Source organism: Phytohabitans rumicis (assembly GCF_011764445.1).
GTDB lineage: Bacteria > Actinomycetota > Actinomycetes > Mycobacteriales > Micromonosporaceae > Phytohabitans > Phytohabitans rumicis.
In genome coordinates this window covers 5611247-5668917 of record NZ_BLPG01000001.1, presented here as the reverse complement: position 1 = coordinate 5668917, position 57671 = coordinate 5611247, and the positions used below count along the sequence as shown (strand labels likewise).

Annotated in this window: 49 protein-coding genes and 2 pseudogenes (1 of these 51 cut by a window edge); 19 read left to right on the top strand and 32 right to left on the bottom strand. The window is 72.1% G+C overall.

The genetic code is table 11. The features are described from left to right. From Prum_RS25815 to xylA, 3 genes are all read right to left on the bottom strand, one after another. On the bottom strand, nt 1–2125 hold the beginning of the coding sequence (locus Prum_RS25815) for a PDDEXK-like endonuclease domain-containing protein (RefSeq protein WP_173078844.1). 2129 nt of this gene lie to the left of the window's left edge; the window shows 2125 of its 4254 coding nt (coding positions 1–2125); its start codon is at nt 2123–2125; its stop codon lies off the left edge, out of view. A 42-nt stretch (nt 2126–2167) separates the two neighbouring features. Continuing rightward, a complete protein-coding gene (gene xylB / locus Prum_RS25810) occupies nt 2168–3565 on the bottom strand; it encodes a xylulokinase (RefSeq protein WP_173078843.1) in 1398 nt (465 codons plus the stop codon). A gap of 96 nt (nt 3566–3661) precedes the next feature. Next, nucleotides 3662–4849: a xylose isomerase gene (gene xylA / locus Prum_RS25805; protein WP_173078842.1), complete on the bottom strand. Its 1188-nt coding sequence runs from the start codon at nt 4847–4849 to the stop codon at nt 3662–3664. 73 nt (nt 4850–4922) lie between these two features. On the opposite strand from xylA, the gene Prum_RS25800 reads away from it, so the two are divergent. Beyond that, nucleotides 4923–6101, top strand: coding sequence for an ROK family transcriptional regulator (locus Prum_RS25800; RefSeq protein ID WP_173078841.1), 1179 nt, complete (start codon nt 4923–4925; stop codon nt 6099–6101). Here Prum_RS25800 and Prum_RS25795 read toward each other — a convergent pair. From Prum_RS25795 to Prum_RS25785, 3 genes are all read right to left on the bottom strand, one after another. After that, nucleotides 6082–7584, bottom strand: a complete 1503-nt coding sequence (locus Prum_RS25795) for a sugar transferase (protein ID WP_173078840.1) — start codon at nt 7582–7584, stop codon at nt 6082–6084. The genes Prum_RS25800 and Prum_RS25795 overlap by 20 nt on opposite strands. Before the next feature lie 220 nt (nt 7585–7804). Continuing rightward, nucleotides 7805–9502 (bottom strand): VWA domain-containing protein, encoded by a 1698-nt coding sequence (locus tag Prum_RS25790; RefSeq protein WP_246278093.1) that lies wholly within the window; start codon nt 9500–9502, stop codon nt 7805–7807. 251 nt (nt 9503–9753) lie between these two features. After that, nucleotides 9754–10803 (bottom strand): lactonase family protein, encoded by a 1050-nt coding sequence (locus Prum_RS25785; protein WP_173084146.1) that lies wholly within the window; start codon nt 10801–10803, stop codon nt 9754–9756. Between the two features lie 57 nt (nt 10804–10860). On the opposite strand from Prum_RS25785, the gene Prum_RS25780 reads away from it, so the two are divergent. From Prum_RS25780 to Prum_RS25765, 4 genes are all read left to right on the top strand, one after another. Further along, nucleotides 10861–11511, top strand: a complete 651-nt coding sequence (locus tag Prum_RS25780; RefSeq protein ID WP_246278091.1) for a GntR family transcriptional regulator — start codon at nt 10861–10863, stop codon at nt 11509–11511. Continuing rightward, complete coding sequence (locus Prum_RS25775; RefSeq protein ID WP_173078837.1) at nt 11508–12203, top strand: (Fe-S)-binding protein; 696 nt, start codon at nt 11508–11510, stop codon at nt 12201–12203. Before Prum_RS25780 ends, Prum_RS25775 begins: the two co-directional genes overlap by 4 nt. Then, nucleotides 12200–13615, top strand: coding sequence for a LutB/LldF family L-lactate oxidation iron-sulfur protein (locus Prum_RS25770; RefSeq protein WP_173078836.1), 1416 nt, complete (start codon nt 12200–12202; stop codon nt 13613–13615). The genes Prum_RS25775 and Prum_RS25770 overlap by 4 nt, the downstream gene beginning before the upstream one ends. A 121-nt stretch (nt 13616–13736) precedes the next feature. Continuing rightward, nucleotides 13737–14288: a LutC/YkgG family protein gene (locus Prum_RS25765; protein WP_218577340.1), complete on the top strand. Its 552-nt coding sequence runs from the start codon at nt 13737–13739 to the stop codon at nt 14286–14288. Between the two features lie 73 nt (nt 14289–14361). Here Prum_RS25765 and Prum_RS25760 read toward each other — a convergent pair whose 3' ends face one another. Further along, a complete protein-coding gene (locus tag Prum_RS25760) occupies nt 14362–15579 on the bottom strand; it encodes a hypothetical protein (RefSeq protein WP_173078835.1) in 1218 nt (405 codons plus the stop codon). Nucleotides 15580–15755: 176 nt separating this feature from the next. On the opposite strand from Prum_RS25760, the gene Prum_RS25755 reads away from it, so the two are divergent. Beyond that, nucleotides 15756–16424 carry a hypothetical protein gene (locus Prum_RS25755; RefSeq protein WP_173078834.1) on the top strand — a complete coding sequence of 223 codons (669 nt, stop codon included), beginning with the start codon at nt 15756–15758 and terminating at the stop codon, nt 16422–16424. On the opposite strand, the gene Prum_RS25750 is transcribed toward Prum_RS25755, so the two are convergent. From Prum_RS25750 to Prum_RS25735, 4 genes are read right to left on the bottom strand one after another with little or no spacing between them, the layout of a single operon-like run. Beyond that, a complete protein-coding gene (locus tag Prum_RS25750) occupies nt 16421–17017 on the bottom strand; it encodes a GTP-binding protein (protein WP_173078833.1) in 597 nt (198 codons plus the stop codon). The two genes, Prum_RS25755 and Prum_RS25750, sit on opposite strands and share 4 nt — an antisense overlap. Beyond that, a complete protein-coding gene (locus Prum_RS25745; protein ID WP_173078832.1) occupies nt 16998–17390 on the bottom strand; it encodes a DUF742 domain-containing protein in 393 nt (130 codons plus the stop codon). Before Prum_RS25745 ends, Prum_RS25750 begins: the two co-directional genes overlap by 20 nt. Continuing rightward, a complete protein-coding gene (locus Prum_RS25740) occupies nt 17380–17802 on the bottom strand; it encodes a roadblock/LC7 domain-containing protein (protein WP_173078831.1) in 423 nt (140 codons plus the stop codon). The genes Prum_RS25745 and Prum_RS25740 overlap by 11 nt, the downstream gene beginning before the upstream one ends. After that, nucleotides 17802–20207, bottom strand: a complete 2406-nt coding sequence (locus tag Prum_RS25735) for a sensor histidine kinase (protein ID WP_173078830.1) — start codon at nt 20205–20207, stop codon at nt 17802–17804. Before Prum_RS25735 ends, Prum_RS25740 begins: the two co-directional genes overlap by 1 nt. Before the next feature lie 189 nt (nt 20208–20396). Here Prum_RS25735 and Prum_RS25730 point away from each other — a divergent pair, with 189 nt between their 5' ends. From Prum_RS25730 to Prum_RS25720, 3 genes are all read left to right on the top strand, one after another. Continuing rightward, nucleotides 20397–20918 carry a hypothetical protein gene (locus tag Prum_RS25730; RefSeq protein WP_246278090.1) on the top strand — a complete coding sequence of 174 codons (522 nt, stop codon included), beginning with the start codon at nt 20397–20399 and terminating at the stop codon, nt 20916–20918. 12 nt (nt 20919–20930) lie between these two features. After that, the gene (locus Prum_RS25725; protein ID WP_173078828.1) at nt 20931–21521 is read left to right on the top strand and encodes a hypothetical protein; all 591 of its coding nucleotides are present in this window, start codon (nt 20931–20933) and stop codon (nt 21519–21521) included. Between the two features lie 175 nt (nt 21522–21696). Further along, a complete protein-coding gene (locus Prum_RS25720; RefSeq protein ID WP_173078827.1) occupies nt 21697–23274 on the top strand; it encodes a DUF4331 domain-containing protein in 1578 nt (525 codons plus the stop codon). A gap of 668 nt (nt 23275–23942) precedes the next feature. Here the strand turns inward: Prum_RS25720 and Prum_RS25715 are convergent. Further along, nucleotides 23943–24215 carry a hypothetical protein gene (locus Prum_RS25715; protein WP_173078826.1) on the bottom strand — a complete coding sequence of 91 codons (273 nt, stop codon included), beginning with the start codon at nt 24213–24215 and terminating at the stop codon, nt 23943–23945. Nucleotides 24216–24703: 488 nt separating this feature from the next. On the opposite strand from Prum_RS25715, the gene Prum_RS25710 reads away from it, so the two are divergent. The 6 genes from Prum_RS25710 to Prum_RS51895 all read left to right on the top strand — a co-directional run bounded on the left by Prum_RS25710 (nt 24704) and on the right by Prum_RS51895 (nt 29838). Next, entirely contained in the window at nt 24704–26119 is a 1416-nt protein-coding gene (locus Prum_RS25710) for a High-affinity nickel-transporter (protein ID WP_173078825.1), read from the top strand. Nucleotides 26120–26332: 213 nt separating this feature from the next. Next, on the top strand, nt 26333–26710 hold the full coding sequence (locus Prum_RS25705) for a VOC family protein (protein WP_173078824.1): 378 nt from the start codon (nt 26333–26335) through the stop codon (nt 26708–26710). Between the two features lie 39 nt (nt 26711–26749). Further along, complete coding sequence (locus Prum_RS25700) at nt 26750–28210, top strand: flavin-containing monooxygenase (RefSeq protein WP_173078823.1); 1461 nt, start codon at nt 26750–26752, stop codon at nt 28208–28210. Next, nucleotides 28203–29057: an SDR family oxidoreductase gene (locus Prum_RS25695; protein ID WP_173078822.1), complete on the top strand. Its 855-nt coding sequence runs from the start codon at nt 28203–28205 to the stop codon at nt 29055–29057. The genes Prum_RS25700 and Prum_RS25695 overlap by 8 nt, the downstream gene beginning before the upstream one ends. Next, on the top strand, nt 29054–29506 hold the full coding sequence (locus tag Prum_RS51900) for an alpha/beta fold hydrolase (protein WP_246278089.1): 453 nt from the start codon (nt 29054–29056) through the stop codon (nt 29504–29506). The genes Prum_RS25695 and Prum_RS51900 overlap by 4 nt, the downstream gene beginning before the upstream one ends. Further along, a complete protein-coding gene (locus Prum_RS51895; protein ID WP_246278088.1) occupies nt 29503–29838 on the top strand; it encodes an alpha/beta fold hydrolase in 336 nt (111 codons plus the stop codon). The genes Prum_RS51900 and Prum_RS51895 overlap by 4 nt, the downstream gene beginning before the upstream one ends. Before the next feature lie 4 nt (nt 29839–29842). On the opposite strand, the gene Prum_RS25685 is transcribed toward Prum_RS51895, so the two are convergent. The 12 genes from Prum_RS25685 to Prum_RS25635 all read right to left on the bottom strand — a co-directional run bounded on the left by Prum_RS25685 (nt 29843) and on the right by Prum_RS25635 (nt 45847). Next, the gene (locus Prum_RS25685; protein ID WP_246278618.1) at nt 29843–31303 is read right to left on the bottom strand and encodes a putative bifunctional diguanylate cyclase/phosphodiesterase; all 1461 of its coding nucleotides are present in this window, start codon (nt 31301–31303) and stop codon (nt 29843–29845) included. A 29-nt stretch (nt 31304–31332) separates the two neighbouring features. After that, on the bottom strand, nt 31333–32490 hold the full coding sequence (locus Prum_RS51890) for a substrate-binding domain-containing protein (protein WP_246278087.1): 1158 nt from the start codon (nt 32488–32490) through the stop codon (nt 31333–31335). 92 nt (nt 32491–32582) lie between these two features. Further along, the gene (locus tag Prum_RS25680; protein WP_173078820.1) at nt 32583–34352 is read right to left on the bottom strand and encodes a glycoside hydrolase family 6 protein; all 1770 of its coding nucleotides are present in this window, start codon (nt 34350–34352) and stop codon (nt 32583–32585) included. A 313-nt stretch (nt 34353–34665) separates the two neighbouring features. Continuing rightward, the gene (locus Prum_RS25675) at nt 34666–35460 is read right to left on the bottom strand and encodes a class I SAM-dependent methyltransferase (protein WP_173078819.1); all 795 of its coding nucleotides are present in this window, start codon (nt 35458–35460) and stop codon (nt 34666–34668) included. Nucleotides 35461–35466: 6 nt separating this feature from the next. Further along, nucleotides 35467–36198, bottom strand: coding sequence for an ABC transporter ATP-binding protein (locus Prum_RS25670; protein ID WP_173078818.1), 732 nt, complete (start codon nt 36196–36198; stop codon nt 35467–35469). Then, nucleotides 36195–37835, bottom strand: coding sequence for a branched-chain amino acid ABC transporter ATP-binding protein/permease (locus Prum_RS25665; protein WP_173078817.1), 1641 nt, complete (start codon nt 37833–37835; stop codon nt 36195–36197). Before Prum_RS25665 ends, Prum_RS25670 begins: the two co-directional genes overlap by 4 nt. Beyond that, a complete protein-coding gene (locus tag Prum_RS25660; RefSeq protein WP_173078816.1) occupies nt 37832–38707 on the bottom strand; it encodes a branched-chain amino acid ABC transporter permease in 876 nt (291 codons plus the stop codon). Before Prum_RS25660 ends, Prum_RS25665 begins: the two co-directional genes overlap by 4 nt. Next, a complete protein-coding gene (locus Prum_RS25655) occupies nt 38704–39876 on the bottom strand; it encodes an ABC transporter substrate-binding protein (protein WP_218577339.1) in 1173 nt (390 codons plus the stop codon). Before Prum_RS25655 ends, Prum_RS25660 begins: the two co-directional genes overlap by 4 nt. A gap of 33 nt (nt 39877–39909) precedes the next feature. Further along, a complete protein-coding gene (locus Prum_RS25650; RefSeq protein WP_173078815.1) occupies nt 39910–40311 on the bottom strand; it encodes a roadblock/LC7 domain-containing protein in 402 nt (133 codons plus the stop codon). Next, nucleotides 40308–42929, bottom strand: coding sequence for a sensor histidine kinase (locus Prum_RS25645; protein WP_173078814.1), 2622 nt, complete (start codon nt 42927–42929; stop codon nt 40308–40310). Before Prum_RS25645 ends, Prum_RS25650 begins: the two co-directional genes overlap by 4 nt. Before the next feature lie 344 nt (nt 42930–43273). Then, a complete protein-coding gene (locus Prum_RS25640; protein WP_173078813.1) occupies nt 43274–44317 on the bottom strand; it encodes a cytochrome P450 in 1044 nt (347 codons plus the stop codon). A gap of 537 nt (nt 44318–44854) precedes the next feature. Further along, complete coding sequence (locus Prum_RS25635) at nt 44855–45847, bottom strand: patatin-like phospholipase family protein (RefSeq protein ID WP_218577338.1); 993 nt, start codon at nt 45845–45847, stop codon at nt 44855–44857. Nucleotides 45848–45943: 96 nt separating this feature from the next. Between Prum_RS25635 and zwf the strand changes: the two genes are divergently transcribed. The 3 genes and pseudogenes from zwf to pgi all read left to right on the top strand — a co-directional run bounded on the left by zwf (nt 45944) and on the right by pgi (nt 50006). Beyond that, complete coding sequence (gene zwf, locus Prum_RS25630; protein WP_173078812.1) at nt 45944–47467, top strand: glucose-6-phosphate dehydrogenase; 1524 nt, start codon at nt 45944–45946, stop codon at nt 47465–47467. Further along, nucleotides 47464–48369 (top strand): glucose-6-phosphate dehydrogenase assembly protein OpcA, encoded by a 906-nt coding sequence (opcA, locus tag Prum_RS25625; protein WP_173078811.1) that lies wholly within the window; start codon nt 47464–47466, stop codon nt 48367–48369. Before zwf ends, opcA begins: the two co-directional genes overlap by 4 nt. Before the next feature lie 3 nt (nt 48370–48372). Next, nucleotides 48373–50006: pseudogene (gene pgi, locus Prum_RS55175) on the top strand (glucose-6-phosphate isomerase). On the opposite strand, the gene Prum_RS25615 reads toward pgi, so the two are convergent. The 6 genes and pseudogenes from Prum_RS25615 to Prum_RS25595 form a co-directional block, all read right to left on the bottom strand. Beyond that, entirely contained in the window at nt 49959–51164 is a 1206-nt protein-coding gene (locus Prum_RS25615) for an RNA polymerase sigma factor (RefSeq protein ID WP_173078810.1), read from the bottom strand. The pseudogene pgi and the gene Prum_RS25615 sit on opposite strands and share 48 nt — an antisense overlap. A 50-nt stretch (nt 51165–51214) precedes the next feature. Then, nucleotides 51215–51556: a YciI family protein gene (locus Prum_RS25610; protein WP_173078809.1), complete on the bottom strand. Its 342-nt coding sequence runs from the start codon at nt 51554–51556 to the stop codon at nt 51215–51217. A gap of 142 nt (nt 51557–51698) precedes the next feature. Continuing rightward, nucleotides 51699–52145, bottom strand: coding sequence for a nuclear transport factor 2 family protein (locus Prum_RS25605; protein WP_173078808.1), 447 nt, complete (start codon nt 52143–52145; stop codon nt 51699–51701). Then, nucleotides 52142–52456, bottom strand: a complete 315-nt coding sequence (locus Prum_RS51885) for a helix-turn-helix transcriptional regulator (RefSeq protein ID WP_246278617.1) — start codon at nt 52454–52456, stop codon at nt 52142–52144. Before Prum_RS51885 ends, Prum_RS25605 begins: the two co-directional genes overlap by 4 nt. Before the next feature lie 320 nt (nt 52457–52776). Further along, nucleotides 52777–52854: pseudogene (locus Prum_RS51880) on the bottom strand (transcriptional regulator); the annotation flags it as partial. A 57-nt stretch (nt 52855–52911) separates the two neighbouring features. Continuing rightward, on the bottom strand, nt 52912–55884 hold the full coding sequence (locus Prum_RS25595; RefSeq protein ID WP_173078807.1) for an AfsR/SARP family transcriptional regulator: 2973 nt from the start codon (nt 55882–55884) through the stop codon (nt 52912–52914). A gap of 197 nt (nt 55885–56081) precedes the next feature. Here Prum_RS25595 and Prum_RS49705 point away from each other — a divergent pair, with 197 nt between their 5' ends. Then, nucleotides 56082–56987 (top strand): LppU/SCO3897 family protein, encoded by a 906-nt coding sequence (locus Prum_RS49705; RefSeq protein WP_218577849.1) that lies wholly within the window; start codon nt 56082–56084, stop codon nt 56985–56987. 14 nt (nt 56988–57001) lie between these two features. Here Prum_RS49705 and Prum_RS51875 read toward each other — a convergent pair whose 3' ends face one another. After that, nucleotides 57002–57223 carry a hypothetical protein gene (locus Prum_RS51875; RefSeq protein ID WP_246278086.1) on the bottom strand — a complete coding sequence of 74 codons (222 nt, stop codon included), beginning with the start codon at nt 57221–57223 and terminating at the stop codon, nt 57002–57004. After that, entirely contained in the window at nt 57181–57531 is a 351-nt protein-coding gene (locus tag Prum_RS51870; RefSeq protein WP_246278085.1) for a MarR family transcriptional regulator, read from the bottom strand. Before Prum_RS51870 ends, Prum_RS51875 begins: the two co-directional genes overlap by 43 nt. Nucleotides 57532–57671: the final 140 nt, after the last annotated feature.

The following is a 57671-nucleotide window of genomic DNA, read 5'->3' as shown; positions in this document are numbered from 1 at the left end:
GCTGGGTGCGCTCCACGGTGGCCACCACCAGGTCGACGTCGTCGACCGTGCGCAACGGCTCGCCGTCGACGTGGATCTCGGCGACGACGCGGGCCAGCTCCGCGTGGGTCAGGCGGCGGACCGGCTTGCCGGCGGCGTACCGGGCGCGCACCTCGGTGAGCTGGGCGAGCAGGCGGCGGGGCTGGTCCGCGTACGGCTCCGGGATGGTGACCCGGCGGCCGGCCACGAACGCCGTACGGCGCCCCAGCTCGGTGAGCAGCTGCTGGCCGGCGGCCACGTGCCCGTCCCACACCGCGCGCCAGCTCGGGTCGCGGATGAGCTGGCCGAGCCGGTCGGTCCAGCTGCCCTCGCGCCGGGTCAGGTCGTCGGACGCCTGGCGCAGAGACGCGGCCAGTTCGTCGATCGCGGGCGCGCCGAGCCGGCGTACCCCCTCGATGGCGATCCCGCGGTCGCGCAGCGCGTCGACCACCTTGCGCGCGTCGCGCAGCGCGTCCCGTTGCGCGGCGATCGCCTCGCCGGTCGGCAGCTGGCCCTCGGCGGGCAGCGGGCTCAGCGCCGCCGCGCGGTCGGCGGCGGAGATCCGCCGGGCCAGGTCGGCGAGCGCGGCGAACTCGACGGCCTCCAGCGGCGGTGGCGTGCCCGGCTCGACGGCGTCGGCGACGAGGGCGTCCGCCTCGTGCCGGCGCAGCCAGTCGCCGACCTCGCCGGCGGTGCTGCCCTCGTACTTGGCCGCCTCCCGCTCGGCGGTGGCGAGCAGCTCGGCGCGGGCCTCCGCGAAACCGGCCTCGGCGGCCTCGATGTCGGCCACCAGCCGGCGCACCCACGCGCCCTCGGCGTCCCGGTCGAGCGTGGCCGCCCGGTCGGACAGCTCGCGGGCCGCGACCTGGAGCTGGACGAGCTGGTCGGCGGAGCGGCCGAGCACGGCCAGGCAGAGCGGCTGGATCTCGCTCGGCAGGCCGTCGCGCAGGACGCGCAGCGGGTCCTCCTTCTGCGCGAGGACGAGCACGCGCTTGCCGTGCGCGACGAGGTGGCAGATCAGGTTGCGGATGGTGTGCGTCTTGCCGGTGCCGGGCGGGCCCTGTACGGCGACGTTGCGGTGCGCGGCGAGCCGGCGCGCGATCGACTCCTGGGCGTCGTTGGTGGCCATCGGCATGAGCAGCCGCTCGCGCGTCCGGGTCCAGGCGTCCGGGTCGTCGTCGGGCATGTGCAGCCGGCTCGGTTCGTGGGCCAGCACGCCGGCGAGCGCGCCCACACCGGCGGACGGGTTGGCGGCGAGCCGGTCGCGCAGCTGCTCCAGGAAGCGGCGGACCATCCGCTGGCGGGGCCGGACGAACAGCACGCCGGTGTCGGTGACGGCGTCCGCGTCGAGCCCGAGCCGGCGTACGGCCCGGCGGGCGAAGTCCTGCCGCTCGGTCGCGTCCCACGGGTCGACGTCGACCTGGCCGCCGGTGCCGCCCAGCTCCAGGAAGTCGGCGACGCGCCGGCCGTCGAGGTCGCCGAGCGCGTCCGCCTGCAGGCGGGGCGGGCCCTGCGGCACCACCGCCACGGTGGTGGACTCCGGGTCGTACTCGATCGCGACCGGCGTGGCGATCAGCGGGTACCGGATGTCGCGGTGCTGCAGGACGAGGTGGCCCCAGACCAGCTCGACCCGCGCGGCGTCGATGTCGACCCGGTAGCGCAGGTCGTAGAGGCGGTCGTGCAGGCGTCGGGTGGCCTCGGCCGCCTGGTGCAGGTGCGACCAGGGCAGCCACTGCGTTTCGACCCAGCTGGTGAACTCGGCGTGCACCCGCTGCGGCACGTCGCCGATCGTCGGCGGGGTGATGGCGGACAGGTCCCACACCAGGTGGCGCAGCAGCGGGGTGGGGATCGACGGCGGGGTGGGCGGCTCCGGCCGGCTCACCCGCAGCCAGCTCCCGCCCGGCTGGTACGGCCCGAGCCCGCACTCGACGTGGGCCGGCAGTTCGTCCTGCCAGTACGCGTCGGCCGCCGGCACGGCGCGGACCGGCTTCTCCAGCAGGGCGCGGACGGCGAGCAGGTACTCGGTGAGGGCGACGGCCCGCGCGTGAACCACCGGCGGCGCGTCGTCGCCGCCGGTGGGCTCGATGTCCTCCTGCGCTGCGGTCATCAGCATCGACGGTAACCCGTCAGTGCACCGTCTGCCCGTTGATCAAGCAGTTCTGTCGATCGTATGTTCGCGTGCCGCCGCGTACTGCTCGCGGATGCGGGGCACGGCCTTGCCGTCAAATGACTGGACGTCTCCGCCGGACCAGGTGGGCGGCGACGCTCCGCCCAGCGCCACCCAGGCCGCCTGGCGGGCCGCCCCGTCGGCGACGTACTCCCCCGGCGGCGGCACGACGACCGGGGCGCCGAACACCTCCGGCGCGATCCGGCGTACCGCCTCGGAGCGGGCGCCGCCGCCGACCAGGATCACCCGGTTGACCACCGCGCCCTGCCCGACCAGCGCGTCGAGGCCGTCGGCGAGCGCGCACAGCATGCCCTCGACGGCCGCCCGCGCGAGGTGGGCCGGGGTGGACGTGGCCAGGGTGAGCCCGTGCACCGCCCCGGTCGAGAGTGGACGGTTGGGGGTGCGCTCGCCCTCCAGGTACGGCACGAGCACCAGCCCATCCGCGCCGGCCGGGGCGCTCAGCGCGAGCCGGGACAGCTCGGTGTGGTCCACCCGCAGCAGGGCGGCGACGGCGTCGAGCACCCGGGCCGCGTTGAGCGTGGCGACCAGCGGCAGGAAGCGCCCGGTGGTGTCGGCGAAGCCGGCCACCGTGCCGCTCGGGTCGGCCGCCGGGGTCTCGGCGACGCTGAACGCCGTACCGGAGGTGCCGATCGAGACGAGCACGTCGCCGGGGAGCGCGCCGGCGCCGAGGGCGGCGGCCGCGTTGTCGCCGGCGCCCGGGCCGAGCGGGGCGCCACTTGCCAGGTTGCCGGCCGTACCGGTCGGGCCGAGGACCTCCGGCACCACCGGCTCCCGCCCGAAGGCGTGCCGCAGCAGGTCGAGGCGGTACTCCCCGGTGGCCGCCGACCAGTAGCCGGTGCCGCTGGCGTCGCTGCGGTCGGTACGCAGCGCGGCGAGCCCGCCCGCGCCCGCCAGCTTCCATGTCAGCCAGTCGTGCGGCAGGCAGACCGCGGCCGTGCGCTCGGCGTTGGCCGGCTCGGCGCTCGCCAGCCAGCGCAGCTTGGTGATGGTGAAGGAGGCCACCGGCACCAGCCCGACCGCGTCGGCCCACGCCTGCCCGCCGCCGAGCTCCGCGGTCAGCTCGGCCGCGGCGCCCGCCGAGCGGGTGTCGTTCCACAGCAGGGCGGGCCGGACCACCTCACCCCGCTCGTCCAGGCACACCATCCCGTGCTGCTGCCCCGCCACCGAGGCCGCCGCCACGTCATCCAGCCCGCCGGCTTGGGCGATCGCCTCGGTGAGCGCGTCCCACCACGCGTGCGGGTGCACCTCGGTCCCGTCCGGATGCGCCGCGCGCCCCTCCCTGACCAGCTCCCCGCTGGCCGCGTCCCGGACCACCACCTTGCACGACTGGGTGGACGAGTCGACTCCCGCTACAAGCACGGTTCCCTCCCCTCAAGATCGCGTTGATCAGGGACCGGCTCCCTCGACGCGCCGCAAAACGCCCGAGCCAGTCCCTGATCAACGAGGCGACGAGCGTCAGCGGGCGCCAAGCGCGTGCTCGGCGGCCAGCTGGTTGAGGCGGACGAAGCCGTAACCGCGGGCGCCGACCGCGTCCGGGTCGAAGTCCTCCCACGACGAGCGGTCGGCTAGCAGGTCCTGGTAGGACTCGCCTGGCGCCAACGTTGGCTGCGCCAACTCGGCTACCCGCGCGGCGGCCAGGGCGTCTTGGACCTCGGGGTCGGCGCGGAACGCCCGCGCGCGCTCCCTGAGCAGGAGGTACATGCGCATGTTGGCCGCCGCCGACGCCCAGACGCCGTCGTAGTCCTCGGTGCGGGACGGCTTGTAGTCGAAGTGCCGGGGACCCTCGTACGCCTGGCCGCCCGCCGGGCCGCCGTGCTCCAGCAGGTCGACCAGGGCGAACGCGTTGAGCAGGTCGCCGTGCCCGAACACCAGGTCCTGGTCGAACTTGATGCCGCGCTGGCCGTTCAGGTCGATGTGGAAGAGCTTGCCGGCCCACAGCGCCTGGGCGATGCCGTGCGCGAAGTTCAGCCCGGCCATCTGCTCGTGGCCGACCTCCGGGTTGAGGCCCACCAGTTCACCGTGCTCCAGCTGCGCGATGAACGCGAGCGCGTGCCCCACGGTCGGGAGCAGGATGTCGCCGCGCGGCTCGTTCGGCTTGGGCTCGATGGCGAAGCGCAGCGGGTAGCCACGGTCGATCACGTACTGCGCGAGCAGGTCGACGGCCTCCCGGTAGCGGTCCAGCGCGGCGCGGACGTCCTTGGCGTGGTCGTACTCCGCGCCCTCGCGGCCGCCCCACATGACGAACGTCTGCGCGCCCAGCTCGGCGGCGAGGTCGAGGTTGCGCAGCACCTTGCGCAGCGCGTACCGCCGGATCGACCGGTCGTTGCTGGTGAAGCCGCCGTCCTTGAACACCGGGTGGGTGAACAGGTTGGTGGTCACCATCGGCACGACCATGCCGGTCTCGTCGAGCGCCTTGCGGAAGCGCCCGATGTGGTCGTCGCGGCTCGCGTTGTCGGAGCCGAACGGCACGAGGTCGTCGTCGTGGAACGTCAGACCGTAGGCGCCCAGCTCGGAGAGCTTGTGCACGGCCTCGACCGGGTCGAGCGGCGCCCGGGTCGCGTCACCGAACGGATCGCGGGCCTGCCAACCCACGGTCCAGAGACCGAACGAGAACTTGTCGGCGCGAGTGGGTTGGACCGTCATGGTGACCTCCACGCAATATCCGCGATTTGTTCAATGGTTGAATTATTTGCCGCCGCTATGTCACTGTCAAGGCATGACGGACGCGCCCGTGCGCCAGGGTTCCCTGCGCGAGCACAACCTGGGCCTGGTGTTACGCCAGGTCGCCAGCGCAGGTCGCCCGCCGTCCCGGGCCGACATCGCCGCCGCCACCAGTCTCACCCGCGCCACCGTGTCCGCGCTGGTGGACGACCTGATCGAGGGCGGGCTGCTGACCGAGGTCGACCCCGCGCCGCGGGCCGGCGCGGGGCGCCCGGCCGCCGGGCTCGTGCTGTCCGCCGCCGGGCCCGCCGGGCTCGGGCTGGAGATCAACGTCGACTACCTCTCGGCCTGCGTCGTCGACCTCGCGGGGTCGGTCCGGCATCAGGAGGTACGCCATGCGGATCAGCGCCCGCGCGACCCTGCACAGGTGTGGGCCGAGGTGGCGGAGCTGGCCGCGAGCGCGCGGGCGCGCGTCGAGCAGGAGGGGCTGTTGCTGGCCGGCGCCGCGGTCGCCGTGCCCGGCCTGGTGACCGCGGACGGCCTGGTCCGGCTCGCGCCCAACCTCGGCTGGCGCGACGTGGCCGTGCCCTCGTCGCTGGCCGGGGTCGCGGTCACCGTCGACAACGAGGCCAACCTCGCCGCGCTGAGCGAACTGCACGCCAGCGCCAGCGCCAGCCAGCACAGCTTCCTGTACGTCTCCGGCGAGATCGGCATCGGCGCGGGCATCGTGCTGAACGGGGCGCTGTTTCGCGGCGCCCGCGGCTGGAGCGGCGAGCTGGGCCACGTGGCCGTGCACCCGGACGGGCCCACCTGCCGGTGCGGGGCACACGGGTGCCTGGAGCAGTACGCGGGACAGGAGGCGATCCTGCGCGCCGCCGGGGCCGCCTCGCTCGACGACCTGCGGAGCCGGGCCGAGGCGGGCGACCCGGCGGCCGGCGAGGCCCTCGCGGCGGCCGGTACGGCGCTCGGCGTGACCATCGCCGGCGTGATCAACCTGCTCGACGTCGAGGCGGTCGTGCTGGGCGGCGCGTACGCTCCGCTCGCCCGGTGGTTGCACCCCGGCGTGGCCGGCGAGATCGGTCAGCGGGTGCTGACCGCCGCGTGGTCACCGGTGCCGGTACGCCCGTCGCTGCTCGGCGGGGACGCGGCCGTGGTCGGCGCGGCCGGCTCGGTGGTCCGGGCGATCCGCGATCACCCGGCCCGCTGGCTGGCCGCTAGTACGCGCCACGGCTAGCCATGACCGCCCCCACGGTCTTCCACAGGATGACCAGGTCCGCCGCGAGCGACCAGTTTTCGACGTAGTAGAGGTCGAGCCGGAGGCCGTCCTCCCAGGACAGATCCGACCGGCCGCTGACCTGCCACAGGCCGGTGATGCCCGGCTTGACCAGCAGGCGCCGGGCGATGTCGACGTCGTACCGGGCCACCTCGGACGGCAGCGGCGGGCGCGGCCCGACCAGGCTCATGTGCCCGATCACCACGTTGAGCAGCTGCGGCAGCTCGTCGAGGGAGTACTTGCGCAGGATCCGGCCGACCCGGGTGACCCGGGGGTCCTTGCGCATCTTGAAGAGCAGGCCGTCGTGCTCGTTGTTGGCGGTCAGCTTGGCGAGCATCTCGTCCGCGTTGACCACCATCGTGCGGAACTTGAAGACGCCGAACTCCTTGCCGCCCTGCCCGACCCGGATCTGCCGGAAGATGACCGGCCCGCGACTGTCCAGTTTGATCGCGATGGCGATCATGAGAAGGAGCGGGAACGCGAGGGTGAGGCCGAGCAGCGCGGTGGACCGGTCGACGAAGCCCTTGACTATCTTGCGGGCCCCCCGGAACTCCGGCGCCTCCACGTGGATCAGCGGCAGGCCGGCGACCGGTCGGGTGTGGATGCGCGGGCCGGCCACGTCGGTCAGCGCCGGCGCCAGCACCAGGTCGATGCCGGTGCCTTCCATCTGCCAACCCAGCCGGCGCAGGCGGGCGGCGGTCAGCTCGCCGGAGGCGGTCACCGCGACGGTGTCCACGCCGGTGGCGGCGGCCGACTCCAGGATGCTGCGGAACGAGCCCACCACCGGGACGTCGCCGAGCCGCTGGGGCACCGGGGCGAGGAGGGCGTCCGGGATGCAGGCGCCGACCACCCGGTAGCCGGCGTACGGCTCGCGGCGCAGCGTGTGCACCAACTCCAGCACGTGCGGGGCGTCGCCGACCACGAGCACCCGGCGGGACCAGCCGGCGCCCCGGGTGCGGGCCCGGTGCAGCCACTTGCGGGCCACGTACCGCCCGCCGACCAAGCCCACGATGCCGATAGCAAACGTCAGAGCCAGGAAGCCGCGGGCCACGCCCACGTTGGCGATGTAACCGAGGATGGCCACCGCACCGGCCAGCCGCAGGCTCCCCGAGGTGACCCGGCGGTACTCGTCCGCGCCGTAGCCGAGCACCCGGTCGTCGTAGCAGCGCAGCAGCTTGAGCGAGGCGAGCCAGCCCAGCACGATGGCGGGGCACACCACGTAGTACGGGATCTCCGAACCCACCGGGGCGCCGCCACCGAACGGCCCCACGACGTAGTTGAAGCGCCCGAAATAGCCAGCCACCACCGCGAGAACGATGATGGCGGTGTCCGCCAACACGAGCGTTCTCTCGTAGGCACGTAGTCGCGCTCGCAAGAGCGCGCCCGAAGCGTCCAAAGTGGGCTGACCCACAGTGGCACGCGTCAGGAGAGTCGCCGACGACACGAGCCCTCCCCCAGCTTGTCTAGTCGACGCGCCCCGAGGCGCCCACAACCCTCCAATCAGGGCTGGCGGCGCCGGAGCACCAGGACATCTTCACTCACGGGGACACCCCGAAAGTGCTTCGGACAAAAAACTGTCAGTTCATTGCGATCAACCATCCGAACGTACATGTGCAGATAGTGGCCTTTTGGCTACACATTGCACATGTGGACAGAACCGCAGGTCAGCGCGGGGCGGCAGGGCGCAGCGCCAGTGCCTTGAGGAAGATGTCGCCGATCTTCGTCGGGTCCTTGGTGACGAACACCCCGCCACCCGTGACCTTCGTGATCCGCTTGAGCGCCGCCTCGTCCACCCCGTCGCCGATGCCCAAAATGATCACCTGGACCGGCCGCTTGTTGTCCGACAGGGACTTGAGCTGGTTGAGCAGCGCCTGCTCGCTGACCCCATTGGGATCGTCGTTCTTGCCGTCGGTGAAGAGCACGATGGAGTTGACCCGGTCCGACGCCCAGTCCTCCTGCACGGTCTTGTACGCCGCCAGGATCGTGTCGTACAGCCCGGTGTCGCCGTCGGACTTCGGCTCGACCTTCTTCAGCTCGCTGAGCGCCTTGCCGCGGTTGCTGCTGAGCGGACCGATCGGCACGAGCTGGCGCCAGTCCCGCGAGCCGTCCAGCTCGGTGGAGAAGATCCACAGACCCAGCGCCCACGAGTCGTCGAACAGGCTCAGCCCGCGCTCGGCCGCGGCCAGGGTGACCTGCATGCGGGTGGCGTTGTTCGCCCCCGGGACGGTCTCCAGCATCGAGCCGGACACGTCCATCACGGCGAGCATCCGGCCCGGCGCGGTGACCGCGGTCCAGGTTGCCAGCGACCGGTCCACCGACGCGGGGTCGATACCGCCGGCCGCCGTACCCCCGTTGTTGGGTGAGGCCGAAGGTGGCCCGCCGGCGGGGCTGGGCGCGCCGGTCGGGGCCGTAAAGCCGGAGCCCCACGTGCCGTCGGGCGCGCGCAGGCCCTGCGCACCGAGCCGGTCGCGGAACTCGCCGGAGTCGAGCGCGTCGTGCACCGCCGCGGCGGCGGAGATCTTGGCCGCGTCGATGCCGGGCATCACGGCGAACGGGTAGTCCAGCGGCGCCGGAGTGGGCTCCACGTACAGCGCCGCGAGCGGCACCGGCGGCTTCTTCGCGTTGTACGCGATCACGTCCTCCTCGGACAGCGGCGCCACGCTCAGCCCGGAGGCGAGTGACGCGGCGTCCGCCGCCTGCGGGAACTTGGCCACCAGGTCGTCGCGCAGCGCCGACCGGCCGATCGCCAGTGACCGCAGCGCCGCGGTCTGGGCCTGCGCCGCGTCCTTGACGCTGCCGGCCGCCGCGCTCAGCGACAGCAGCCCGGACAGGCCGGCCGAGTCGCGGGTGGGCTCGACGATCCCGGTGCGCAGGCCGGTGCCGGTGGTGATCTTCGCGAGCAGGTCGGCCCAGCCGACCTTCTTGTCCGGCCAGCCGAGGCTCTCCGCGATCGGCTCGGGCATGGCGGCCACCACCGGGCTGCGCGCGATCGAGGCGCCGTCGGTCGGGGTGAAGCCGGCCGCGGCCGTCTTGAGCCGCACCAGCCAGCTCGTCGAGTCGGGCAGCCACACGTCGGGGACGGTGGTGGTGCCGTTGGGTCCGCCGACGCCGGCCAGCCCCACACCGTGCTCGGCGGCGAGCACCGCCGCCATGTCGACCGAGTTGACCTCCGTGACGGCGACGGTGACACAGGTGCCGTCCGCCGAACCGCCGCCGGCCTTCCAACTCTCCACCGTGGAACGCACAGCGGGTGCGATTTCGGGGGCGGCGGCGACGGCAAGCTTCACGTCGCCGGTGCAGCGGTTGCCGGCGAGTTGCCTATATCCGAACCACGATCCACCCACAACGACGACAAGCGCCATCGCTACAGCGATGGCGCCTGCTCCGCGGAAGCGACTACGCATGCGATGGCGGCCTGGCACGGTCCCCATCCTGCTTACGCTGCCCAGATGTCGCCAGGGACGTTCGGCCGAAAGTTACGGATGAGAAACCTTGTGGCGGATATTTCGTCACAACGGGTAGCTGTATAGCGCCGCACCGTTGACGGAATACGTCACATATCAGGTCTTATGCCTACGCAGTTCAACTGATGTCGGTAATTGTCATTAACGAGCTATAAGGACTTAGCGGGCAAAACGCATGTGGGGCTGGACAGCTCCAATGCCGTACCCGGCTCCTGGGGCACGCCCGTGTCCGGATCGAGCCGGAAGCCGACGACGGCGTGTGACCGCTCGTTGGCGACATACAGATGCTCCTCGATCAGTGCGAAGTGCCGCGGCCACTGGCCGCCCGTCGCCACCTCGGCGACCCGGCGCGGCAGCAGCTCGTCGACCGCGAACGCGGTGATCGTGTCCGGCCCGCGGTTGGCCACGTAGAGGAAGCGCCCGTCCGCGCTTACCGCGATCTCCGAGGGGAACGCGCCGGCCCGCTCGCTGGCGGGCACCCGACCCCGGTCGTGCAGGATCCCGGGGACCCCGTCGAGCTCGTACGCGGTGACCGACCTGTCCAGCTCGCCGACCAGGTAGGCGCGCCGGCCATCCGGGTGCCGGGCGAGGTGCCGGGGTCCCTTGCCCGGGTGCGTGTGCACGCGCGGCGCGAGCGGCACCAGGCGGCCCGTCGCGGCCTCCAACTCGTACCGGTACACGGCGTCCGTGCCCAGGTCGACGACCAGCACCGCGCCGCCGCCCGGGTTGGGCGAGATCATGTGCGCGTGCGCCCGCTCCTGCCTTTCCGGGTCCGGGCCGGCGCCGTCGTGCACCAGCAGGTCGGTCCGCTCACCCAGCGCGCCGTCGTCAGCCAGCCGGTGTACGGCGACGCTGCCGCTCGTGTAGTTGGCGCTGATCAGGTAGCGGCCACCGGGCGCCACGGCCAGGTGGCAGGGGTGCATACCGCCGGTGGAGGCCGTGCCGAGCGGCCGCAGCGACGTCGCGCCGGCCACCGCCCACCCGCTGACCGCGCCCTCTTCGAGCTCGTTGACCGAATACAGCACCGGAAGCGTGGGGTGCCACACCAGGAACGACGGTGACGGCGCCTGCGCCACCACGCCGAGCGACTCCAGCGCGCCGGTGCCCCGGTCCCGACGTACCGCCGTGATGCCGGTGCCCTGGCCGCCCGTCTCCGCCGTGTAGCACCCGACGTAGAGGAGTTCGGTCACGCTACAGATCCAACCAGAACGCGAGCCGTTGATCTAGAGCGTTCTGATCATATAGGATCCATGATCGTGACGACGATCCGTCCGGCGCGCCGGCTGACCCTCACCGAGGACGTGTACGTCTCGGTACAGGGCCTGATCATGGACCATGCCGTGGCGCCCGGCGAACGGATCAACATCGATGCCCTGGCCCGCCAGATGGAGGTCTCGCCGACCCCGGTGCGGGAGGCACTGGCCCGGCTGGAGGCCGACGGGCTGGTCCGCAAGCGCCCGCTGGCCGGCTACACCGCCGCTCCCCTGCTCACCCTTGCCGAGTTCGAAGAGCTCGTCGAGATGCGCCTCATCCTCGAACCGGCCGCCGCCCGCCGGGTCGCCACCGCCGGCGCCGATGTGGACCGGCTCCGCGCCGAGGCGGATCTGCCGGACCAGCAGCCGAGGATCGCTGCCTTCACCGCGCAGGACGCGCGCTTCCACCATCTGCTGGCCGAGCTGTCCGGCAACCGCATGCTCCACGAGGCGGTGGTCCGGCTGCGCTCGCACCTGCACCTGTTCCGGCTGAACTTCCCCGCGACCCACTACGGGATCAGCGCCCAGGAGCACCACCGCGTCGTCGACGCGATCGCCGCCGGCGACCCGGACCGCGCGGAGGCCGCGATGCGCGCCCACATCAGCGCCGCCCGCGAGCGCCACCTGGTTCACCTGGAAGGGCAGCCGTCGTGAGGATCGCCCTGTTCGTCACCTGCGTGAACGACCTGGTGTTTCCCGGCACCGGCCGGGCCGTCGTCCGGGTGCTGGAACGCCTCGGCCACACCGTGGAGTTCCCCGCCGAGCAGGGCTGCTGCGGGCAGATGCACGCCAACAGCGGCTACCGGGACGAGGCCCTGCCGCTGGTCGCCAACTACGTCAAGACCTTCGACGGGTACGACGCGATCGTCGGCCCGTCGGGCTCCTGCGTCGCGATGATCCGCGACTGGTACCCCAAGCTCGTCTCCGGCGCCGACGCGGTGGCCGCCCGCACCTACGAGCTGTCCGAACTGCTCGTCGACGTGCTCGGGGTGACCGACGTGGGCGCCGCGTTTCCGCACCGGGTCACCTACCACCCGACCTGCCACGGGCTGCGGATGCTGCGCCTCGGCGACCGGCCCTACCGGCTCCTGCGCGCGGTGCGCGGCCTGGAACTGGTCGACCTGCCCGGCGCGGAGGAGTGCTGCGGCTTCGGCGGGACGTTCGCGATGAAGAACGCGGGCGTCTCGGGGGCGATGCTCGCCGACAAGTGCGCGTCCATCGTGGACACCGGAGCCGAGTACGTCGCCGCGGTCGACAACTCCTGCCTGGCCCACATCGGCGGCGGCCTGTCCCGAACTCGCGTGAAGGCCAAGCCCATCCACTACGCGGAGATCCTCGCCTCATGACCGGGACCGGAAACATCGTCGCGCGGCTGCCCTTCCCGGTGGCGGCCCGCAAGGAACTGGCCGACACGCAGCTGCGGGCCAACCTCCGGCGCGCCACCCACACCATCCGCGACAAGCGCCTGCGGGTGGTCGGCGAGGTGCCCGACTGGGAGGAGCTGCGGGTGGCCGGCGCGGCCATCAAGGACGACGTGCTGGCCCGGCTGCCGGAGCTGCTGGAGCGGTTCGAGGCGGCGGCCACCGCGGCCGGCGCGACCGTGCACTGGGCCCGCGACGCCGCCGAGGCGTGCACGGTCGTCACCGACCTGGTACGGCGTTCGGGCGCCACCGAGGTGGTCAAGGTCAAGTCGATGGCCACCCAGGAGATCGGGCTCAACGAGGCGCTGGAGGCGGCCGGCATCGAGGCCGTGGAGACCGACCTGGCCGAGCTGATCGTGCAGCTCGCCGGCGACACCCCCTCGCACATCCTGGTGCCCGCCATCCACTACAACCGCACCCAGATCCGCGACATCTTCGACCGCAACGGACTGTTATCCGACCGTGCGCGCACCGACGACCCGCCCGCGCTCGCCGAGGCCGCCCGCCGGCACCTGCGCGCCAAGTTCCTCTCCGCGAAGGTGGGCATCTCCGGTGCCAACTTCGCCGTCGCCGACTCCGGCACCCTGGTGGTGGTCGAGTCCGAGGGCAACGGCCGGATGTGCCTCACGCTCCCGGAGACGCTCATCTCCGTGGTGGGCATCGAGAAGATCGTGCCGACCTTCCGCGACCTGGAGGTGTTTCTCCAGCTGCTGCCGCGGTCGTCGACCGGCGAACGGATGAACCCGTACACGTCGCTGTGGACCGGCGTGACGCCCGGCGACGGCCCGCAGACCGTCCACATCGTACTGGTCGACAACGGCCGGACGGACACGCTCGCCGACGAGGTTGGCCGGCAGGCGCTGCGCTGCATCCGCTGCTCGGCCTGCCTCAACGTGTGCCCGGTGTACGAGCGGGTGGGCGGCCACGCGTACGGGTCCGTCTACCCTGGACCGATCGGCGCGATCCTGTCGCCCCAGATGAGCGGGGGAGGCGCCAACCGCACCCTGCCGTACGCCTCGACGCTGTGCGGGGCCTGCTTCGACGCGTGCCCGGTGCGCATCAACATCCCCGAGGTGCTGGTCCACCTGCGACAGATCGGCAAGCACCCGCCCGCCGAGCGCGCCGCGATGCGCGCCCTCTCCTGGACCATGCGCGACCGCCGCAGGTACGCCGCCGCCCTCCGCCTGGCCCGCCGCAGCGCCGCCCCCGTCCGCTGGCTGGCCGGCGACCGAATCCGCCACCTCCCCTGGCCCCTGTCAGCCTGGACCCGGTTCCGCGACGCCCCCTTACCCGCCCCCGAATCCTTCCGCGACTGGTGGACCCGTGCCCACGGTTGATCATGAACTTGTCCCCGTCAAAGAGGGTGATTCACGTGGATAACTTCATGGTCACCGGGGTGGGGCGCGGGCGGAGATCCTGGCGCGGGTGCGGGGCGCGCGGCCCGCAGGGGAGGTCACGGTGCCGAGGGGGTACCGGACCGGCGGCGGGGACGGGGACCTGGTGGAGGTGCTGGTCGATCGGCTGGTGGATTACAAGGCGAACGTGCGGCGGTGTGCGGCGGACGAGCTGGGGGCCACCGTCGCCGAGTTGCTGAGTGGGGACTCAGCCGTGGTCGTACCCGCTGGGGCGCCGCAGGCGTGGCTCTCGGCGTACCAAGGAAAGATCTTGCGGGACGGCGAGCCGCGGCCGCTCGCGGTGGCCGAGCTGGACGCGCCGGGGGTGGCGGTGCTGACCGGCTGCGCGGTGGCGATCGCCCAGACCGGCACGCTGATCCTGGACGCGGGGCCGGATCAGGGCCGGCGCGCGCTCACGTTGGTGCCCGACCACCACGTGTGCGTCGTCCACAGCGGACAGATCGCGGCCGGCGTGCCGGAGGCGCTGGGCCGGCTGGCCGATCCGACGCGGCCGCTCACGCTGGTCTCGGGCCCGTCCGCGACCAGCGACATCGAGCTGAACCGCGTCGAAGGCGTCCACGGCCCCCGCCGCCTAGACGTCATAGTCGTCCTCTAACCCCCGCTCAGGCCTTTCCCCGCGCCGCTCCGCCGCTCGCCCCTCCGCCGCGCCCCCCTCCGCCACGCGCCGATCAAGGGCTTTGCGCGTCGATCAAGGGCAAACGGTCGTGCTTTGATCTCCAATCCACGGCCGTTTGCCCTTGATCGACGGCGAAAGCCTTGATCGGAGCGGAGGGCGCGAGCGGAGCGGAGGGCGCGAGCGGAGCGGAGGGCGCGAGCGGAGCGGAGGGCGCGAGCGGAGGGGCGGGCGGCGGGGCGGAGGGTTCGCCGCGGAGGCGGGGCTGGTTGGCGCAGATCTTTTGCAGCAGGGCCACGATGGGGCGCAGGTGGTTGGGGCGCGGGTTGGCCGTGGTCACGTGGACTTCGAGGGTGAGCCGTACGCCGTCGTGGTGCAGCGGGATCCATTTGGAGTGCTCCACGCCGGTGCCGCCGAAGCGCATGCCGGGCTTGTAGATGAGCGCGATGTCGGAGGGCGCGACGACGAGTGGGCTGGGCAGGCCGCACTCGTGGAGCAGGGCGACGCGTTCGATGGCGCTGCCGACCTCGTACGTCTCGCTGGCGACCCGGCGCTCCTCGCCGGGGTCCTCGACGCGGTGCTCGGCGATGCGCGCCTCCAGGAGCAGTCGGGCCCGGGAGTCCTTGGGCGGCACGTGCGACAGGTGCCGCACGAACTCGGCGAGCGTCATCGTGTCGCCGGGGTGCTCGGCGGGCACCAGCACCTCCAGTTGCGACTCGTAGAGCAGGTCGGACTGCAACTCCTGCATGAACTCGGCGGGCGGCGGCTGCCCGATCGCCAGGTGGTACGTGCCGGTGGTCAGTGGCCAGAACGCCTGGTCGAAAAACGACTCGTTGCCGCGATCGCTTTGTTGCAGTTCTTCGATGCCGATTTTCTCCTCGCCGGGCGGGTATTGCGCGAGGGTCTCCACGTAAAGCGTCTTGACGATTGTGGCGTGGTGCGGAAGGCACACCAGCCGGGTCACGTCCGATTCCGCGAGCCGGCCGCGCTCGTCCTGATAAAGGCTGCGCACTCGTTCGCAGAAGCGCAGGAAACGCCGGCCCCGAACAGTGAGTTCGGCCTTTCCGCGGGGGCCCACGCCCTCCCGCAGGGCCGGCCAGCCCAGCCATCGGTTGATCTTGAGAAGGATCGTCCGCACGCCCTCCACGGTGATGTGCTCGTCGTACCGGTCGGCGAGCAGCCGTACGGCGCGCTGCCTGGTGCCGGCCTCCACCACCGCCATCAAGACGACGCAGTCCCACTCGTCGGGCGCCCGATCTCTCACCTTTCCCACAGCGGAAAGTTACGGCCCACCGACGGTATCTATGGGTGATTTCCGCCATAGCGGCGTGGCAAAGCAACCGGAGCTTGCCGGGGCCAACAAGAACTTCTTCCGATCTTGGCCAAACCACAACGGCGGGTGCGGCCGAATAGGCGCCGCCGCTATCAGCCTTCCAGATACTCCAAGACATGCCGCGTCCAAGTTGGCACTCAGTCATCTTCTACGTTGGCGCCGCCAATCTGGCCCGCGCCGTGCTCGGTCGGGGCCACCCCGAGCCGGAGCCGCACCACCACGTCAGCGTGTACGCCCTCTGTGCCGCCCTCGCGATCCTCGCCGCCCGGCTCGTCGAACGCGCCCGGAGCGTGCTCACCTCGCGGGTGTGCAGCGCGAGCCTGGGCATGGCCGGGTTGACGTTCGCGACGCTGCACAGCGAGACCCACCCGCTGGCGCCGCTGCCCGCCGCGGGCCTGCTCCTGCTGGCCGTGTGCGCCGGCGAGATACGCCATCGGCTGCGCGGCACCCGCCGGCCGAGCTGGCACTCGATAATCTTCTTCATCGCCTCCGCCGGCCTGACCCGGACCGTGCTGACCGCGTACTACGCCGAACTGCCGCTGCTGGCCCACGGCGGGGCGTACGCGCTGTGCCTGGTGTTCGCGCTGGTGGCCGCCGTCGTGATGCGACGCGTGGCGAGCCCGCTGACGCCGCGTGTCCACAGTGGGAGCCTCGGCCTGACCGGTCTGCTGATCGCCACGGCGCACGCCGACGCCCCGGCACACGCACCGGTGGCGATCACCGCGCTGGTCCTCGGCGTCACGTGCGCCGGCGAGCTGGCGTACCGCCGGCGAGGGGTGCGTTAGGCGGGCACCGGGTGGCCGTGGTGCTCGGCCACGTGCTCCACCAGCGCGATCAGCACGAGCTTGCCGGACTGGCGGTTGCGCACGTCGCACATCACGACGGGCACGGCGACGTCCAGGTCGAGCGCCTTGCGCACCGACGCCGGGTCGTACCGCTTGGCGCCGTCGAAGCAGTTGACGCCCACCACGAACGGGATGCCGCGGCTCTCGAAGTAGTCGATGGAGGGAAAGCAGTCGGCCAGGCGGCGGGTGTCGGCCAGCACGACCGCGCCGAGCGCGCCGAACGCCAACTCGTCCCACAGGAACCAGAACCGGTCCTGTCCCGGCGTACCGAACAGGTAGACCTGGAGGTCGTCGTTGATGGTGATCCGGCCGAAGTCCATCGCCACGGTGGTGGTGCGCTTGGACTCGACGCCCACGATGTCGTCGGTGCCGATGCCGGCGCGGGTCAGCACCTCTTCGGTGTGCAGCGGCCGGATCTCGCTGACCGCGCCGACCAATGTGGACTTGCCGACGCCGAAGCCGCCCGCGATCAGGATCTTCAGCGCCAGCGGTATCCGCCGTCCGGCGCGCCGGTCAGAGTGCCCGGAGTCCATTCACCACCGCCTGAAGGACGTCGTCGTCGGGGAACTGCGCGGCCGAGGACGGCTCGTACATCGCGATGAGGCCGGCGGCCAACAGGTCGCCGAGCAGCACCCGGACGACGCCAAGCACCAGGTCGAGACCGGCGGCCAGCTCGGCCACCGAGATGGGGTCGACGGCCATCGCCAGGATCGAGCGGTGCTCCGGCTGGAAGTGAGCGGCGTCGGGCGAGGTGGCGGCGCCGGGCGCCGCGAGCACGAACGCGAGCAGGTCGAAACCGCCCGTCACGGGCCGCACGCGGCCACCGGTCACCGTGTACGGACGTACCACCGGCCCGGCGTCGTCGTCCAGCCAGTCGTGGTGTTGCCCGGGCGTGTCACCCCGCATCGGCCGGCACCGTCGGCTGGCGCGTCGGGGAGCTCATGTTCTGGCCCACCCGGGCGACCAGCATCGCCATCTCGTACGCGATCAGGCCGATGTCGGAGTCGATATTCGCCAGCAGCGCGAGGCAGGCGCCCTGGCCGGCGGCGGTGACGAAGAGGTACGCCGACTCCATCTCGACCACGGTCTGCCGGACCGGTCCGGTGCCGAAATGGCGGCTCGCGCCCTTGGCCAGGCTCTGGAAGCCGGCGGCCATGGCGGACAGGTGCTCGGCGTCCTCCCGGGTCAGCCCGCGCGACGAACCCATCAGCAGCCCGTCAGCGGAGAGCACCACGGCCTGTTGCGCCGACGGCACCCGGTCGATCAGATCGTCGAGCAGCCAGTTCAGTCTCGCGGCCGGCCTGATTGTCGAGACCATTACGCGTCTCCCTTCGGCTCGGCGTCCACTGTGGTGCCCGGCCTGACCACGCTGCCCGGCGGGGGTACGGCCGTACCGCGGGCCGGTGGCGCGCTGTCGGCCTCCCGCCGGCCCCGCGCGGTGCCGGACTGAAGCGCGGCCATCGTCGCACGGGCCTGATCCGGCGTACGTGGAGCCGGCACCGGATCGATGTCCTCCACTGTGGTGTGACCGGGCGCCTCGGACCGGAGCTGCGGCGCCAGGCTCGCCTGCCGTACGCGCCGCGGCAGCCCGTCCGCGCCGAGCGCCGGGACAGAGCTGGCTGGCTCGCTCCGGCTCCGGAAGCCGGCGGCCGGGCGCACCTCGGTCGGCTCGATGGGCTCAGCCGGTGACGCCGCCGGCGCCGGGACGAGCACCGGACGCGGGGCGGCCTCCAGGGAACGCCGCGGCGCGCTGTCCCCCAACGGCAGCGTGCGCGCCCGCCGCACCCGCGGCGAGCCCGACCCGTCCGCCGGGCCGGCGGTCAGCGCGGCCGGCTCCGGCGCGGGTGCGATCAGGTCCGGCGGCACGAGTACGACGGCTGTCACGCCGCCGTACGGCGAGGCGCGCAACTGGATCCGCATGCCGTGCCGGGCGCCGAGCTGGGCGACGACGAAGAGGCCGAGGCGGGCGCTGTTGGCCGGGTCGAAGTCGGGCGGGCGGCTCAGCTTCCGGTTGGCCTCGCCGATGGCGTCCGCGGGCATGCCGAGCCCGCGGTCCTCGATCTCGATGGCGTATCCATTGGGGACACTCAGCCCGGTGATCAGCACCCGCGTCTCCGGCGGCGAGAACGACGTCGCGTTCTCGATCAGCTCCGCGAGCAGGTGGATCACGTCGCCGACGGCCCGGCCGGCGATGGCGGCGGGCTCCATCTTCACCACCGACACGCGGGCGTAGTCCTCCACTTCGGACACCGCTCCACGGATCACGTCGATGGCGTTCACCGGGTTGCGCCAGCCGCGGCCCGGTGCCGCCCCGGCGAGGATCACGAGGTCTTCGGCGTGCCTGCGCATCCGGGTGGCCAGGTGGTCGACGCGGAAGAGGTCTTCCAGCTCGTCCGGGTCGTTGCTGCGCCGCTCCATCTTGTCCAGCAGGGCGAGCTGGCGGTGCAGCAGCGCCTGGCTGCGCCGGGCGATGTTGAGGAAGACGTCGTTGAAGCCGCGGCGCAGGGTCGCCTCGTCGACCGCGGCCTGTACGGCGGTGCGCTGCGCCTCGGTGAACGCCCGCCCGACCTGGCCGATCTCGTCGCTGCCGTACTCCAGGGGTGGCGACTCGGCCGCGACGTCGACCTCCTCGCCGCGGCGCAGCCGGCCAACGACCGCGGGCAGCCGCCGATCGGCCAGGTCCATGGCGTTTTCCCGCAGGCCGGTCAGCCGGCGGATCAGCGACCGGCCGACCCGCAGCGAGATCAGCAGCGAGAGCGCGATCGCGGCCAGCCCGAGCAGGCCGGCGAGTGCGAGTCGCAGCAGCACGCCGACGGCAACCGGCGTGGCCCGGTCGGCCAGGGCGTCCGATGTGGACAGCTCGAAGTCGCGCAGCTGCCGCACGGCGGGCTCGTACGCGCTCTGCCAGGCGGTCGCGGTCACCGGCACCGGCTGGCCGTCCTGGCCCTGCGCGATGACCCGGTCTTCCAGCGCGCGCAGCTGGGTGAACGCCTCGCCCTCGACCATCCGCTGGTAGCCGACCCGCTCCGCGTCGGGCAGTGCCGGCAGCGCGGCGGCGTAGAGGTAGCGGTGCGCGCCGATGATCTGGACGAGCTGGGCGTGCTCGCCGCCACCAAACTTTCCGGCGGCGAACGCACCGGCCAGCAACGCGTCGGACTGGCCGAGCACCTCACGGGCCCGGCCGAGCGCGGTGACCGCCCGCGCCTCCCGGGTGAGCTCGTCGTCTTCCAGATCGGACGTGATGTCGAAGACCCGGAACGCGCCGTCGATCACGCCACTGTAGAGGCCCAGCGCGCCGGACTGGTCCATCTCCCGCCGGTCGATGAAGCCACGGCCGGTGGGCAGCAGGTCGAGCGAGGTGAAGAGCTGGTCCAGATGGGTACGCAGCCGGCCGCCCGCGGTGTCGCGCAGGTCGTCGCTGGCGGCCCGCTGGCGGAACGTGTCGACGGCCGCGTCGGTGCGGTTGCGCTGCTCCGTCAGGGCCGGCAGGTCGCCACGACCGGCCAGATAGACGAGGGCGAGCCGGCGCTCGCGCTGCAACTCGGCCACCATGGACTCGCCCGGCTTGCCCACCTCGTCGAGCAGCGTACGGGTGGCGAGCAGGTTCAACGCTGGCCCGATGGTCAGTGTCGTGGTGAAGATCCAAAGCGCCAAAAGGGCGGCGAGCGGCACGGTCACCAGAGCGATAATCTTCGCGCGGATGGACCAGTTGCCTGTATTCATACAAAGACCTCGCCCGTCGAGATACGGTACGGCGCCTTCGGCAGGATACATGCCGGCGCAACAAATGTTTGAACGCGATGGCGCCCACTTTCTTGAATGAGTCCAGTTAGCCTGACGAGGATTGCCGATCATGGTTGGGCGGGAACTAGAACGGGCATGTCAGCTACGCAGATAGTCATCACCGTCATCGTGGCACTTGTGATCTTGGCCGCTGCCGCGGCCGCCTGGATGCTGGCGCGCCGCTGGTCGCTGCGGCACCGATTCGGCCCCGAGTACGACCGCCTCGTCGCCCAGCGGGAAGGCCGCGCCGCCGCGGAGCGTGAACTGCGCGAACGCGAGCGCCGGCACGCCGGACTGGACCACAAGGCGCTCTCCCCCGAAGCCCGCGACCGGTTCGCCGCGGAGTGGGAAGAGATCCAGATCCGCTTCGTCGACGACCCCGTGGCCGCGGTGACCGCCGCGGACGAGTTCGTCGGCCGTCTGACCGCCGAGCTCGGCTACCCCGCGGGAGACTACGAGGAGCAGCTCGCCTACCTGTCCGTCGAGCATGCCCGGGCCCTGGGCCACTACCGCGAGGCCCACGAGGTCCACGAGCGGAACGAACGCGACGAGGCCAGCACCGAGCAGCTCCGCGAGGCGCTCGTGCACTACCGGGCGCTGATCACTGACCTGCTCGGGCGCGAACCGGTATCGAGCCGTACCAACGGGTGAGGAGCCACCGCCATGAGCAACCAGCAAACGTACTCGTATCCCCCGACCGATCCGCCGTCCGCCGGGACGCCGGCGAAGGTCACCTCCACCCCGGTGCCCGTACCCGCGGCGCCGGACCCTGACACAGAGGCCGACGTCGAGGACGTCACCGACCGGGTACCCGAGGAAGCGCTCGAAGACGAGGGCACGTTCGAGGACCCGGTGCTGTCCGACGAGCGCACCGACCCGGACGACCTGACCGCCGTGACGCCGCGGCAAGACGAGCCCATGGCCGACGAGGAGCCGATGGCGGACGAGCCGATCACGGAGTCCGCGGTCCTGCCCGGCGACGTGCCGGCCGAGCCGGTGACCGGGCTGTGGGGCGAGGACACCGCGCAGGCCCTGCGGGATCGCTGGCGCGACGTGCAGCTGCGGTTCATCGACGACCCACCGGCCGCCGCGGCCGACGCCCGCACCCTGGTGGACGAGGCCGTCACCTCCCTGACCGAGTCCCTGGTCAGGGAGAAGGACGCCCTGGGCAAGTGGGAAGGCGAAGAGACCGAGCACCTGCGCGTGGCCATCCGCAGCTACCGCGACTTCCTGGACCGCCTCCTGGGCCTCTAGTGATCAGGGCGTCCCTCACGTTGCTGGAGCGACTTGAGGGACGCCCTGATCATGGGGGTTCGGAGCTGCGGGCGGGGTGGATGGGTCATTGATAGGTATCTGACAGGGGGCCGTCCGAGGGCTGCTGGGGTGCGAACGCCTTGCAGACACCTCAGCAAGGGCGGAAGGAACCCCGATGTCCATACGTACCCGACTCTCCACGCGCCGCGGCGCCGCCGCACTCGCGGCGATGGCCGTGCTCGGCGGCGCGGGGCTGTACGGCCTCGGCCCGAGCGGCGCCGTAGCCTCCAGCCACCGCGAGGCTCCCCTGATCGCGGCCGACCCGGCCGTCGACAACACCGACCTGTACGCCTTCGTCAGCCCCGACCGGCCGGACTACGTCACCTTCGTGGCGAACTGGATCCCGTTCGAGGAGCCGAACGGCGGGCCGAACTTCTACCCGTTCGCCACCGACGCGACGTACAACATCAACGTCGACAGCGACGGCGACGCCAAGGCGGACGCGGTCTTCCGGTGGAAGTTCAAGACGACCGACAAGCGCGGCACCAAGACGTTCCTCTACAACAACGGCCCGGTGACCTCGCTCAACGACGAGAACCTGCTGGTGCGCCAGACGTACACGCTGGAGTCCTCGTTCAACGGCAAGCCGTTCAAGACCCGAGTGACGGACGGACCGGTGGCGCCGTCCCGCGTCGGCCCGGCCTCGATGCCGGACTACGCCAAGCTGCGCGACCAGGCCGCGATCCAGCTGCCCGGCGGCTGGAAGATCTTCGCGGGCCAGGCCGACGACCCGTTCTTCCTGGACCTGCGGGTCTTCGACCTGCTGTACGGCGGCGACCTGAGCGAGACCGGTCAGGACACGCTCGCCGGCTACAACGTCAACACGATCGTCCTGCAGGTGCCGTTCAAGGACGTGGCGCTGAACGGCGACGCGAAGCGCAACCCCAACATCGGCGTCTGGACCACCACCGACCGCCCGCGCGTGCGGCTCGCCGGTGGCGGCTCGACGGGTGACCGCGTGCAGGTCTCCCGGCTGGGCAACCCGCTGGTCAACGAGGTCGTCGTGCCTGCGGCGCTGAAGGACGCGTTCAACGCCTCCCGTCCGGACCAGGACGGCAAGAACCCGACCATCGTCAAGCGGGTCACCAACCCCGAGGTGCCGCAGCTGATCGAACAGATCTACGGCATCCCGGCACCCAAGGCACCGCGCAACGACCTGGTCGAGATCTTCCTGACCGGCATCACCACCAAGGCCGGTGGTCCAATCAAGGCCGACCTCAACTCCCAGCTCAACAACAAGGATGTCAACCCGAAGCGGTTCGTCCCGTCCGAGATGCTGCGGCTGAACCTGACGGTGCCCGTCACCGCCGAGCCCAACCGGCTCGGGGTGCTGGCCGGCGACCTGCAGGGCTTCCCGAACGGCCGGCGGCTGACCGACGACGTGGTCGACATCGAGGTGCAGGCGCTTGAGGGCGCGGCACAGACCGGCAAGATCGTCGACGCGCTCGCGGCCGGCGACAAGGTGGACGCCAACGACCAGGCGTTCAGCGGCAAGTTCCCCTACCTCGCCCTGCCCAACGGCGTCGGCGTCAACACCGGTGGCGACGGCGTCGCACCGGCCGCGGCCGACGACTCGTCGAAGGGCCCCGAGCTGACCCCTGCCGGGTTCGCCAGCCGGGACGGCGACGGCATGCCCGCCACCATCGCGGCGGCGGCTGTGGGGTCGCGGCGAGCGCAGGGCTGGCCCTGCTGATCCTCGCCTGGCTGTGGCGGCGCCGGGTCCGCATGGCGGACCAGCCCACCCAGCGGTACTGACCCCCTTTCCGGGCGCGCCGCATCCGTCCCCCGTGGTGCGGCGCGCCCCTTCTCCCGCTTCGTCCGAGGAGGACCTGAAATGCGACGGACAGCAGCAGTGGTCGGGATCGCGATCGCCGCCGCGATCGGCGTTACGGCTGTTGCCGCCGTGCTCGGCCCGACGGCGTCGGCGCCGACCCCGGCTCCCGCCGCGATGGCGCAGCCCGCGGACCCCATCGCCCGCGCGCAGGAGCGGCTCCGGTTGGTGCCGGGCGACTGGCGCACGTGGGCGGCCCTCGCCGTCGCATACGTCGAGCGCGGTCGGGTCACCGCCGACCCCACCAACTACCCCCGCGCCGAAGAGGCCGCCCGCCGCTCGCTCGCCGTCAAGCCCAAGGACAACGGCGACGCGCTCGTCGCGCAGGGCGCCCTCGCGAACGCCCGCCACGACTTCGCCGCCGCCCGCAAGCTCGCGCTGGCGGCCACCAAAATCAACGGGTACGACGCGGACGCGTACGCCGTGCTCGCCGACGCCGAAACCCAACTCGGGAACGTCAAGGCGGCGACCGCGGCCGTGCAGCGCCTGCTCGACCTGCGGCCGGGCCTGTCCGCGTACGCCCGGGGCTCCTACGACCTGGAGCAGCGCGGCATGGTGAGCGCGGCGACCGACCTGATGAACCAGGCACTCGCCGCCGCGGTCAGCACGGCCGACATCGGCTTCTGCCGGGTCCAGCTCGGCGACCTCGCCTGGTACGCCGGCGACCTGGCCGGCGCCGCCCGCGAGTACGAGCTCGGCCTCGCCGCCGACCCCGGCTCGATCGCGCTGCAGCGCGGCCGGGCCCGCGTGGACTGGGCCAACGGCCGGATCGACGCGGCGCTGGCCGGGTACGCCGACCTCACCCGCCGCGCGCCCACCCCTTCCTACGTCCTGGAGTACGCCGAGTTCCTGCGCGCGGCCGGGCGTACCACTCAGGCGCAGGCCCAACTCGACCTGGCCAGCACCGCGCACCGCCTCTTCACCGGCGCGGGCGGGGTGGACGGCCTGACCGGCACCGCGCTCGCCCTCGCGGCTGGCGACCCGGCCACCGCGCTGAAGGAGGCGCGCGCCGAGTGGTCCCGCCGTACGCACGCCGATGTCGCTGACAACCTCGCCTGGGCACTGCACCACGCCGGGCGGGACGCCGAGGCGCTGCCGTACGCCCGCCGGGCCGTCGCCAGCGGCGCCCGCTCCGCCACGTACGCCTACCACCTGGGCGTGATCGAGCTGGCGCTCGGCCAGACCGGCGCCGGCCGGGGTCACGTGGCCGAGGCGGTCCGCGTCAACCCGTACTTCTCCCCATCGACGCGCCGCTGGCGCGAAAGCTGCTCGCCGGACCGGAGGTCACCCGATGAAGCGCCGCTGGTTGCTCGCCCTCGCCGCCGTACCGATCGCGTTCGTGCTGATGCCGGCCAACCCGGCGAGCGCCCACCCGCTGGGCAACTTCTCGGTCAACCAGTACGTCGGGCTGACCCTGCGCCCGGACGGCGTCGAGGCGACCGCCGTGGTCGACTTCGCCGAGATCCCCACCCTGCAGCAGAAGTCCGAGGCGCCGCCGACCTGCACCGCGCTCGCCGACGCCATCGCGCTCACCGTGGACGGCAAGCGTCTACCGTGGACGGTCGGGCGAAGCGACTTCGCCTATGTGGACGGCAGCGGCGGCCTGCAGACCAGCCGGCTCACGTGTGGCCTGACCGCCTCGGTTTCACTGGACACCGCGACGGTCGCCGTGGACAACGGCTACGCCGCCGACCGGGTCGGGTGGCGCGAGATGACCGCCAAGGGCGACGGCGTACACGTCGACTCGTCCCTGCCGGCGACGAGCATCAGCGACGAACTGCGGACGTACCCGGCGGATCCGCTGTCCTCGGCGCCGGACGTGCGGACGGCGACCCTGCGCGTGGCGCCCGGCACGGGCACGGCCGGCGCTTCGCTGCAGCGGGCGAACGACGGTTTCCTCGCCTCCGTCACCGCGTCCGTGGAGAAGCGCTTCCAGGACCTCGCCGGCGGCCCGCGGCTGACCCCGACCGTGGGGCTGCTCGCCGTGCTGCTCGCCCTGGTGCTCGGCGCCGGCCACGCCGCGCTGCCCGGACACGGCAAGACGGTGCTGGCGGCGTACGCGGCGGCCCAGCGGCGGCGGATCCGGGACGCGGTGGCGGTGGGCGCGACCGTGACGCTCACCCACACCGGGGGCGTGCTGGTGGTGGGCCTGCTGCTCGCCACCTCCAGCACGCTGGCCGGCGACCGGATCCTCGGCTACCTCGGCATCGTCAGCGGCGCCGTGGTCATCGCGGTCGGCGCCAGCATGATCATCCAGCGCCGCCGGCACGCAAAGGCGCACGCGGATGGTCACGACCACTCCCACTCCCACTCGCACGACCATGACCACGGGCATGGGCACCACCACCACGGACCTGGCCATCACCACCACCATCACCACGGCCAGGGGCGGCTCGGGCTCGCCGGCATCGGGATCGCCGGCGGGCTCGTGCCCAGCCCTTCCGCGATCGTGGTGCTGCTGGCCGCGATCGGCCTGGGCCGTACAGCGTTCGGTGTCGTCCTGGTCATCGCGTACGGCGTCGGCATGGCCGCCACCCTCACCGCGGTCGGCCTGGCCCTGGTAGCCGCCCAACGCCGCCTGGGCCGCATCCCCACCCTCCCCAGGTTCGCGGCGCGCCTGAAGAGGTTCGCCCCCGCCAGCACCGCCACCCTGGTGATGCTGGTAGGCGCCGGCGTAGCGGTCCGCGCCGCGGCCGGCGTCCTCTAACCCCTCCACCGCTCGCCACGCCAGCGGTCGGCCTCGCCTCCTCGAACGAGCCCTGGTACGTCGGTGCGTACCACCACGACCGGATCGTCGAGCAGGGCTTCTACGGCTGGATCGGGGACCTTCGGATCGTCGACCGGGCTCTCCCCATTAGTGGGTTTATGCAGGCGTAATGCTCCAACCGGCATAGCATGGCCCCTGATAGGAGGTCACATCATGAGCGGAAAAGTCGTGCACTTCGAGCTGCCCGCCGATGACATGGAGCGGGCCCAGTCCTTCTACCACGACGCGTTCGGCTGGCAGATCACCCCGATGCCGGAAATGTCGTACGCGATGGCCGTCACCACCCCGACCGACGAGCAGGGCATGCCCACCGAGCCGGGCGGCATCAACGGCGGGCTCACCCCGCGGCAGGGCTCGGTCACTTCGCCCACCCTGACCATCGGCGTGGACAGCGTGGACGAGGCGCTGGCGGCGGTGGAGAAGTACGGCGGCCGCGTCGTCGCCGGCCGGCAGGCGGTCGGCGACATGGGGTTCGTCGGGTACTTCGCCGACCCCGAGGGCAACGTCGTGGGTCTCTGGGAAAACGCGTAGGGCATTCCCTCAATGTCTACCCGGTGGTAACTTCCGGGAATGGCGGGGCCACAGCATTTCCGGATCGTGGTGGTCGGGGCGGGCTTCGGCGGCCTCGGCACCGCGATCCGGCTCAAGCAGCGCGGTTATGACGACTTCGTGGTGCTCGACCGGGGCACCGACGTCGGCGGTACGTGGCGCGACAACACGTACCCCGGCTGCTCCTGCGACGTGCCGTCGCACCTCTACTCGTACTCCTTCGGGCTGAACCCGAACTGGAGCCGCAGCTTCTCCCCGCAGGCCGAGATTTGGGACTACCTGCGCCGGTGCGTGGCCGAGTACGGCCTCGACCGGCACCTGCGCATGGAGCACGAGGTCACCGGGGCGGCGTGGGAGGGCGGCCGCTGGGTCATCGACACCTCGCGCGGTGCCTACAGCGCGGACGTGCTCGTGGTCGCCGCCGGCCCGCTGTGCGAGCCGTCGCTGCCCAAGCTGCCCGGCCTGGAGGCGTTCGAGGGCGAGGTCTTCCACTCCGCGCGCTGGAACCACGAGCACGACCTGGCCGGCCGGCGCGTCGCGGTGGTCGGCACCGGGGCGTCCGCGATCCAGTTCGTCCCCGCGATCGCGCCGGACGTGCGGCAGCTGCACCTCTTCCAGCGCACCCCGCCGTGGGTGATGCCGAAGGCGGACCGGCCCCTCACGCGCGCCGAGCGCGGGCTCTTCCGGGCCGTCCCGGCCGCGCAGCGGCTCGCCCGCAGCGGCATCTACTGGGCGCGGGAGGCGCAGGGCTCCGGCTTCCTCCACCCGGCCGTCATGCGGCTCGGCATGCTCACGGCCCGTCGCCACCTGCGCAAGCAGGTGCCCGACCCGGCGATGCGGGCCAAGCTCACTCCGAGCTACACCTTGGGCTGCAAGCGGGTCCTGCTCTCCAACAACTACTACCCCGCGCTCACCCGGCCCAACGTCGAGGTGGTCACCGACGCCATCGCCGAGGTGCGGGCCGACGCGGTGGTCACCGCCGACGGCACCGCCCGCACCGTCGACACCATCATCTTTGGTACGGGGTTCCACGTCACCGATCCGCCGGTCGCCCAGTTGGTCCGTGGTCGCGACGGGCGCACCCTGGCGGAGGCGTGGCAGGGCAGCATGCGGGCGTACCTCGGCACCACGGTCGCCGGCTTCCCCAACCTCTTCCTCCTGCTCGGGCCCAACACGGGCGTCGGTCACACGTCGGTCGTCTTCATGATGGAGTGCCAGCTGGCATACCTGCTGAGCGCGCTGGAGCACCTGGACCGCAACGGCGTGGCCGCCATCGAGCCGACGCCCGAGGCGCAGCGGGCGTACAACTCCACAGTGGACCGTAAGATGGCCGGCACGGTGTGGATGCGCGGCGGCTGCCAGAGCTGGTACCTGGACTCGACCGGGCGCAACTCGGCGATCTGGCCGGGCTACACGTGGACGTACCGGCTACGCACCCGGCGGTTCGACCCTTCGGCGTACCAGGTGGTGTCCCATGCTTGACGGAAAGGTCGTCCTCATCACCGGCGCGGCGCGGGGCATCGGCGCGCACACCGCCCGGCTGGCCGCGGCGCGTGGCGCCCGGGTCGCGCTCGCCGGCCTGGAGCCCGAGCTACTGTCCACATTGGCCGACGAGTTGGGCGGTGCCTGGTTCGAGTGCGACGTGACCGACCAGGCCGCCCTCGACCGCGCCGCCGCCGGCACGGTGGAACGGTTCGGCGCGATCGACGCGGTGGTCGCCAACGCCGGCATCGCCAACCGCGGCACCATCGCGGTCGGCGACATCGAGGCGTTCGTCCGTACCGTCGACGTCAACCTCGTCGGCGTGATGCGCACGGTCGCCGCGACGGTCCCGCACGTCATCGCCAGCCGCGGCTACTACCTGCTGGTGTCCTCGGCGGCCGCGTTCACCGCGATGCCCGGCATGGCGGCGTACTGCGCCTCGAAGGCGGGCGTCGAGCAGTTCGGCAACGCCGTACGCCTGGAGCTGCGGCACCGCGGCGTGGCGGTGGGCAGCGCGCACATGACGTTCATCGACACCGACATGACCCGGGACGCGCGCGCGGACCTGCCGACGTTCGGCGAGACCGTGCGCAAGCTGCCGTGGCCGCTGGGCCAGTTCATCCCGGTGGAGAAGTGCGCCAAGGCGTTCGTCGCCGGCATCGAGCGGCGCAAGCGCAAGGTCTACGTGCCCCGCAGCATCGCCGGCGTGCAGGCGATCCGCTCGCTGATGGTCAGCCCGCTCAGCGACCTCATCGTCGGGCACGGGGCACGCACCGGCGTACCCCGGATGGAAGAAGAGGTCCGCGCGCTGGGGCGCGCGTTCGGCGCGCACGGTGATGGACGATGATCGTGTACGAGCGCCGCGGCGCCGGCGAACCGCTAGTGCTCCTGCACGGCATCGGCCACCACTGGCGGGCCTGGACGCCGGTGCTCGACCGGCTGGCCGCCCAGCACGACGTGATCGCCATCGACCTGCCCGGCTTCGGCGCGTCGCCGCTGCCGGCGGACGGGGCGCCCACCAGCATGGCGCGGGCGGTGGACGGGGTCGCGGCGTTCGTCGCCGACCTCGGCGTCGGGCGCCCGCACGTGGCCGGCAACAGCCTGGGCGGCGCGATCGCGCTCGAACTGGCCGCCGCCGGCCTGGTGTCGTCGGCGACCGCGCTGTCCCCGCCGGCTTCTTCACGCCGCTGGAACGGCGCTGGGCGGTGGGCGTGCTGTCCGCGCACCGGGTCGGCACCCGGCTGCCGCAGCCCGTGCTCCGTGCCATCCTCCGGTCCGGGGCGCTGCGGGCGGTGACCTTCGGCATGATCTGCGCCCACCCGACCCGGCTCACCCCCGAGGTCGCGCTGGCCGACGCGCTCGCGCTGCGCAACGCCCCGGCATTCGACGCCGTGGCCCGTGCCAGCCGCGGGTACGCCTTCCAGGGCGCCCCCGAGGTGCCGGTCACGGTCGCGTGGGGCACCCGCGACCGGGTGCTGCCGTACCGGCAGGCGGCCCGGGCCCGGCAGGCGCTCCCGGGCGCGCGCCACGTCGACCTACCCGGCTGCGGCCACGTCCCCATGAGCGACAACCCCGAGCTGGTCGCGGACATCATCCTCGCCACGACGCAAGGAAGGGTCCCCTCCTAACACCTCAGGAGATGAGGCGTTCAGCAAGAGCCGCGGGGACGGGCTCGGAGAAGTAGTGGCCCTGGCCGTACGCGCAGCCGAGGCGCAACAGGTGGTCGCGCTGCGCCTCGGTCTCCACGCTCTCGGCGATGAGCTGGAGCCCCAGGTTGCCGCCCATGAGCACGATCGTGTGCACGAGCGCGTTGCTCTTGGCGTCGACGCCCAGCCGCTGCACGAACGACCGGTCGATCTTCAGCGCGTCGATCGGCAGCCGGTGCAGGGCCTCCAGCGAGGAGTACCCGGTACCGAAGTCGTCGATGTGCAGCTCGGATCCGAGATAGTGCAGGTCCTCCAGCATCTTGCGGGCGAGCGTCACGTTGGTCATGATCACGCCCTCGGTGATCTCGAACGCCAGGTTGCGCGGGTGCAGGGCGGACTTCCGCAGGGCCGCGTCGACGTCGTCGATCAGCCCGCCCTGCCAGAACTGCCGGTTCGACACGTTGATGCTCACCCGCAGGTCGTCCCGGCCGGGGGTGCGCTGCCACTCGGCGAGCTGCCGGCACGACTCGTCGAGGATCCATCGGCCGATCGGGATGACCAGCCCGGTCTCCTCGGCGACCGCCAGGAACTCGTCCGGCATCAACAGCCCGCGGGTGGGATGCCGCCACCGGATCAACGCCTCGAACGCCCGGGTCCGCCCGCTGACCAGCTGCACGATCGGCTGGTAGTGCACCTCCAGCTCGTCGCGCTCGATCGCGTGCCGCAGCTCCGTCTCGATCCGCAGGCGGGACACGGCCTTGGTGTGCATCGCGACGTCGAAGAGCGCGTGCGAGCCCTTGCGCTGCGACTTGGACCAGTACATGGCGATGTCGGCGTCGCGGACGAGGTCTTCCGCCTCGGCGTACCGGGCGCCGGCGAGGGTGATGCCGATGCTGGCGGTGACCACGACCTCCTGGCCCTGCAGCCGGAACGCCGGGGCGAGCGCGGCGTGCAGCCGTTCGGCCACCTGCGTCGGCGTGTGCGGGTCGGTCACGCCGTCCAGGAGGATCAGGAACTCGTCGCCGCCGAACCGGGCCGCCGTGTCGCCCTCCCGCAGGCTGTTCGAGATCCGGTTGCCGACCTGGATGAGCAGCCGGTCGCCAGCGGTGTGGCCGAGGCTGTCGTTAACCACCTTGAAACCGTCGAGGTCGACGAACAGAACGGCGTAGTCGTGCCCGCGCTGGCGCATGGCGTGGCGGAGCCGGTCCAGGAAGAGCGTGCGGTTGGGCAGGCCGGTGAGGTGGTCGTACACGGCCGCGATCCGGAGCCGCTCCTCCTGCTCGCGCAGCGTCGCCAGCACGATCTGGTAGTCGAGCGCCACGGTCAGGAGCGCGGCCCAGTGGTTGAACGGCTCGCGCCCGGTGCCGACCCGGGTCTCCACGGTGTCCACAATGGCCAGTAGGCCCCAGTCGCTGCCGCCGACCTTCACCGGCACCACGAACGTCATCGCGTCCGCGCTCTGCCGGGCCGCATCGATCAGATCGGCCGGCGGGAACATGCTGACCGGCACCGGGGACGGCCCCGCGATGGGCGGCTTGTCCCGGAAGTACGCGCCGACCACGTCCAGCATCGGGTCGGGCTGGTCCCGGTCGCCCCACAGCCCCAGGCAGCCGGCCCGCGCGGGCGTACGCGCCAGCCACCGCAGCCGCCGCGGATCCTCCTCGTGACCGCGCAGCAGCTCCATGCTGACCTCGTACTGCTTGCTGAGGGTCTCCTGCAGGTGCACGCGCTCGCGGAAGTGGTCGCGGCCGTCCGCCTCCATCCGCCGCTCGGGCGGGTCGCGGCGGGGCACCCGCACGACTCCCGCACGACGAGGGAGGTCGGCACGAAGATCCGGCCGGTGGGGGTGGCCTCGCCCCGGATCCGCTGTACCAGGGTGGCCACCGCCTTGCGGCCGATCCCGTCCACGGGGTGGTTGACCGTGGTGAGCCGGGGCAGCGTGTACGACGCGCCCCGTACGTCGTCGAAGCCCACGACCGCGAGGTCGTCCGGCACCCGGTAGCCGGAGGCGGCGAGGGTCTCCAGGAGGCCGATGGCGTTCGCGTCGGTGCCGGCGATCACGGCGGTGGCCGGCATGCCGGCGCCGACGATGGCGCGGGCCGCGGCCTCACCGCTGCTCATCTGGTTGTCGTCGAGCGGGAAGAGCAGCGCCGGGTCCACCGGCAGCCCGTGCTCGACGAGCGCCTCGCGGTACGCGTCGTACCGCTGCTTCACGTCCTTGGCCCCGAGGTAGCCGGCGAACGCGATCCGCCGGTGGCCGTGCCCGACGAGGTGGGCGACGGCCTCCCGGATCCCGGTGCGGTTGTCCGGGAGCACGACGGGGCAGTCCAGCCCGGGGATCTCGTGGCTGACGATGACGATCGGCTTGCCGGCATCCTGGACGGCGGCCAGGTAGCGCGGGCTCACCGCGTTGATGATCACGATGAAGCCGGCCACGTGCTCCCAGGCGATCGGGTAGCCGGGGTCGGGCGGGTTGCGCATCTCGACCTGCTCGGTGCCCGCGTCCAGCGTTTGCAGCGCGACCACCGTCGCACCCTCCTGCGCGGCGGACCGGGCGATCCCCCGAAGGAGGCCGCCGTAGTACCAGCCGCCGAGGAAGGGCGACAGGACACCTAGTGCGAGATCACCCGACACGTCTGAGGCTACGCCGATCTCTGCGGCGTCGGGAAGAAAACCGAAGGGCCCGGTGCGCGTACGCACCGGGCCCTTGGTCATCGCGTGCCGGTTCAGAGAGCCGGGTACGCGTTCTGCATGAGCTGCGTAACCTGCGCCGGGAACCAGGCCCCGGAGATCGGAGCGCCGGAGAGCGCGCCGCTCATGCTGTTGCCGTTACGGGCGTTACCGGTGTACGTGGGGTCGCACATCCGGTCGAAGCCCTTGCCCTCGGTGTTCGGGATGAGGGTGCTGGAGCCGTCCGACTCGCCCGGAGGCTTGACCCACACGTAGGCGTCGATGCCAGCGGCCGGGGCCGAGCGCGGACGCTCGCCGAGGCCAGCACCGCTCTGGTTGCACCAGTTGCCCTTGTGGATACGCCGGTCGATCCGGGAGCCGTTCACCTGGTCGTTGATCGTGCCGGTGGTGACCGGGCCGGTCGGCCTGGCGGTGCCGCCCCAGCCGTTACGCGAGGTGTCGATCAGCATGCCGAGGCTCGACGCGAACCCCTGGCCCACCAGCGCGGTCCGGAACGCCTGAGCGAAGGAGAGCTCGTCGTTGTACCGGTTCCAGTCGATCCATGCCGACGGGCGGGTCGTGTCGTTCACCGTGATGTACGGCTCCTGCAGAGCCGAGTAGTTGGCCGTGTTGGTGATGAAGCCGTGCACGTTGGCCTTGCTGCCGGACAGGTCGGCGACCTGGGCCAGCAGTTGCGCGGTCGGGGTGAAGTTGTCGTCCCAGCCGATCCAGCCGTGGTGCGCCGCGTCCACGTAGTTGTAGACGTTGCCGATCGAGCCCAGCCGCTGCAACGCGTACGCGATGCCGGTCTGGTAGTTGCCGTTGGCCTTCATCGTGTCGCACGCGGCGGTGGCGCCCGCGCGGCCGGACACGTTGGTGATCAGGTTCGGCAGCGAGTCGATCTCGATGATGTTGATGATCCGCAGGCCGGCGTACTTGGCGTCCGCCTGGATCGCCCTGATCGGGTCGATGTACTCCGTGCGGTAGCGGCCAATCTCGGTCGCGGTGAGCTCACCGTTGGAGGCCAGCGCCGCGCAGTCCCGGCCGGGCAGGTTGTAGATCACGAACTGGATGTAGCTGGCACCCTGCGCGAGCGCCGCGTCCAGGTGGGCGCGCACGCCCATCGGGCCGTTGGAGCTGCTGTCCGGGGTCCCGTTGATCGCGGCGATCCGGTCGATCCACACCGCGGTCGGGTTGTTGGAGATGCGGCTGCCGCCGGAGACGCTATTGGCCTTGGCCCGCCATTCCGGGTTCACGTAGCCGGTGCCACCCGCGTACGGGTTGTCGGCCTTCGGGCCCGGGTTGCCGGTGGGACCGGTCGTCGGCGTGCCCGTGGTCGGGCTGGTGGTCGGCGTACCCGTCGTCGGGTTCGTCGTCGGCGTACCCGTGGTCGGGGTGACCGTGCCGGTGCAGACCGTGTTGTTGACCGAGAACGACGTCGGCACCGCGTTGGTGCCGGTGTGGGTGCCGATGAAGCCGGGGTTGACCGAGCCGCCGGTGGCGACCGCGCCGTTCCACGTCTCGTTGGCGACGGTGACGGCGCTGCCGCTCTGCGAGAACCGGCCGGTCCAGCCCTGGCTCACGGTCTGCCCGTTGGCGAACGAGAACCGCAGCGTCCAGGAGGTCCAAGCGTCCCCGACGTTACGAATGACGATGTTGCCCTGGAACCCGTTGTTCCACTGATTCGCGATGGTGTATGTCACGCTACAGCCCGGGGCGGCGCTGGCCGGCAAAGCCTGGATTACCGAGAGGCCGCCCAAGCCAAGCACAGCGACACCAGCTATCGCCAGGCGCTGTTTCCGGGTAGGACTCGAGCCGAGTCTCATTCCTGTTTCTCCTACTTCGTCGCGCGGCACCAGAGCGTGGGACTCTGGTGTGGCGCGCCGCGGGGAGTTCACCGCAGGCACGCCTAACGGGGTAGCTCACCGGCCCGGATGGCAAGCTGGAAGGTGGCATAACCTGTCCCGCCGTGCGGGCTGATGACCCCGACCCGCGTGCCCTGGCAGAACCTACACGCATCGGCTCCCCGAATGCGTTAAGCGAGTCTTGCATGGGAGGGCTCCCACGCACAAGCGGTAGGCCGTTGATCAGGGGCGGATCCGCGTGAATCGATATCCGATCGCGCGGACGCACCCTTGATCAACGGAGCGGCTTGCGGCCCCGGGTGGAGACAAACTGGTACGACAGCGACGCGAAGGACGGATCGTGGGCCAGCTTGCGGAACGCCGTCAACTGGTCCACGGACAGCCCGGCCGCCACCAGGCGGGGCTCGAGCGTGCGCGAGTTCAGGTCGTGCAGGGCGGCACCGGGCTCGCCGCCGGTCCAGCTCTCCGAGTGGGTCACCGTGTCCACCTCGCTCAGCCCGGCCGCGACCATCTCGGTGTGCACGTCCTGGGCCCACGCCAGGTCGGCGCCGCGGTCCTGCAACGCACCCAGGATCACGTCCATCACCTGCCCGAAGAGCTTCGCCGCGTCGTCCGTCGGCGCGGTCAGCACGCGCAACGGCGCCGTGCAGTCGAACTCCTCGACGACCAGCCAGCCGCCCGGGGCCAGGGCGTCGACCAGGTCGCGCAGCACCTTGCGGCGCTCGGGCAGGTGCAGGAGCAGGAGCCGGGCGTGGATCACGTCGAAGGGGGCACCCGAGGGGGCCGCGTCCGTCCGCGCGTCGTGGCAGACGACGCTCAGGTTGTCGTCCGGTTCGATGTGGGACGGGTCGAGGTCGCTGGCGACCACGTGGCCCTCGGGGCCGACTGCGGCGGCCATCACCCGGGCCACGGAGCCACCGCCGGCACCGACCTCCCAGCACGCGGCGCCCCGCCGCAGCACCGGGTACGCCAGCCGGGCGGTCGTGATCGGGTCGAGGAACGACTCCAGCGTGCGCAGCTGCGAGTCGGCCTCGGGGGCGCGGTTGTCGAACGAATAGCCGGTCTTCACGAGCGGTCAGCTCCCTTGCGGTTGGGGGTTCAGCGGCTGGTCGATGCTGAGCATCGATTGGACGGACACCGGTTCGGCGCGCACCTGCGTGGTCGACTCGTCGAACACCACGTGCCCGTAGTCCAGGACCGCGATCCGGTCGGCCACCTCGATCGCGTGGTCGAGCCGCTGCTCGACGAGCAGCACGCTCATGCCGGCCCCCGCCAGGCCGGAGATCAGCTCGCGCACCCGGGCGGCCACGCCGGCCGCCAGCCCCTCGGACGGCTCGTCCAGGAGCAGCACCCGGGGTTGGGTCAGCAGCGCCCGCGCGATGGCGAGCATCTGCTGCTCGCCCCCGGAGAGCTGGTCGCCGCGGTTGCCGAGGCGTTCGGCCAGCCGGGGCAGCAGTTCCAGCACCCGCGCGACCGTCCACTGAGGACTCCTTCGGCCGCCCACGGCCAGCCGCAGGTGCTCGGACACCGTGAGGCTCGCGAAGACCCGGCGTCCCTGCGGGACGAGGCCCACCCCGGCTCGGGCGATCACGTGCGCGGGCGCGCCGGCCAACTCCACGCCGTCCACCACGACCATTCCCGAGTACGGCTTGAGCAGCCCCGCGATCGCGTGCACCAGCGTGGTCTTGCCGGCCCCGTTGCGGCCCACGATCGCCTGCACGGTGCCTGATTCGACGGTCAGCTCCACGCCGTGCAGCACCCGCCCGCCGTGGTAGCCGGCGCACAGCCCGCCGACCCGCAGCGTCATGCGATCACCCCGCTGTACGCCTGCCGCACCGCGGCCGAGGTGCGGATCTCGTGCGGCGTGCCGGTGGCCACGTACTGGCCGTCGCGCAGCACGGTCACCACGTCGGCGAGCGCGAAGACCAGGTCCAGCCGGTGCTCGACCAGCAGCAGCGTGACCTCGCGGGGCAGGTCCCGCAGCACCGCGCCGAGCCGCTCGAACTCCACCGCGGACAGGCCGGCGGCCGGCTCGTCGAGCAGCAGCAGCCGGGGCCGCCCGGCGAGCGCCATGGCGATCTCGAGCTGGCGGCGCTGCCCGTGGGACAGCCGCTCCGCCTCGATGCCGGCGCAGTGGCCGAGCCCGAGCCGGTCGAGCAGCTCCGCGGCCGGCAACCGTCCCCGCCGTACGCCCCCGGACCGGCGCGCCGCCGCCACCGCGACGTTGTCCAATGTGGTCAGTGTGGGCCACACCGCCGGCCGCTGATGGATCCGCCCGATGCCGAGCCCAGCCCGCCGCGCCGCCCCCAACGCCGTAACGTCCCGCCCGGCAAACCGGATCCGCCCCCCAGAAGGCCGAATCGCCCCGGCGACCAGCCCCAACAACGTCGACTTCCCCGCCCCATTAGGCCCAATCACCCCCCGCCGCTCCCCCGCCACAATCCGTAGATCCAACCGATCCACGGCCGTAACCGCCCCGTACCTCCGGCACACCCCTTCGGTAATCAGCAGGTCATCCACCGAGCACCCCCTGGCCGGGCGTAGGCCAGCCACGCCGCGCGGCAGCAGGTAGGCGGTCGCCACAAAGAGGGCGCCCAGCACGAGGGGCGCCTGGCCGGGCAGCAGGCCGGAGAGCCAGTCCCGGGCGGCGAAGACGAGCGCCGTACCGGCGAGGGCGCCGAGCGGCGAGGCGGCACCGCCGATCACCACGCCGAGCAGCAGCAGGGCGGCCGTGTCGAAGCCGAAGTCGGCCGGTGCGACGTACTGCTGGGTGGTCAGCAGCAGCGCCCCGCCGGTGCCGGCGATCGCGCCGGCCGCCACGTAGGCGCCGGTCAGGTACGCCGTCACCGGGTGACCGCTGGCCCGCATCCGCCCCTCGTCGTCGCGGCTGCCGCGCAACAGCAGGCCGGCCGGGCCGCGCAGCGCGACCAGCACCAGGCACACCACCACACCGGCGGCCACGACGGCGTACAGGTAGCGGGCCCGGTCACTGTCGAGAGTGGACGCTCCCCACACCGGCCGTACGGCGGTGACCGCGAGCAGTCCGTCGGTGCCACCGGTGACCGACTTCCACCGGCTGGCGACGGTCATCGCCAACTCGCCGATCGCCAGCGTGATCATGAGAACGACCACGCCCCGCGCGTACACCACCAGCGGCGCGGTGAGCAGGGCGAACGCCGCACCCACCGCGGCCGCCACGCCGAGTTGCACGACGCCGACGGACTGGTCCAGGCTGGCCGCCGCGTACGCCCCGGCGGCGAACGGCGCGGTCTGACCCAGCGTGGGCAGTCCCGCCACGCCGGTCAGCAGCGCCACGCTCACCGCCACCAGGCCGAGCACCAGGATCCGGGCGAGCGTGGCCGTGGTGTAGTCGTCGACCAACCAGGGCACCGCCACCGCGACCCCAGTGGCGGAGACCGTCGCCAGCGCGATGAGCCGGCTCACGCCGTACCCCAGACTCGGAGCAGGCCGCGCGCGCGGGCCGCGAGCACCAGCGCCATGGCCGCGAAGAGCAGGAACGGCGCGGCCGTCGGTAGCAGCGCGACGCCCAAGGTCTGGATCTCGCCGACCGCGAGCGCCGCGAGCAGCGTGCCCGCGACGGAGCTCAGGCCGCCCAGCACCACCACCACAAGCGAGAGCAGCAGCACGGTGGCGGCCGTGCTCGGTCCCGGCCCGATGATCGGCGCGCCGAGCACCCCGGCCACGCCGGCGAGCGCGCCGGACGCGGTCAGCACCCCGATCCGGACCCGCGCCGGGTTCACGCCGAGGCTGGCCACCATCTGCGGGTCGTCGACCGCGGCCCGGATCAGCATGCCGGCCCGGGTACGGGTCACCGCCAGGTACAGCAGCACCGCCAGCACGACCGCGACGGCGATGAAGAGCAGCCGGTACGCCGCGTACGCGTGCCCGGCCAGATCCACCGGCCGGTCGATCGCGGCCGGTACGCGTACCGGCAGATCGTCCGGGCCGAACGCGGCGACCAGCAGGCTGCCGCCGGCGAGGGCGACCCCGAACGTCAGCAGGGCCTGGGTGAGGTGGTCGCGGCGGGCGACCGGCGCCAGCAGGCCCGCGAGGACCGTGCCGGCGCCGGCGGACGCGACCACCCCGGCGGCCAGCGCCAGTGGCAGCGCGGCCCAGCCCCCGTCGGCCAGCCACGCCGCCACGTAGGCGCCGATCGCGTACAGGGTGCCGTGGGCCAGGTTGAGGATGCCGGCAACGCCGAAGCTCAACACCAGCCCGGCCGCCACGACGAAGAGCAGCAGGCCGTACGCGACGCCGTCGAGCGCCGGAATCAGGTACGGGTCCAGATTGCTCATTCGCCCACGGTGGCCAGGTCGCCGACGACCGTGTTGGACAGCGCCCGGCCGTCCTGGCGCACCTGCCGCAGGTACCACTTCTGGACCGGCGAGTGGGTCTTCTTGGAGAACTGCCACGCCCCGCGCGGGCTGTCGATCTGGCCGAGCCCGCCGATCGCGGTGTTGATGCTCTCCGGGGTCGGGTTCTCGCCGGCCGCGCCGATCGCCTTGTCCAGCACCGCCGCCGCGTCGTAGGAGGCCATCGCGTACGTGGTGGGCGGCCCGTCGTGGTTCGCCTTCCAAGCGGCGACGAAGGCCCTGTTCTCCGCGTTGTCCAGGTCGGGCGAGTAGTTGAGCACGGAGAAGACGTCCCGGGCCGCCTCGCCCTGCGCGTTCAGCACGCCGCCCTCGGTCAGGAAGCCCGCCGCGTACAGGGGCAGATCCTTGACCTCCGACTGCGCGTACTGCTTGACGAACTCGATGGCGGCGCCGCCGGCGTAGAAGGTGTAGACGGCATCGGCGCCGGACGCCTTGATCTGCGCGAAGTACGGGGTGAAGTTCTTCGTCTGCGGGAACGGCGTGAACGTGGTCTTGCCGCTCTCGTTGGCGAGCTTCCCGCCGGACCTGGTGAACGCGTCGGTGAACCCCTTGAGCTGGTCCCAGCCGCCCTGGTAGTCCGGGCCGATCGCGTACACCTTGCCGTCGACGTTGTCGCGCACGTACTGGGCGATGGCCGCGCCGGTCTCCTGCGACAGGTACGACGTGTGCCAGACCCGGGTGATGTCCTTCAGCTCGGGCCGGCCGTTCGCGCCGATGAACGGGATCTTGCCCTGGGCGACCACGGGCTGGATGGCCGCGGCCGAGCCACCGCCCACGACGCCGGTCAGCGCGACCACCTTGTCCTGCTTGACCAGCTTGGTGGCGGCCGGTACGGCGGTCGGTGCCCCGTCGCCCTCGTCCGCCACGATCAGCTCGATCTGGTGGCCGCCGAGCTTCCCGCCGTGCGTGCTCAGATAGAGCTGGAACCCGTCGCGGATGTCGGTGCCGACCGCCTGGTACGTGCCGGACAGCGAGGCGAGCAGCCCGATCTTGAGGGTGCCCGCCGCTCCACCACTGCCGCCGGAGCAGGCCGTGGCGGCGCCCACCAGACCGAGGGCGATGAACGCCGCCGCCATCTTGCGCATAGACATGTCTTCCTTCTCCCAGGACACGGTTTACGGGGGTCAGCGGGTGTGACTGAGTGCGCGGGCCGCGGGCGTCAGGGCGTCGCCGATGCGGTTGGCCAGCTCGGTCATCTCGTACGAGACCTTGCCGACGTCGCAGGTCGGAGTGGCCAGTACGAGCAGCGAGGCGCCGTCGTTGAAGGCCATCGAGAACATGAACCCGCCCTCGAGCTGGGTGACGTTGGAGATGACCGCGCCGGCGTCGAAGAAGGCCGCTGCCCCGCGCAGCAGGCTGACCAGGCCGCTCCCGGTCGCCGCCAGCTGGTCGGCCCGGTCCGGCGGCAGGGCACGCGTCGCGGCCACCATCAGCCCGTCCGCCGAGATGGCGATGGCGTGGCTGACGTCGGGCGCGCGCTCGGCGAAGCTGTCCAGCATCCAGCCGAGGTCTCGTTGGTTGGTCACGAAGGCTCTCCTGTCGCATCAGTGATGGGCGAGGCGTTGGCCAGCGGGCGGCGACCCGCGACGCCGCGGGCGTACGCGGACATGGCGGAGGCGACCTGCGCCGGGTCCCGCCGCTCCGAGCGGCTCGACTGGTCCGGCGCCGGCGGGACGGCCCCGGGTACCAGGTGCCGGCCCGCCTGGCGGATCGGCAACCCGCCGCGGGTCGTCTCCGTGACCTCCGGCGTACCGAGCTCCGCCGCGGCTCGCCAACCGTCGTCGCCGGGCGTGTTCCAGTTCGGGGCGGGGGCGGGGGCGGGCGCCTCGTCGGCCACACGCGAGTCCTGGACGCCCACCCCGGCGTGGTCGGCGCGGAACCAGCTGTTGACCTGCTCGAAGATGATCAGCTCCTGGGTCTGGTCGATCTCCCGTACCGGGGCCCGGCCGGAGGCGCGCTGGGCGGGCGGGCCGCCGTTCGCTCCGGGGATCGGCAGACCGCCGTTGGCGCCGGGGATCGGCAAGCCACTTCTCGCGCCCGTGATCGGCAAGCCACTGTTCGAGCCCGGGATCGGCGGACCTCCGTTGGCGCCGCCGTTAGGGCCTCCGTTGGGTCCGAAAGTCGGCGGGTTGATGACCTGGGCGGGACGCGGGATGTTCATGCCGGCCGGAGCGGGGCTCACCGGGATCGAGCCGTCCAGGTGGATCCCCGCCTCCAGCGCGCCGGCCAGGGCCGGCCGGCCCGCGGTGGGCAGTTCCTCGTTCAGCGGCACCGGCCGGATCAGCGTGCCCGGCAGCGCCACCTCGGCGATGGTGCCCAGCCGGGGTCCGGGGCGCAGCTCAACCGTGGCGCCCAGGCGGATGGCGAGCTGGCCCACCACGACCAGACCCATGGCCCGCACGGCGTGCACGTCGATCGCCGGCGGCCTGGCCAGCACCTCGTTGAGCTGTCCCAGCCGCTCCTTGGGTAGGCCGACGCCCTCGTCGCTGATCTGGACGATCACCCGGTCGCCCAGCCCGCGCGCGGTCACCCACGTCTCGCTCTCCGGCGGGGCGTACGTCGTCGCGTTGTCCATGAGCTCGGCCAGCAGGTGCACGACCTCGTCGACCGCGTCCCGGGAGACCGCGACGTCGCTGTCGACCACGCCGAGGCGTACCCGTTGGTAGTGCTCGATCTGGGAGAGCGCGGCCTGCAGGACCTTCGGCAGCGGCACGTCGTCGTGCCGCATGCGGCCGACGCCGACGCCGCCCAGGACCAGGAGGCTGGCGTTGATCCGCGCCATCCGGGTGGCCAGGTTGTCCAATGTGTACAGCCGCTGCAGCCGGTCCGGGTCGGTCTCGTCCTGTTCCACGAGGTCGACCTGGGCGAGTACCGCGTCGACCAGGCGCTGCTCGCGGCGGCTGAGGTGGATGAAGATCTTCGCGGTGTTGGCCCGCATGACCGCCTGCTCGGCGGCGGTGCGGACAGCGGCCCGGTGCACCGCGTTGAACGCCTGGCCCACCTCGCCGATCTCGTCGACGCTGCCGGTGGCGCGCTCCACGGGGGCCGCCGCCTGCATGGCAAGGGCCTCCGGATGCACCGTCGCATCCGCGCCGCGCAGTTCCTCCACCATGGCGGGGAGCGCGTCGAAGGCCACCGCGTTCGCCGCGTCGCGCAGGCGCCGCAGCCGGCGGGTGATCTGCCGGGCGACGGCCCACGTGACCAGCACGGTCAGCGCCAGGGCCACGGCCATCGCGGCGCCTTCCAGGATCGCGTTGGTCCGCTGGTCGACGCGGTCCGCGTCGATCTTGGTGAACACGGACGCGTCGACGCGCTGCTGCACCTCGAACAGGCGCTTCGCCCACGCCTGGGTCGCTTCGATCCAGGCAGCGGTGTCGACCTTCAGCTGGCTGCCCGGGGCGGCCCGGGACACCTGGTCCTGCAGGCGCTGCAGCCCGACCACGGCCTCGCCGCTGCCGGCCTGCTCCCACCACACCCGCCACTCCGGCCGGGCCAGGGCGAGGAACGCCAGGCTGTTCTCGGTGAAGCTGGTCCGCGACGCGGTGATGTCCTGCTGAAGCGCCGGCGTGAGCTGCCCGGCGGTCAGCGCCCGCATGACGGCGACCTGCTGCTGGCCGACGGACTCGCCGGCCTTCGACAGCGCGGCCGAGGCGCGGATCTCGTCGGCGATCACCGGCGACTCCACGCCCTGCGCGGTCGCCTCCCGGTACGCGAGCAGGTCCGCGATGACGATCCGATAGCTGAACGTCATGGCCGACACGGACGCGTGCGCGGCCGTACGCACCTGGGCCCGCAACGGCCCGAGGTCGCTCAGCGAGCCGTCGATCCGGTCCAGCACGGCCTCGGTACCCGCGGGCACCGAGGGCACGAGCCCACGCTGCTTGCGGTACCGCGCCACGGCCTGGTCCGTGTCGGCGGTCTGCCGGCCGAACGCCTCTTCCTGATGTGCGCCGCTGGCCGACAGGAGGTCGGCTGCGGCGACCCGTTCGCGCTGCAACTGGTACGCCAGGCTGCCGGCATCGGCGGCGAGGCGCGTGAGCACGCCAAGGTCACTGGCCCGTTCGGCCTGTTGGACGCTCCCCGCGAGCGCCAGGCCGGCGAAGCCGACCACAGCCACCAGCGGCGCGGCCACGATGATGCGCATGCGAGAGGCGATCTTCCAGCCCCTCTGGCGCGCTTGGCCCGGACGGGCGGCATGGGCTTTTCCACCGGATGCCAAGATTCACTCCCCCACGGGCTGGACGGCACAATTCGATGTGCACGTTGCAGCTAGCAATTCCCGTGGGGTCGCACAAGATGTGCGACGATCCGCTCTTGCCTCTTAGGGCCCCAAGTGGTAGCGCCCCACCCCTCGCCCCCTTTTTTTCGCACGCCGATCAAGGACTTCGCCGTCGATCAAGGGCAAACGGTCGTGGTTTGATCTCTAATCCACGACCGTTTGCCCTTGATCGACGCGGAAGTCCTTGATCGACGCGGCGCCCGACCGGGCTACGCGGCGGCCGCCGTCGTGTCGTCGTACTGGGCGAAGGTCTCGACGATGACCGGCAGCGCCCGGTGCGCACGGAACGCAACATTGGGCTTGAACGAGTTGAGGTGCTCCGGCGCCAACCGCAACCCCGGCACCTCCGTGACCAGGCGGGTAAGCGCGATCTGCGCCTCCAGGCGAGCCAGTGCGGCACCGATGCAAAAATGCGGACCGTAACCGAAGGAAAGGTGGTCCTTGCCGTCCCTGCGGTGCGGGTCGAACGCGTCGGCATGCGCGAAAACTGCCGAATCGCGGTTGGCCGCGCCGATCAGCAGCAGGCAGCGCGCCCCGGCCGGGATCGTCGTCTCGCCGAGCGTCACCGGTGCGCTGGTGACCCGCAGCCAGCCGTCGATGGCCGGACCGAACCGCAGCGTCTCCTCCACCAGCGCCGGCACGCCCGACGGGTTGTCCACCAGCCGCTCCCACCGGCCGCGCTCGGACAGCGCGTTGTCCAGGCTGTGGGCCAGCAGGCCGGACGTCGTCTCGTGGCCCGCCACCAGCAGGTTGAACGCCAGGCTGGCGACCTCGTCGGTGGTCAGCACCTCGTCGTCGCCATCGCGGAAGCGCAGCGCCTTGCTCACGAAGTCGTCGCCCGGATGTCCCTCTTGGAGCCGGAACGCGACGAGTCGTTGGCAGTACCGCCAGAAGTCGAGCAACCCTTGGGCGAGCCGGACCTGCTCGTCCGGGCTGGGCTGGCCCCAGATCAGCGCGATCTGACCGTCCGACCATTTCTTGATCAGCGCCACATCTTCGGCCGGCACGCCGAGAATGTCGACAACGACCAGAAGCGGCAACTCGGCGGCGAATTCCGGCACCAGGTCGACCACGGTGCCGCGGCGCGCGATGAGGCGCTCCACCAACTCGTCCACACGGCGCCGGACTATCGGGCCGTACTGCTCGTTGACGCGCACGGCCGTATTGGCGAACGTCGCACGCAGCGCTCGGCGGGTACGCGTATGGGTGGGTGCGTCGGCCGCGGCCGTGGTCGGCGGTGCGTCAATCTCCATGACGATTGACAGCGCTTCCGGACACACGTCATAAATCGGCGCTAGGGTCAGGGCGTTGCGGAATGTGTCGCTGTCACCGAGCGCGTTCCTCACGTCAGCATGCTGCGTGATCAACCACAGGCCCAGGTCCTCGGCGTAATGAACCCGCTCGGGACCGTCGAGTAGATCTCGCCAAATAGCGGCCGGGTTGGTGAGGTACGTGCCAGAGAATGGTCTTAGCTCCATGGCCTGCCTCCTCGGGACTTCTACCGTCCGATACCACAGAGGATTAAGTCAACCCATTCTCAAATACAGCAATAGTCAGCCCAGTCGCGAATAGACAATATGCGAGATGCAATTTGCACCAGCAATGTTGCCCACCTCTCCCCTTCGCCGCCCCTCGCTTCTCCCACCCCCTTCCGCCCGCACTCTCCCCCTCCTACCGCCCCTCCTGGCGCCCCTTCTCCCGCCCTTCTGCCGCCTCTCCTGCCCCTTCTGCCCCTCCTGCCGTGCGCGATGGGGGGCGACCGTGAGTGGGGCGCCGCGAGTAGGGCGCCCCTACTCCCGCAAGCCGTAGAGCGTCATGCCCTGGATGAGCCCCGGAACCTCTCCTTGTACGCCTCGAAATCCCACCCCGCCAGGAATGCGGTGGCGGCGTTGCGGCCGGATTCGTACAGCGCGTCCGCCTTCTGCTTGCTCAGGCCGAAGTCGGTCGCCTGGGTGTCCAGGCTGTCCACGAAGATCGTCCGGACGAGCACGTCGGGCCGGCCGGAGTGGATCCGGTCGTAGAAGCCGGTCATCGTGTCCAGCATGGGCCTTGGACAGGCTGACGACGCCGCGGATGCGGTTGACCCGGGACCGTGACAACCGGATCCCGAACGTGGGCCACCGCGGCTCGCGGTCGGCGCGGTCGAACACGTTGATCGGGAAGTTCGACAGCATGCCACCGTCGACCATCCACACGTCCCCGCCGTTCCTCGGATCCGGGCACTTCGCCGGCCGGAAGTAGTACGGGATCGCCGTCGACGCCCGGACCGCCTCGACCACCGGCACCGTGTCCGGATCGCGGCCGAACCGGTCGGGGTAGTCCCACGGCAGGTGGGCCAGCATGCCGTTGGTGAGGTCCGACGCCATGGCGACGAAGCGGTAGCCGCGGCCCGGCCGCTGAGCGAGCGCCGGATCGGGCTGGTCGTCCACGAGCGGGAGGTGCTCGAAGGTCTTGACCTCGGCCTCACCCAGCTTCTCGTCCAGCCAGGACCGCAGGTAGTCGCCCTTGCACCAGCCCTGCCGCAGCAGCACCTGGGACGCGAAGCCGAGCCCCGTCGGGGCGTACCAGGGCCGGTCCCGGAATCTCTTGTAGTCCAGGTCGTCCATCATCTCGCGCAGTCGCTTGGCCCGGACCCCGGCGGCCACCAGCGACCCGACGATCGAGCCGGCGGACGTGCCCGCCACCTTGGGGAACGTGTATCCGCGCTCCTCCAGCACGGACACCGCACCGGCGAGGGCGATCCCCTTGACGCCGCCGCCTTCGAGTACCAGATCCGCGTTCATACCGGCCAGAGCAGCCACCCGGCCCACCAGATACACAGGGGTGTCTCGTCGCTCACTTCCTGAAATGCGGATCGCCCGCATTTGGTTTGACTTGGCGTGCCTGCCAACGACTGGGTCAACCCGCTGCTCGATCCGTCGGACCGCCGGCTCCCGCACGTCGCGGGACCGTCCGGCCTCGTCATCTTCGGTGTCACGGGCGACCTTTCCCGTAAGAAGCTGATGCCCGCCGTCTACGATCTGGCCAATCGCGGCCTGCTCCCACCGGGTTTCTCCCTGGTGGGCTTCGCCCGGCGCGACTGGGAGAGCCAGGACTTCGCCCAGATCGTGTACGAGGCGGTGAAGCAGCACTCCCGTACGCCGTTCCGCGAGGACGTGTGGAAGCAGCTGGCCGAGGGGTTCCGGTTCATTCCCGGCGACTTCGACGACGAGGTGGCCTTCAAGCGGCTCCGCGAGGCGGTCGATGACCTCGACGCCGAGCGCGGGACCAATGGCAACTTCGCGTTCTATCTGTCCGTGCCGCCGAAGTTCTTTCCCAAGGTGGTCCAGCAGCTCCAGAAGCACGGTCTCGCCGACCCGCCGCCGGGCTCGTGGCGGCGCGCGGTCATCGAGAAGCCGTTCGGGCACGACCTGGCCAGCGCCGAGGAGCTGAACCGGATCATCCACCAGGTCTTTCCGCCGCACGAGGTCTTCCGCATCGACCACTACCTGGGCAAGGAGACCGTCCAGAACATCCTGGCGCTGCGGTTCGCCAACAGCATGTACGAGCCGATCTGGAACCACCGGTACGTCGACCACGTACAGATCACCATGGCGGAGGACATCGGCATCGGTGGCCGCGCCGGGTACTACGACGGGATCGGGTCGGCGCGCGACGTCATCCAGAACCACCTGCTGCAGCTGCTCGCGCTGACCGCCATGGAGGAGCCGGCCGACTTCACCGCCGAGTCCCTCGTCGCCGAGAAGCTCAAGGTGCTGCGGGCCGTCCGGCTGCCGGCGGATCTGGGCAGCCACACCGTGCGCGGCCAGTACGCCGGTGGCTGGCAGGGCGGCGAGAAGGTGGTCGGGTACCTCGACGAGGCCGGCATCGACCCGAGGTCGAGGACCGACACGTACGCCGCGGTCAAGCTGGAGATCGACAACAAGCGGTGGTCGGGGGTTCCGTTCTATCTGCGTACGGGCAAGCGGCTGGGCCGCCGAGTGACGGAGATCGCGGTGGTGTTCCAGCGGGCTCCGCACTCCCCGTTCGGCTCCGGCGAGCCCGGCCAGAACGCCGTGGTCATCCGGGTCCAGCCGGACGAAGGGGTGACCCAGCGGTTCGGCTCGAAGGTGCCGGGCACCTCGATGGAGATCCGCGACGTGACGATGGACTTCGCGTACGGCGAGTCCTTCACCGAGAGCAGCCCCGAGGCGTACGAGCGGCTGATCCTCGACGTGCTGCTCGGCGACGCGAACCTCTTCCCGCGCCACCAGGAGGTCGAGGAGTCCTGGCGGATCCTCGACCCGATCGAGAAGTACTGGGACACGCACGGCACGCCCGCGGCGTACCCCGCTGGCACCTGGGGTCCGGCGGCGGCCGACCGGATGCTCGCGCGAGACGGAAGGAGCTGGCGGCGGCCATGAACCTCGAACTGACCGGCACCACATCCAGCAAGATCAACCAAGCCCTGGTGGATGGCCGGCGGGCAACCGGCAGCCCGGCCACCGGCATGGTGCTGACCCTCGTGATCGTCACCGACGAGGAGAACTGCCACGACGCGGTGAAGGCCGCCGCCGACGCCTCGCACGAGCACCCGTGCCGGATTCTCACGGTCGTCCGGCGGCGGCGGCGCAGCGAGACCCGGCTGGACGCGGACGTGCAGGTCGGCACCGGCGAGACGGTCGTCCTGCGGCTGCACGGCGACCTGGCCGACCAGGCCGACTCGGTGGTGCTGCCGCTGCTGCTGCCGGACGCCCCGGTGGTCGTGTGGTGGCCGGCGGACGCCCCGGCGGACCCGGCCGCGGACCCACTCGGCGCGCTGGCCCAGCGGCGGATCACCGACGCGTACGCGGTCGCCGAGCCGCTGCAGGACCTGGCCGCGCGCGCGGCGACGTACACCCCTGGGGACACCGACCTGGCCTGGACCCGGCTGACGCCGTGGCGCTCGCTACTGGCGGCGGCGCTGCAGCAGGCCCGCAGCGACGTGACCTCCGCGGTGGTGGAGAGCGAGCCGGACAATCCCAGCGCGGAGCTGCTGGCGCGGTGGTTCGCCGCCCGGCTGAAGGTGCCGGTGGAGCGGGTCGTCACCGGCGGCCCGGTGGTCACCGCGGTACGCCTGCGCACCGCCGCCGGCGAGATCCACATCGACCGGCCGGCGGGCGGGGTGGCCACGCTGTCCATCCCCGGCCAGCCCACCCGCGTCCTGGCGCTGAAGGTCCGCACGACCGCCGAGCTGATCGCCGAGGAACTGCGCCGACTCGACCCCGACGACGCGTACGCGGGGCACTGCGGGCTAATGTCGGGTCTGTTGCCGACAAGGGAGTGAGTAATGCGCCTCAACCAGTCGCCTGAGTGGGCCGCGCTGGCCAAGCACCGTGCGGAGCTGGGTGACACGCACCTGCGCGAGCTCTTCGCCACCGATCCGGTGCGGGCGGAGCGGCTCACGACGCGGGTTGGTGATCTGTACCTGGACTACTCCAAGCACCTGGTGACTGACGAGACGCTGGGCCTGCTGCGCGACCTGGCCGCCGCCCGCGACGTCGCCGGCCTGCGCGACGCGATGTTCCGCGGCGAGAAGATCAACGTGACCGAGCGCCGGGCCGTGCTGCACACCGCCTTGCGCGCGCCCCGCGACGCCGTCATCGAGGTCGACGGCGAGAACGTCGTGCCCGCCGTGCACGCCGTGCTGGACAAGATGGCCGCGTTCGCCGACGGCGTACGGACCGGCGCCTGGACCGGCGCCACCGGCAAGCGGATCCGCACCGTGGTCAACATCGGCATCGGCGGCTCCGACCTCGGGCCGGCGATGGCGTACGAGGCGCTGCGCGCGTACACGGCACGTGACCTGGCGTTCCGGTTCGTGTCCAACGTCGACGGCGCCGACCTGCACGAGGCGGTGCTCGACCTGGACCCGGCCGAGACGCTCTTCATCGTCGCATCCAAGACGTTCACCACGATCGAGACCATCACGAACGCCACGTCGGCCCGGTCCTGGCTGGTCGCCGGCCTCGGTGGCGACGAGAGCGCGGTGGCCAAGCACTTCGTGGCGCTGTCCACCAACGCCCCGAGGTCGCGAAGTTCGGCATCGACACCGTCAACATGTTCGAGTTCTGGGACTGGGTGGGCGGCCGTTACTCGTACGACTCCGCGATCGGGCTGTCCCTGATGATCGCGATCGGCCCGGACAACTTCCGCGCGATGCTCGACGGCTTCCACCTGATTGACGAGCACTTCCGCACGGCGCCACCGGAGGCCAACGCACCGCTGCTGCTGGGCCTGCTGGGCGTCTGGTACGGCGCGTTCTTCGACGCCCAGTCGCACGCGGTGCTGCCGTACAGCCACTACCTGTCGAAGTTCACCGCGTACCTGCAGCAGCTCGACATGGAGTCCAACGGTAAGTACGTGGACCGCCAGGGCCAGCCGGTCCAGTGGCAGACCGGGCCGGTGGTCTGGGGCACGCCGGGCACCAACGGCCAGCACGCGTACTACCAGCTCCTGCACCAGGGCACCAAGATGATCCCGGCCGACCTGCTCGGCTTCGTACGGCCGGTGGCGGAGTTGGGCCCGGAGCTGTCCGCGCAGCACGACCTGCTGATGGCCAACCTCTTCGCGCAGGGCCAGGCGCTCGCGTTCGGCAAGACCGCCGACGAGGTACGCGCCGAGGGCGTACCGGCGGAGCAGGTGCCGCACCGGACGTTCCCCGGCAACCACCCCACCACCACGATCCTGGCCGCCGAGCTCAGCCCGTCCGTGCTCGGCCAGCTCGTCGCCCTCTATGAGCACAAGGTGTTCGTCCAGGGGGCGATCTGGGACATCGACTCGTTCGACCAGTGGGGCGTGGAGCTGGGCAAGGTGCTGGCCAAGCGGGTCGAGCCGGCCCTCACCGAGGGCGCCGACGTGCCCGGCCTGGACGCGTCAACGGCCGCCCTCGTCGCCACCTACCGCTCCCTGCGCGGCCGCTGACCGGGCGCGCTCGGCGAGAAACTCCTGCTCGGTGGCGTTGTCGCTGAGCGCGAGCGCGGCCTGGTACGCCTCGGCCGCCTCGGCGTCGCGCCCGAGCCGGTGCAGGAGGTCGGCCTTGGTGGCCGGCAGGTAGCGGTAGCCGGCCAGCCGGCCGTCGCGTTCGAGCGCCTCCACCTCGGCCAGCGCCGCCTCCGGGCCGTCGACCATCGAGACGGCGACGGCCCGGTTGAGCGCCACCACCGGCGACGGCCAGATCCGCAGCAGCTCGTCGTACAGCGTGCGGATCTGCGGCCAGTCGGTCTCCTCGTACGCCGGGGCCTGCGCGTGCAGCGCGGCGATCGCCGCCTGCAAGGTGAACCGCCCTGGCGAGCCGGCCTCCAGAGCGGCCACCACGAGCCGGTCGGCCTCGGCGATCATCTCCCGGTCCCACGCGGTCCGGTCCTGCTCCGCCAGGCGCAGCAGCCGGCCGTCCGGGTCGGTGCGGGTGGACCGCCGGGCGTGGTGGGCCAGCAGCAGCGCCAGCAGCCCGGCGACCTCACGGTCAGCGGGCAATAGCAGGCGCAGCATGCGCGCGAGGTCGAGCGCGCGGGTGGTGAGCTCGTCGCGCACCAGCTCCTGCCCCGAGTACGCGGTGTGCCCGGTCGCGAAGAGCAGGTGGATGACCGTCAGCACCGTGTCGACGCGCTCGGGCAACTCCTCGACCGAGGGCACCGCGTACGGGATGCGCGCGGCGGCGATCTTCTTCTTGGCCCGGGTGAGCCGGGCCGCCATCGTCGCCTCGCTGACCAGGAACGCCTGCGCGATGTCCGGCGTCGCCACCCCGCACACGAGCCGGAGCGTGAGCGCGATCCGCGCCTCCTGCGCCAACGCCGGGTGGCAGCACGTGAAGATCAGCCGGAGTCGGTCGTCGGGGATCGCGTCAGGCTCCGCCATCGCCGTCTCGGTCGGCCCCAGCAGCAGCGGAAGCTTGGCCTGAAGCACCTGCCGGTGGCGGATCGCGTTGAGCGCGTTGCGCCGCGCCACCGTGGTCAGCCACGCTCCGGGCCGGGTGGGCACCCCGTCGCGGTCCCACGTCTTCAGCGCCTGGACGTACGCGTCCTGCACGGCCTCCTCGGCGGCGTCGAGATCGCGCGTGACCCGCACCGTCGCGGCGAGCACGTAGGCCCACTCGCGACGGTGCGCGTCCGCGATCGCGTCCTCGACCGTGCTCAGCTCTGCTCCGCGACCTGGAATCCGAGCAGCGGTCGCACCTCCACGCCCCCGTTGACGATCGGGGTCATCTTGGCGATGGCGAGCGCCTGGTCAAGGTCGCGCGCCTCGACCACGAAGATGCCGGCCAGCACCTCCTTGGTCTCGATGAACGGGCCGTCCGTCACCAGGTCACCGCGGATCGACGTGGCCGTCTCGGGCGGCAGCAGCGCCAGCCCGGCCACCTCCCGCGCGCCCAACTCGCTGATCCGCTGTGGCAACTGCTCGTGCGCGGCCATGATCTCCGGGGGCAGGTCCTCCGGTGCCACGCGCTCGTAGATGAGCACCGCGTACTGGGTCATCGTGCCGTCGCCTCCTCTTTCGCTCGGTCGTCTCGCTCGGTCTCTCGCTCGGTCGGAAGCCGCCGGAGCGGCTCCCTCACCCGACCGACACGCGAGCCCCCCCGAAATCGACAGCCCTGGCGAAAATATCTCTGGCGGCGGCTCAGACCGCGACCGGCCCGAGGGGCACCGCCTGCCCGAGCACGTCGTGGTTGACCCAGAACTCGACGACGCGCCCGCCCTCGACCCGGATGATGTCGGTGCCGGTGAAGCTGACGTCGTCGGCCGCGGCCCGACCCTCGTCGCCGTGGCGGGTGAACACCCAGCGGCCGGCGATCAGATCCTTGCTGATGATCGGGCCCACCTCCACCGCGAGCCGGCCGGCCGGAAACGCGGCGTGCAGGGCGCTGATCCAGGACAGGAGCGCCCGCCGGCCGCCGGCCCGGTCAAGCCCCTGCCCGATCGCCGGAACGTGCAGGACGAGCGCGGGCACGACGATCTCCTCCGCCTGTGCGAGGTCCGCGTTACGCAGTGCCACCCACCGCTTCCAGAGCGCGCGCCGGAAGTCAGCCGGAGCGTACGTGGAGTTGCCGTTGGGATTGATGGTCATGCGTCCATCGTCAGGGGCACCGCGGACAGCATCCTGTCCGCGTTTCGCAGAAAGTCGAGCGGCGCGACCGGCAGGTGGGGCAGGCGCAACCGGTCCGGACCGATCGACCGAGACGGGGCGATCTCGGCCGTCGTCGCGGCGTGCCGCATGCGGTCCAGCCGAAACTCCCGCTCATCGCCACGCAGCCGGCACCAGCCCACCAGGTACCACAGCCGGCCGCCGCCGAGCAGCGCCACCGGCTCCACCAGCCGCTGGGAGGCGGCGCCGTTCCGGTCGACGTACTGGATGTCGAGGACCGACCGGCTGACCACCGCGTCCTCCGCCACCCGCAGCACCTGCGGGGTGGGCCGGGATCCGCGGCCGGCTGCGGCGCGACCAGGTGGATCCGCTCGGCGACCTCGCGCGCGGCCTGGACGTCGCGCTGCGCCATCGCCGCGACGAGCTTGTTGAGCGCCGAGCGCGCCGCGTCCTGGAACGGGGTGTCCGCGAGCGACTCCAGCGCGATGGCGGTGGCCACCGCCTCGCGCGCGGTGATGTTGACCGGGGGCAGGGTGTGCGCCCGGTCCACGACGTATCCGCCGGTGCGGCCCGCCTCGGCGTAGATGGGCACGCCGGCCTCCTGGAGGGCGGCGATGTCGCGCCGGATCGTGCGCGCGTCGACCTCGAACCGCGCGGCGAGCCAGTGCGCGCTGCGCGGGCGCGGCGACACCGCCCGCAACTCCTCCACCAGTGCGTAGAGCCGATCAGTACGGTTCACGCGGCGACGCTACCCGCGAGCACCGACACTTTCCGCCAGCCGCAGGATGATCTTGGAGAGCGCGGGCGTGCGGGCATCCCGGTCGTCGGCGAGGACGTCGGCGCCCCGGCGGGCGTCGCGGGCGGCGGCCCGGTCACCGAGCGCGTCGTACGCCCGGGCGAGCATGTCCAGCGTCGCCGACTTCGCCGAGCGGATGTCCATGTCGTCGTACGTCTGCAGGCACCGCCGCAGCACCGGCACGGCGGCCTCGGCGCGACCGTCACCGATCCAACTCACCGCCAGGTCGCGCTCCAGCCCGGTGGCCCACAGCCGGTCGCCGAGCTGCACCGCGAGGTCGTGGCTCTCCTGCAGCAGCCGTACGGCCTCGCGCCGCCGGCCCAGTCCCGCGGCGGCCGAGGCGAGGTGCCGCAGCGCGGCCAGCAGCACGTAACGGTCGCCCACGCCACGCAGCCGGTCGGCGGACTCCGCGGCCGCCGTGTACGCCAGCCGCGGCTCGCCGCGCAGCAGCCGGGTGACCGCGAGGGAGTTCAGGGCGCGGGCGACCACGATCTCGGCGGCGACCTGCCGGCGCGCCTCCGCCACGGCGGTACGGTCGACGGCCAGCGCGTCGTCAAGCCGGCCCAGCCCGCGCAGCGCCGCGGAGAGCGCCGGCGACGCGAGTACGGCGGCCACCGGATCGGCCGCGGACCGGAAGAGCTCCACCGCGCGCCCCGCCGCCGCGGCGGACTCCTCGAAGCGGTTCTGGTAGCCGTACAGCACCGCCTGGTCGCTCAGCACGCAGGCCAGCCCGTGCCGGTCGCCGAGGCGCTCGAACGCGGCCCGGCTGTGCGCGAAGCTCTTGGCGGCGTCGGCCATGTCGCCGCACACCAGGCTCAGTACGCCCGCGAGGAACTCGGCCCGCGCCGTCGCCCGCTCGTCGCCGATCCGCTCGGCGGCCCGCCGGACCACCCGCTGCACGGCCCGCAGCTCGCTCCACCGGCCCTGCGTCCACAGGAACGGCGCGAGCCGCTCGGCGACGTCGACGGCCTCCTGGTCGGCGCCGGCCGCGTGCGCCATCGTGACCGCGCCGGTGAGGAAGTCCAGCTCCGCGGCCAGCCAGTCCCCGCCGGCCGGGTCGGTGCCCGACGAGCGGTACCAGGTCAGGGTGCGGGGCAGATGCCCGGCGGCGTGCCCGGCCCGGACCACGGTCGCGTCGAGCAGCCGGCGCCGGGCCGCCCGCCGGGCCGCCTCCGCCTCGGCAGCCAGCTCGTCGGCGTAGATGCGCAGCAGGTCGTGCAGCCGGTAGCGCAGCTCGCCCAGCTCCGACGAGACCGGCTCCAGCAGGCTGGCCTCGACCAGCTCGTCGAGGATCGCGTCCACATCGGACCTTCCGACCAGGGCGGCCACCGCCCAGGCCGCGAAGGTGGTCGGCCCCGGCACCCCCAGCAGCCCGAACGCGTCCCGCGCGGCCGGCGACAGGGCCCGCACGCTGAGCGCGAGCGCGGCGCGTACCTGCTGGTCGCCGGCCGCCAACTCGGTGAGGCGCTGGCGCTCGTCGTCGAGGCGGTCGGCCAGCGTGCGCAGCCGCCACGGCCGGCTGGCCAGCCGGGTGCCGGCGATGCGCAGCGCGAGCGGCAGGTTGCCGCACGCGGTGGCGATCCGCCCGGCGGAGACCCGCTCGTCGGCGACCCGGTCGGCCCCGACGACGTGCGCCAGCAGCGCGCCCGCCTCCGCCTCGGTGAGCGGGGCCACCGGCACGTGCCGCGCGTCGATCAGCCCGCTGAGCCGCCGCCGGCTGGTGACCAGCACGGCGCTGCCCGGCGTGCCCGGGATCAGCGGCCGGACCTGGGCCGGATCGCCGGCGTCGTCGAGGACGAGGAGCACCCGCCGGTCGGCCACCCGGGCCCGGTACGCCGCGGACAGCGCGGGCACCCCCTGCGGGATTGCCGACTCCGGCGTACCGAGGGAGCGCAGCAGGTCGGCCAGGACCGCACCGGGATCGCGGGGCGCCGCCGACGCGCCGGCCAGGTGGACGTACAGCTGTCCATCGGGGAACGCCGCCCGGGTCCGGTGGCCGAGCACCACCGCCAGCGCGCTCTTGCCCACCCCGGGCTGGCCGGAGAGCGCCACCACCGGCACCGCCGCGCCCGGGGCCAGCAGCACCGCGAGCCGGTCGAGCAGTTCCTCCCGGCCGACGAAGCCCGGCTGGGTCGGCGGCAGCTGGCACACCGCGGACCACGCCGGCGCCGCACTCCGGGGCCGCGCCACGGCCGGGTCTTCGCCGCGCAGCACCGACTGGTGCAGCTGGCGCAGCTGCGCCCCCGGTTCGATGCCCAACTCGGCCACCAGCAGTTCGCGCGCGTTCTGGTACACGGCCAGCGCGTCGGCCCGCCGGCCGGCCAGGCTCAGGGCCACCATCAGCTGCCCGTGCAGGCGCTCTCGCAGCGGATGCTCGGCCACCAGGCGATGCAGTTCCGCGAGTACGTCGGTGAGCCGCTCCCCGGTGGCCAGCTCAGCGTCGACACAGTCCTCGACCGCGGCGAGCCGCTCCACTTCCCACTCCGTGACGTGGGGCTCCAGGGCCGCCACCACGAGGTCGGCGAACGGCCGGCCGCGCCACTGACCCAGCCCGCGCCGGAAGTGGGCCACCGCCGAGGTGGCGTCACCGGCCGCGAGCGCCGCCCGCCCGGCCGCTACCTCCCGCCGGAACACAAGAACGTCCAACTGTTGGGCGTCGACGCGGATCCGGTACCCGCCGTGATGCTCGATCGTGACGCCGGGTAGCCGCTCCCGCAGCCGGGACACGTACGTCTGGAGGTTCGACGCGTACGACGCCGGCCGCCGGTCCGGCCACAGCGCCTCCACGAGACGGTCCAAGGTGACCACCTGGCCGGGGTGCACCAGCAGCATGCCGAGCACCGCACGCTCGTGCCGGCTGCGCAGCATGACTTCGGCACCCGCGTCGGTGCACACCCGCAACGGTCCGAGGATGCCGAACCTCACCCGTGTCCTCCCCGCCCAGCGGGTCCGCTTCGCGACACCGAAACCGTACTACGACGTGAAGGTGTGTACCGTCCGTGTGGCGCTCATGTGGCGGGGACCCCCACACTCCGATGGTTCGTGGGCGGGGGGCACGGACACACCGGGCATTCGGGCGGACTCGCCCGAATGCCCGGCTTTCGACACAAGGGGAATCAACGATGTATCCGCAGTCCGGCGGCCAAGGCCCGCAAGAGCCTTGGCAACAGGGGCAGGGCGGTACTTATTACGGCTCGGCTAACCAGGGTCAGCCCGGTCAACAGCCACCGCAGCCGCCGTACGGCCAGCAGCCCGGGTACGGGCAGCAACCCGGGTACGGCCAGGACCCGTCGTACGGCCAGCAGCCCGGCTACGGGCAAGACCCGTCTTACGGCCAGCAGCCCGGCTACGGGCAGGACCCGTCGTACGGCCAGCAACCGGGCTACGGACAGCAGCCCGGCTACGGACAGCAACCGGGCTACGGGCAGGACCCGTCCTACGGCCAGCAGCCCGGGTACGGGCAGCCGCCGGCCTCACCCGCACCGCAGCCGGCTTGGGGACAGCCGCCGGTGTCACCAGCTCAGCAGCCGCCGTACGGGCAGCCGCCGGTCTACGGCCAGTCGCCGACCTCGGGCGCGCCGCAGACGGCGTACGTCCCGCAGCCCGGCTACGGGGCACCGCCACTGCCGCCCAAGAAGAGTGGCAGCAAGGTGCTGCTCATCCTCGGCGTGGTCTTCGGCGCATTCCTGCTGCTCTGCGTCGGCGGCGTCGTACTGGTCGCCCTGACCGCCGACGACTCGGACACCCCGGGCGCCTCGACGACCCCGACGGCGAACTCGACCGGCGACACGGAAGTACAGGGCAACCTGGACAAGTACCAGAAGGGCGACTGCCTGACGATCAGCGCCGACAACGACGTCAAGGAAGCCAAGTGCGGCGACCCCGGCGCGTACCAGGTGCTGCTGCGCAAGGATGGCACCACCAGCGAGACCGCGTGCACCGATACGGACGCCACCGAGTCGCTCTACCAGGACGGCGCCTTGGGCACCGTCGACGACTTCGTGCTCTGCATCAAGAAGGTGGCCTGACCCAGCACCGCTAGCTAGGCCGGGATGGCGTCCGCGGGACGGACCGCGGACGCCCGCCACCGCCGCGTCCACTGTGCCTCCGGGATCTCCCCGGCCGCCTGCACGAACGAGTCCAGCGCGGCGGCGAGGCCCGCCGGATCCTCGATCGGCAGCGAACGGACGAGATCCGCGATGGCCCGCCGGCGCTGCCGCATCAGCTCGCCGACCAGGTCGCGGCCGGCCTCGGACAGGACCACCCAGGTCGCGCGGCGGTCGTCGCCGCGCCGATAGCGCTCCACCAGCCCTTGCGGACCAGCCGGTCGCACATCCGGGTCACAGTGGACGGCGCCACATTGAGCTCCACAGCCAGGTCAACGGTGCGCTGCGGACCGCGGGAAGCCAGCAGGACCAGCGCCCGCGTCTGGACCAGCGTCACGTCGGCGTCGAGCTCGCCCAGGGACCGCGCGGTCAACCCGACCAGCACGCGACTCACCCCGAGTAGTCCGTCGATGACCGCGGCCGCCTCGGTCGATGCCTTGCGACCACGCACCATCGAGCCTGACATCGGCCAATCGTCGCACACCCGCGGGCGCCCGCCGGGCTAGCCACCGGCGCGCGCCCGGCGTAGTGTGTGCCAGGAAGCAATCAGTGCACACATGCACGCATCGACGCCCTACCACGGTCGCCGCTACGGGAATTTCCCGC

Bases quoted from the DNA above. Each gene is read 5' to 3' on its own strand.
- Prum_RS25655 (WP_218577339.1), bottom strand. From the start codon at position 39,876: ATGTCTATGCGCAAGATGGCGGCGGCGTTCATCGCCCTCGGTCTGGTG.
- Prum_RS25695 (WP_173078822.1), top strand. From the start codon at position 28,203: ATGCTTGACGGAAAGGTCGTCCTCATCACCGGCGCGGCGCGGGGCATC.
- opcA (WP_173078811.1), top strand. From the start codon at position 47,464: ATGAACCTCGAACTGACCGGCACCACATCCAGCAAGATCAACCAAGCC.
- Prum_RS25750 (WP_173078833.1), bottom strand. From the start codon at position 17,017: ATGGACTCCGGGCACTCTGACCGGCGCGCCGGACGGCGGATACCGCTG.
- Prum_RS25755 (WP_173078834.1), top strand. From the start codon at position 15,756: ATGCCGCGTCCAAGTTGGCACTCAGTCATCTTCTACGTTGGCGCCGCC.
- Prum_RS49705 (WP_218577849.1), top strand. From the start codon at position 56,082: ATGTATCCGCAGTCCGGCGGCCAAGGCCCGCAAGAGCCTTGGCAACAG.
- Prum_RS25725 (WP_173078828.1), top strand. From the start codon at position 20,931: ATGAGCAACCAGCAAACGTACTCGTATCCCCCGACCGATCCGCCGTCC.
- Prum_RS51900 (WP_246278089.1), top strand. From the start codon at position 29,054: ATGATCGTGTACGAGCGCCGCGGCGCCGGCGAACCGCTAGTGCTCCTG.
- Prum_RS25800 (WP_173078841.1), top strand. From the start codon at position 4,923: ATGACGGACGCGCCCGTGCGCCAGGGTTCCCTGCGCGAGCACAACCTG.
- Prum_RS25705 (WP_173078824.1), top strand. From the start codon at position 26,333: ATGAGCGGAAAAGTCGTGCACTTCGAGCTGCCCGCCGATGACATGGAG.
- Prum_RS25645 (WP_173078814.1), bottom strand. From the start codon at position 42,929: ATGCGCATCATCGTGGCCGCGCCGCTGGTGGCTGTGGTCGGCTTCGCC.
- Prum_RS25740 (WP_173078831.1), bottom strand. From the start codon at position 17,802: ATGGTCTCGACAATCAGGCCGGCCGCGAGACTGAACTGGCTGCTCGAC.
- Prum_RS25720 (WP_173078827.1), top strand. From the start codon at position 21,697: ATGTCCATACGTACCCGACTCTCCACGCGCCGCGGCGCCGCCGCACTC.
- Prum_RS25685 (WP_246278618.1), bottom strand. From the start codon at position 31,303: ATGACGTTCGTGGTGCCGGTGAAGGTCGGCGGCAGCGACTGGGGCCTA.
- Prum_RS51870 (WP_246278085.1), bottom strand. From the start codon at position 57,531: ATGTCAGGCTCGATGGTGCGTGGTCGCAAGGCATCGACCGAGGCGGCC.
- Prum_RS25735 (WP_173078830.1), bottom strand. From the start codon at position 20,207: ATGAATACAGGCAACTGGTCCATCCGCGCGAAGATTATCGCTCTGGTG.
- Prum_RS25670 (WP_173078818.1), bottom strand. From the start codon at position 36,198: ATGACGCTGCGGGTCGGCGGGCTGTGCGCCGGCTACCACGGCGGGCGG.
- Prum_RS25635 (WP_218577338.1), bottom strand. From the start codon at position 45,847: ATGAACGCGGATCTGGTACTCGAAGGCGGCGGCGTCAAGGGGATCGCC.
- Prum_RS25770 (WP_173078836.1), top strand. From the start codon at position 12,200: ATGACCGGGACCGGAAACATCGTCGCGCGGCTGCCCTTCCCGGTGGCG.
- Prum_RS25610 (WP_173078809.1), bottom strand. From the start codon at position 51,556: ATGACCCAGTACGCGGTGCTCATCTACGAGCGCGTGGCACCGGAGGAC.
- Prum_RS25660 (WP_173078816.1), bottom strand. From the start codon at position 38,707: ATGAGCAATCTGGACCCGTACCTGATTCCGGCGCTCGACGGCGTCGCG.
- Prum_RS25700 (WP_173078823.1), top strand. From the start codon at position 26,750: ATGGCGGGGCCACAGCATTTCCGGATCGTGGTGGTCGGGGCGGGCTTC.
- Prum_RS25745 (WP_173078832.1), bottom strand. From the start codon at position 17,390: ATGCGGGGTGACACGCCCGGGCAACACCACGACTGGCTGGACGACGAC.
- Prum_RS25710 (WP_173078825.1), top strand. From the start codon at position 24,704: ATGAAGCGCCGCTGGTTGCTCGCCCTCGCCGCCGTACCGATCGCGTTC.
- xylA (WP_173078842.1), bottom strand. From the start codon at position 4,849: ATGACGGTCCAACCCACTCGCGCCGACAAGTTCTCGTTCGGTCTCTGG.
- Prum_RS25790 (WP_246278093.1), bottom strand. From the start codon at position 9,502: ATGGCGCTTGTCGTCGTTGTGGGTGGATCGTGGTTCGGATATAGGCAA.
- Prum_RS25640 (WP_173078813.1), bottom strand. From the start codon at position 44,317: ATGGAGATTGACGCACCGCCGACCACGGCCGCGGCCGACGCACCCACC.
- Prum_RS25605 (WP_173078808.1), bottom strand. From the start codon at position 52,145: ATGACCATCAATCCCAACGGCAACTCCACGTACGCTCCGGCTGACTTC.
- Prum_RS25680 (WP_173078820.1), bottom strand. From the start codon at position 34,352: ATGAGACTCGGCTCGAGTCCTACCCGGAAACAGCGCCTGGCGATAGCT.